The sequence below is a fragment of the Anaerolineales bacterium genome, from assembly GCA_037382465.1.
Classification (GTDB): domain Bacteria; phylum Chloroflexota; class Anaerolineae; order Anaerolineales; family E44-bin32; genus WVZH01.
The window spans coordinates 1-46,859 of sequence record JARRPX010000030.1; the positions used below are offsets into that span (position 1 = coordinate 1).

General features: G+C 55.9%; 41 protein-coding genes. 34 read left to right on the forward strand and 7 right to left on the reverse strand.

The annotated features are described in order from the left end of the window. Nucleotides 1-651: dihydroorotate dehydrogenase-like protein (locus P8Z34_09265; GenBank protein MEJ2550857.1), on the forward strand; the 651-nt coding region annotated here is incomplete at its 5' end. A gap of 30 nt (nucleotides 652-681) precedes the next feature. Here the strand turns inward: P8Z34_09265 and uvrB are convergent. From uvrB to P8Z34_09280, 3 genes are all read right to left on the reverse strand, one after another. Further along, nucleotides 682-2,718 carry an excinuclease ABC subunit UvrB gene (gene uvrB / locus P8Z34_09270; GenBank protein MEJ2550858.1) on the reverse strand — a complete coding sequence of 679 codons (2,037 nt, stop codon included), beginning with the start codon at nucleotides 2,716-2,718 and terminating at the stop codon, nucleotides 682-684. Between the two features lie 166 nt (nucleotides 2,719-2,884). Next, complete coding sequence (locus P8Z34_09275; GenBank protein MEJ2550859.1) at nucleotides 2,885-3,304, reverse strand: secondary thiamine-phosphate synthase enzyme YjbQ; 420 nt, start codon at nucleotides 3,302-3,304, stop codon at nucleotides 2,885-2,887. Nucleotides 3,305-3,458: 154 nt separating this feature from the next. Further along, nucleotides 3,459-4,523 (reverse strand): CehA/McbA family metallohydrolase, encoded by a 1,065-nt coding sequence (locus P8Z34_09280; protein MEJ2550860.1) that lies wholly within the window; start codon nucleotides 4,521-4,523, stop codon nucleotides 3,459-3,461. 201 nt (nucleotides 4,524-4,724) lie between these two features. Here P8Z34_09280 and P8Z34_09285 point away from each other — a divergent pair, with 201 nt between their 5' ends. The 13 genes from P8Z34_09285 to P8Z34_09345 all read left to right on the forward strand — a co-directional run bounded on the left by P8Z34_09285 (nucleotide 4,725) and on the right by P8Z34_09345 (nucleotide 19,108). Further along, entirely contained in the window at nucleotides 4,725-5,573 is an 849-nt protein-coding gene (locus P8Z34_09285) for a DegV family protein (GenBank protein MEJ2550861.1), read from the forward strand. Nucleotides 5,574-5,855: 282 nt separating this feature from the next. Then, complete coding sequence (locus P8Z34_09290) at nucleotides 5,856-6,707, forward strand: tyrosine-type recombinase/integrase (GenBank protein MEJ2550862.1); 852 nt, start codon at nucleotides 5,856-5,858, stop codon at nucleotides 6,705-6,707. 16 nt (nucleotides 6,708-6,723) lie between these two features. Further along, complete coding sequence (locus P8Z34_09295; GenBank protein MEJ2550863.1) at nucleotides 6,724-7,557, forward strand: purine-nucleoside phosphorylase; 834 nt, start codon at nucleotides 6,724-6,726, stop codon at nucleotides 7,555-7,557. 12 nt (nucleotides 7,558-7,569) lie between these two features. Continuing rightward, nucleotides 7,570-8,298, forward strand: a complete 729-nt coding sequence (locus P8Z34_09300) for a hypothetical protein (protein MEJ2550864.1) — start codon at nucleotides 7,570-7,572, stop codon at nucleotides 8,296-8,298. 102 nt (nucleotides 8,299-8,400) lie between these two features. Continuing rightward, nucleotides 8,401-8,937 (forward strand): GNAT family N-acetyltransferase, encoded by a 537-nt coding sequence (locus P8Z34_09305; protein MEJ2550865.1) that lies wholly within the window; start codon nucleotides 8,401-8,403, stop codon nucleotides 8,935-8,937. A gap of 15 nt (nucleotides 8,938-8,952) precedes the next feature. Continuing rightward, nucleotides 8,953-10,887, forward strand: a complete 1,935-nt coding sequence (locus P8Z34_09310; GenBank protein ID MEJ2550866.1) for a histidine kinase N-terminal 7TM domain-containing protein — start codon at nucleotides 8,953-8,955, stop codon at nucleotides 10,885-10,887. 90 nt (nucleotides 10,888-10,977) lie between these two features. Further along, complete coding sequence (locus tag P8Z34_09315; GenBank protein ID MEJ2550867.1) at nucleotides 10,978-11,997, forward strand: S1 RNA-binding domain-containing protein; 1,020 nt, start codon at nucleotides 10,978-10,980, stop codon at nucleotides 11,995-11,997. Nucleotides 11,998-12,068: 71 nt separating this feature from the next. Then, nucleotides 12,069-14,303, forward strand: coding sequence for a DNA translocase FtsK 4TM domain-containing protein (locus tag P8Z34_09320; GenBank protein MEJ2550868.1), 2,235 nt, complete (start codon nucleotides 12,069-12,071; stop codon nucleotides 14,301-14,303). Nucleotides 14,304-14,349: 46 nt separating this feature from the next. Then, nucleotides 14,350-14,964, forward strand: coding sequence for a CDP-alcohol phosphatidyltransferase family protein (locus P8Z34_09325; protein ID MEJ2550869.1), 615 nt, complete (start codon nucleotides 14,350-14,352; stop codon nucleotides 14,962-14,964). 22 nt (nucleotides 14,965-14,986) lie between these two features. Then, nucleotides 14,987-15,793 carry a prolipoprotein diacylglyceryl transferase gene (gene lgt, locus P8Z34_09330; protein MEJ2550870.1) on the forward strand — a complete coding sequence of 269 codons (807 nt, stop codon included), beginning with the start codon at nucleotides 14,987-14,989 and terminating at the stop codon, nucleotides 15,791-15,793. 177 nt (nucleotides 15,794-15,970) lie between these two features. Beyond that, the gene (locus P8Z34_09335; GenBank protein MEJ2550871.1) at nucleotides 15,971-16,909 is read left to right on the forward strand and encodes an ABC transporter ATP-binding protein; all 939 of its coding nucleotides are present in this window, start codon (nucleotides 15,971-15,973) and stop codon (nucleotides 16,907-16,909) included. Beyond that, nucleotides 16,906-18,345, forward strand: coding sequence for a stage II sporulation protein M (locus P8Z34_09340; GenBank protein MEJ2550872.1), 1,440 nt, complete (start codon nucleotides 16,906-16,908; stop codon nucleotides 18,343-18,345). Before P8Z34_09335 ends, P8Z34_09340 begins: the two co-directional genes overlap by 4 nt. A gap of 7 nt (nucleotides 18,346-18,352) precedes the next feature. Further along, the gene (locus P8Z34_09345; protein ID MEJ2550873.1) at nucleotides 18,353-19,108 is read left to right on the forward strand and encodes an MBL fold metallo-hydrolase; all 756 of its coding nucleotides are present in this window, start codon (nucleotides 18,353-18,355) and stop codon (nucleotides 19,106-19,108) included. A 39-nt stretch (nucleotides 19,109-19,147) separates the two neighbouring features. On the opposite strand, the gene P8Z34_09350 is transcribed toward P8Z34_09345, so the two are convergent. Both P8Z34_09350 and P8Z34_09355 read right to left on the reverse strand, forming a co-directional pair. Continuing rightward, nucleotides 19,148-19,351: a hypothetical protein gene (locus P8Z34_09350; protein MEJ2550874.1), complete on the reverse strand. Its 204-nt coding sequence runs from the start codon at nucleotides 19,349-19,351 to the stop codon at nucleotides 19,148-19,150. An 11-nt stretch (nucleotides 19,352-19,362) separates the two neighbouring features. After that, complete coding sequence (locus P8Z34_09355) at nucleotides 19,363-19,809, reverse strand: cyclic nucleotide-binding domain-containing protein (protein MEJ2550875.1); 447 nt, start codon at nucleotides 19,807-19,809, stop codon at nucleotides 19,363-19,365. 273 nt (nucleotides 19,810-20,082) lie between these two features. Here P8Z34_09355 and P8Z34_09360 point away from each other — a divergent pair, with 273 nt between their 5' ends. From P8Z34_09360 to P8Z34_09420, 13 genes are all read left to right on the forward strand, one after another. Beyond that, a complete protein-coding gene (locus tag P8Z34_09360; protein MEJ2550876.1) occupies nucleotides 20,083-20,406 on the forward strand; it encodes an Hsp20/alpha crystallin family protein in 324 nt (107 codons plus the stop codon). Nucleotides 20,407-20,450: 44 nt separating this feature from the next. After that, nucleotides 20,451-23,081 (forward strand): endopeptidase La, encoded by a 2,631-nt coding sequence (lon, locus tag P8Z34_09365; protein ID MEJ2550877.1) that lies wholly within the window; start codon nucleotides 20,451-20,453, stop codon nucleotides 23,079-23,081. A gap of 34 nt (nucleotides 23,082-23,115) precedes the next feature. Continuing rightward, complete coding sequence (locus P8Z34_09370) at nucleotides 23,116-23,478, forward strand: response regulator (GenBank protein ID MEJ2550878.1); 363 nt, start codon at nucleotides 23,116-23,118, stop codon at nucleotides 23,476-23,478. A gap of 43 nt (nucleotides 23,479-23,521) precedes the next feature. Next, on the forward strand, nucleotides 23,522-25,249 hold the full coding sequence (locus tag P8Z34_09375) for a putative DNA binding domain-containing protein (protein ID MEJ2550879.1): 1,728 nt from the start codon (nucleotides 23,522-23,524) through the stop codon (nucleotides 25,247-25,249). Between the two features lie 119 nt (nucleotides 25,250-25,368). Further along, nucleotides 25,369-25,884: a MogA/MoaB family molybdenum cofactor biosynthesis protein gene (locus P8Z34_09380; GenBank protein ID MEJ2550880.1), complete on the forward strand. Its 516-nt coding sequence runs from the start codon at nucleotides 25,369-25,371 to the stop codon at nucleotides 25,882-25,884. A gap of 170 nt (nucleotides 25,885-26,054) precedes the next feature. Continuing rightward, nucleotides 26,055-26,315: a metal-sensitive transcriptional regulator gene (locus P8Z34_09385; GenBank protein ID MEJ2550881.1), complete on the forward strand. Its 261-nt coding sequence runs from the start codon at nucleotides 26,055-26,057 to the stop codon at nucleotides 26,313-26,315. Between the two features lie 27 nt (nucleotides 26,316-26,342). Then, nucleotides 26,343-26,549 carry a cation transporter gene (locus P8Z34_09390; GenBank protein MEJ2550882.1) on the forward strand — a complete coding sequence of 69 codons (207 nt, stop codon included), beginning with the start codon at nucleotides 26,343-26,345 and terminating at the stop codon, nucleotides 26,547-26,549. Between the two features lie 33 nt (nucleotides 26,550-26,582). After that, complete coding sequence (locus P8Z34_09395) at nucleotides 26,583-29,033, forward strand: heavy metal translocating P-type ATPase (GenBank protein MEJ2550883.1); 2,451 nt, start codon at nucleotides 26,583-26,585, stop codon at nucleotides 29,031-29,033. 179 nt (nucleotides 29,034-29,212) lie between these two features. Further along, entirely contained in the window at nucleotides 29,213-29,977 is a 765-nt protein-coding gene (locus P8Z34_09400) for a cytochrome c biogenesis protein CcdA (GenBank protein MEJ2550884.1), read from the forward strand. 100 nt (nucleotides 29,978-30,077) lie between these two features. Beyond that, complete coding sequence (locus tag P8Z34_09405) at nucleotides 30,078-31,013, forward strand: DUF2085 domain-containing protein (GenBank protein ID MEJ2550885.1); 936 nt, start codon at nucleotides 30,078-30,080, stop codon at nucleotides 31,011-31,013. Between the two features lie 56 nt (nucleotides 31,014-31,069). After that, nucleotides 31,070-31,849 (forward strand): peptidoglycan editing factor PgeF, encoded by a 780-nt coding sequence (gene pgeF / locus P8Z34_09410; protein MEJ2550886.1) that lies wholly within the window; start codon nucleotides 31,070-31,072, stop codon nucleotides 31,847-31,849. Nucleotides 31,850-31,956: 107 nt separating this feature from the next. Then, a complete protein-coding gene (locus tag P8Z34_09415; GenBank protein ID MEJ2550887.1) occupies nucleotides 31,957-32,208 on the forward strand; it encodes a YggT family protein in 252 nt (83 codons plus the stop codon). Nucleotides 32,209-32,223: 15 nt separating this feature from the next. Next, nucleotides 32,224-32,547: a DUF167 domain-containing protein gene (locus P8Z34_09420; protein ID MEJ2550888.1), complete on the forward strand. Its 324-nt coding sequence runs from the start codon at nucleotides 32,224-32,226 to the stop codon at nucleotides 32,545-32,547. A 97-nt stretch (nucleotides 32,548-32,644) separates the two neighbouring features. On the opposite strand, the gene P8Z34_09425 is transcribed toward P8Z34_09420, so the two are convergent. Together P8Z34_09425 and P8Z34_09430 are read right to left on the reverse strand one after the other, a co-directional pair. Further along, nucleotides 32,645-35,062 (reverse strand): HEAT repeat domain-containing protein, encoded by a 2,418-nt coding sequence (locus P8Z34_09425; protein MEJ2550889.1) that lies wholly within the window; start codon nucleotides 35,060-35,062, stop codon nucleotides 32,645-32,647. Between the two features lie 6 nt (nucleotides 35,063-35,068). After that, nucleotides 35,069-35,770 carry a C4-type zinc ribbon domain-containing protein gene (locus P8Z34_09430; protein ID MEJ2550890.1) on the reverse strand — a complete coding sequence of 234 codons (702 nt, stop codon included), beginning with the start codon at nucleotides 35,768-35,770 and terminating at the stop codon, nucleotides 35,069-35,071. 103 nt (nucleotides 35,771-35,873) lie between these two features. Here P8Z34_09430 and P8Z34_09435 point away from each other — a divergent pair, with 103 nt between their 5' ends. The 7 genes from P8Z34_09435 to P8Z34_09465 all read left to right on the forward strand — a co-directional run. After that, complete coding sequence (locus P8Z34_09435; GenBank protein MEJ2550891.1) at nucleotides 35,874-37,439, forward strand: hypothetical protein; 1,566 nt, start codon at nucleotides 35,874-35,876, stop codon at nucleotides 37,437-37,439. Continuing rightward, on the forward strand, nucleotides 37,436-39,580 hold the full coding sequence (locus P8Z34_09440) for a YfhO family protein (GenBank protein MEJ2550892.1): 2,145 nt from the start codon (nucleotides 37,436-37,438) through the stop codon (nucleotides 39,578-39,580). Before P8Z34_09435 ends, P8Z34_09440 begins: the two co-directional genes overlap by 4 nt. Next, nucleotides 39,577-41,178 (forward strand): hypothetical protein, encoded by a 1,602-nt coding sequence (locus P8Z34_09445; protein ID MEJ2550893.1) that lies wholly within the window; start codon nucleotides 39,577-39,579, stop codon nucleotides 41,176-41,178. Before P8Z34_09440 ends, P8Z34_09445 begins: the two co-directional genes overlap by 4 nt. A gap of 14 nt (nucleotides 41,179-41,192) precedes the next feature. Next, on the forward strand, nucleotides 41,193-43,511 hold the full coding sequence (locus P8Z34_09450) for a YfhO family protein (protein MEJ2550894.1): 2,319 nt from the start codon (nucleotides 41,193-41,195) through the stop codon (nucleotides 43,509-43,511). Continuing rightward, nucleotides 43,496-44,542, forward strand: a complete 1,047-nt coding sequence (locus P8Z34_09455) for a hypothetical protein (protein MEJ2550895.1) — start codon at nucleotides 43,496-43,498, stop codon at nucleotides 44,540-44,542. Before P8Z34_09450 ends, P8Z34_09455 begins: the two co-directional genes overlap by 16 nt. 145 nt (nucleotides 44,543-44,687) lie before the next feature. Continuing rightward, on the forward strand, nucleotides 44,688-45,635 hold the full coding sequence (locus P8Z34_09460) for a MoxR family ATPase (protein MEJ2550896.1): 948 nt from the start codon (nucleotides 44,688-44,690) through the stop codon (nucleotides 45,633-45,635). Continuing rightward, the coding region (locus P8Z34_09465; protein ID MEJ2550897.1) for a DUF58 domain-containing protein at nucleotides 45,635-46,859 on the forward strand (1,225 nt) is incomplete at its 3' end. The genes P8Z34_09460 and P8Z34_09465, both read left to right, overlap by 1 nt.

Sequence of the window (46,859 nt, forward strand, 5' to 3'; positions counted from 1 at the left end):
TGGCTGGATTTCGCTGGCATGATCGAGGAGGCCGGTGCGGATGGGCTCGAGCTCAACGTGTATTATTTGCCCACCGCGGATACGCTGCTGGGCATGGACGTCGAAAACATGTACATTGACATCCTGCGCGCCGTCCGGGAGCGCGTCGAAATTCCCATCGCTTTGAAATTAAGCCCCTTCTTCAGCGCGCTGCCAAATATCGCCACACAATTCGACGAAATCGGCGCAGATGCGTTGGTTCTCTTTAATCGCTTCTATCAGGCGGACATCGATGTGCGCGAGAAGGAAATCCTGCCGCGCATCAACCTCAGCCGGCCTGAAGACATCTTGCTGCCGATGCGCTGGATCGCGATCCTATACGGACAGGTATCTTGTTCCCTTGCGCTTACCAGCGGTGTACATTCGGGAGAGGCAGTATTGAAGGCCATCATGGTGGGCGCAGATATCGCCAACGTGGCATCCGTGTTGTTGAAGAACAGTATCGAGAAATTGAGCGAGATAATTCGAGATACTGAGAACTTGATGGAAGAATTAGAGATTTCTTCCATACGAGACCTGAAAGGCAGCATGAGCCTTCAGAACTATGTCGAACCGACGGCGTTCGAACGCGCAAGCTACATTAAACTGCTCCAAAGTTTCGGACGGATTTGAAGGTGTTCGACTCAACTCCTAGATGAGACGTCATACGTCTTCGGTCATCGCTCGCGCCCGCATCCAGGGGGGCATGTCCTCTTTATCGACCAGCACCTGTCGCAACTCGAATATTTGATCGCGCAGTGCAGCTGCCTTTTCGAATTCCAACGCTTCCGCAGCGTTCTTCATCTGCTTCTCGAATTCCTTGATCAAACGGGCGAGTTCGTCCTTTGGCAGTTGAGCCGGTGTCAGTGCGTGGTATTCCTCGCGTTCCTCGGCAACGGCTCGGGAGGCGACTTGATCCGTGAGATCGCGAATTTCTTTAACGATACTGACCGGTTCGATGCCGTGTTCCTCGTTGTATTTAATTTGAATCTCCCGTCTCCGCTCCGTCTCGTCGATCGCTCGGTACATCGAGTCGGTGATCTTGTTCGCATACATGATCACCTTGCCGTCGACGTGCCGCGCGGCGCGACCGATAGTCTGGATCAGGGCCGTGTCGGAGCGTAGGAATCCCTCTTTGTCCGCGTCGAGAATGGCGACCAGGGATACCTCGGGTAAATCGAGGCCCTCCCGCAGTAAATTGATCCCTACGACGACGTCATATACGCCCATGCGCAGATCGCGCAGGATGCCGACGCGTTCGATGGTGTCGATCTCGGAGTGCAGATAGTGCACTTTGATGCCCAGCTCCAGAAGGTAGTCGGAGAGATCTTCGGCCATGCGCATCGTGAGTGTAGTCGTGAGTACGCGTTGGCCGATCGCAACCCGGTTCTGGATTTCCCGGATCAGATCATCGACCTGTCCTTCGACGGGCCTGACTTCCACTTCAGGGTCGACGAGACCGGTCGGGCGGATGATCTGCTCCACCACCTGGGACGCAACCCCAAGCTCATACGGTCCGGGCGTGGCAGACGTATAGATGACCTGCCCCGTGCGTTCCTCGAATTCGTCGAACGAAAGTGGGCGATTGTCCAACGCGGAGGGGAGGCGAAATCCGAATTCGACCAGGGTCTCCTTGCGCGAGCGATCTCCGGCGTGCATCCCACGGACTTGCGGGATGGTCATGTGACTCTCGTCGACGATGAGCACGAAGTCCGGCGGGAAGTAATCGATCAACGTCCAGGGAGGTGATCCAACCGGCCGCTGATCCAGATGGCGGGAGTAGTTTTCAATCCCCGTGCAGTAGCCCACTTCGCGCAGCATTTCCAAATCGTAGCGCGTGCGCTGCTCCAGGCGCTGGGCTTCGAGATATTTTTCCTGCTTCTTCAAGAATTCGAGATGCTCTTCGAGTTCCGTTTCGATATCTGTGATGGCGGCTTTCAACTTCTCGTCCTCGGTGATGAAGTGTTTGGCGGGATAGATGCTGACGGTTTCAGCCTCGTTGAGTATCTCGCCTGTCAGTGGATTGAATTTCGCGATGCGTTCCACTTCGTCACCAAAGAAACTGACGCGGATTCCGATCTGTTCGTAGGCCGGCAGCACTTCCAGCGTATCTCCACGCACGCGGAATACGCCGGGCTTCAGTTCGATGTCATTACGCTGGTAATGGCATTCTACGAGTTGGCGTAAGACAGCATTGCGTCGATAGCGTTGGCCTTTTTCCAGATTGATGACGACCCGGCCGTAGGCTTCCGGGTTGCCGATGCCGTAGATGCTCGAAACCGAGGCGACGACAACAACGTCCCTGCGTGAAATAACGGAGGTCGTCGCTGACAACCGCAGGCGGTCGATCTCTTCGTTGATCTGTGTTTCTTTTTCGATGTAGAGATCGTGCTTGGGGACGTAGGCTTCCGGTTGATAATAATCGTAGTACGAGACGAAGTATTCAACCGCATTTTCGGGAAAAAACGAGCGGAATTCTGCGTAGAGCTGCGCCGCGAGGGTCTTGTTGTGAGCCAGAATGAGGGCCGGGCGCTGCACCTTTTCGATCACTGAGGCGATGGTAAAGGTTTTTCCGGTACCCGTCGCACCGAGTAGAACTTGATGTTCGAACCCCTGATTGAGGCCCTGCACCAGTTCCTCGATGGCTTCTGGTTGATCTCCCATCGGTTCGAATGGGGAATGTAGCCGGAATGGCGGCATGGCTCCTCCAAGTACGCTCCCCCAATGCGAACATATGATCTATGATTATACCACGCACCTCACCGGCGGAAAGTCGATCTTCCATCAGGACGATTTCCTACTCCAAGGTACGACAGGTCGCCGGTTGGGCAGGAAATCCGTCATCCGAAAGCGACGCTGTCGCATCTCACTCCCCGACGATCTTGATCAGGACCCTTTTTCGCCTGCCGCCGTCGAATTCTCCGTAGAAGATTTGTTCCCACGGACCGAAATCCAATTTGCCTTCCGTTATAGCCACGACGACCTCTCGGCCCATGATTTGACGCTTCATGTGGGCATCGGCGTTGTCTTCACCCGTGCGGTTATGCTGGTATTGACTGATCGGCGCATGCGGCGCGAGTGACTCCAGCCAAACCTCGTAATCCTGATGCAGCCCGCTTTCGTCGTCGTTGATGAAAACAGAAGCCGTGATGTGCATGGCATTGACGAGCACCAGGCCTTCCTGAATGCCACTTTCCACCAATGCGTCATTCACTTGGGGAGTTATGTTGATGAAGGCTCGTCTGGCCGGGACCTCGAACCAAAGTTCTCGGCGGAAAGTTTTCATGGAACACGCTCCTTTTGCGCTCGTGGAATTTCATTATTTGCGTTCGACTGGATAAACGCCAACTTGTATTGAATTATCAGAAATGACACGGGAATGTCATCGATGTGGTATCTGCCGCTCTCGCATCAGGCTGCAGGATCTCGCCTGGTTAAATTCATGACACGTAAATGGGATTGCTGTATATCCACCCGCAGCGTCTACCTTCGAAGTCAATATGCACTTCCACGCGGTATGCACCCGGTGCATGTACCGTATAGACCGCTGTGTCTCGATTTTTCCACCTGCGTAGTTGTTCCCCGTTGTGAATGAGGCGAATCTCTGCGCGGCGCGGCGATTTGATCTGCAGGGTCACGCCGTTTCGTGCTGGTATCGAATCGCCCATAATGACCTGATCGTCTGCTCCTTGTGCGCTGAAGCGAAAGCCGTTTGTGGGCGCCGGCAGGTCGAACCCGACGAAGCATCTGCCGCGGGATATGCTGTGAAACAACAAGCGTCGGTCGTGATTCGCATCTCCGACGAGCGCGTTTCGGGTCAGGACATGCGTGTTCACCGCGCGATAGAGAAATTCGTACGGCAGGACGATCCGCTTGAAAGGCCCTTTGCGGTAAGGTGTTGCGTGTGCGTCTGCGCCTCCGATGGCGACGATGCGTTTCCCGGACGCCAGGAGTCGATCCCAGCGTTCAAGCACCTCGGGAAACGGCCCCTGGCCGCTGCGTTTGGGACTGTATGCCAGCAGGAAGGCCACGGGCAGCGAACTGAGATGGGATTTGAATTCACTCATGAAATTCCAGATCTCGAATCCCGTATAGCCGCTCACGTCCCAATCCACCCAGGATAAATCGGATTCGCCGAACAACGGCGCTGCCGGGTCGACAGGATGGGCGATGAAGCAAAGCCCGCCCGCTCGCTGGACTTCGTCGATCAGTTGCTGTGGCTCGGCCGCAAAAGGCGCCAGTTCCTTTCGGGCTTCGAAGACGAGCAGGTGGTTTTTCTGAGGGTCACGCACCTGGTCGTGGATCTCCTCCCCCGTCAACAGCAGTACACGGTCCTTACCCAGGTAACGATATCCGTCCATGCCGTCGACCCAAACATTGTGGTCGGTTACGACGATGAAGTCCAGGCCCGCCTGGATCGCTGCGCGGGCGATCTCAACATGGCTGCCGTGGCCATCCGAATAAATGGAGTGATTGTGCATGTTGCCGGCATATTCGTGAAGCAAGGGAATTCTCCGTGTTGGAATAACTCGTGCGTAAAGGATAGCACAAGCTATCTACGGCTTCAATTTCAAAGTTACCTCGCTGGAAAATTCGTGTATCATGAAGGGAGATGCTGGTCTTGTAACCTCTGCTCGCACGTGGGGTTTTAATAAGTACTGGTATCTTCGTATCCATTTTCACACCATATTCATGGAGGAGGACTTATGAGCGATTATGCAATTGTAACCGACAGTCTCTCATCGTTACCGCAGGAACTCATCGATCGTTTTCAGATCATCGTAGTGCCGCAGGTGTTGATCTGGGGTGAAGAAGAATTCCTCGATGGAGTCAACATTACCCCGACGGAATTTTATACGCGTTTGAGGACCGATCCGGTCATGCCCACGACGTCACAAGCGACGGTCGCCTCTTTCCAATCCGTCTTCGAACCCCTGGCTTCCCAGGGGAAAGAGATTCTGACCATCGTGGGTTCCTCGAAGTTGACGGCAACATTGAATTCTGCCGAACAGGCCAAAGGCCTCTTCCCGGATGCGAGGATCGAAATACTGGACTCGATGGGAGTCGCCATGGCGCTGGGTTTCCAGGTCCTGGCAGCCGCGCGCGCCCGTGAAGCGGGGAAATCGTTCGCTGACGCCGTGGCTACGGCGAAGAAAGCGAAGGAGCAATCGGGTGTGCTCTTCGTCGTGGAGACGCTTGAATACCTGCACCGTGGCGGCCGCATCGGCGGAGCTTCGCGGCTGCTGGGGACGGCGTTGAATCTCAAGCCGCTGTTGGAATTACAGGAAGGACGGGTTGAACCCGTTGAGCGCATCCGCACCAAGGCCAAAGCCCATAACCGGCTCGTGGAAGTGATCGTGGAGCGCCTCAAGGATCAGCCCGACGTGCGTCTGTCAACGCTCCACGCCGACGCAGAAGTGGATGCGCACGCCTTGATGGAGGCGGCGAAGAAGCACCTCGATCCCATCGAGACCGTTTATTCCGAAGTCACTCCGGTCATCGGAACGCATGCGGGACCGGGCACCGTCGGATTGGCATACTCATACGGAATCTAATTTACACCACGAAGATACATCCGGGATCAGCATACCATCGACCGGGCAGCATGCGTCCGGTCGATGGACTTTTCATGAGTTTCCGCAGCTCATGATCAGATACGAGAGGCCAAATCGGCGCTGTTCGCATCAGCGGCTGGAATTCTCATACAGCTATTTTCTCCGGGTTCTCGCTGGATTCGATGTGGCGTGATTCGAAGCCCGCAACTACACTTATGGTAAGTATTTGACCTGTGAATGGTATAATGACGGTCGCCGGGCGGATTTAATCAAGGAAACGCGATGAATGACGTGATCGGTCGATTCCTGCGGTATCTCGAAGTAGATCAGGAACGTGCTCAGAATACGATCTTGGCGTATGAAACTGATATCCGCCAATTCGTCCAGGTTTTGTCCGCCGTTTCCGAGCAGCCGATTGAACCCGGTCATATCGATGAGCAGAAGCTGGACAAGTATGTTTCCTGGTTGAACCGCCAGGGGTACAAGACTTCCACCGTTGCCCGGAAGATCGCAGCCGTACGGACCTTGCTGGACTATATGCATTCCCGTGAAGGCCACGATACCCGAACGATGTTGGATATGCTGGATTTACCCCAGAATCCTCGCCAACCCCCCAAGGTGCTGACGACGACAGAAGTAGAAAAATTACTCCGGACCGCTTCGCAGGACAGCTCGCCGCGGGCAATGAGGGATTCGGCGGCGCTGTCATTGATGTACGCCACCGGTTTACGCGCGGTCGAACTGATCTCGCTGAACGCCAGTGACATCGATCTGCAGTCCGGCGCCATTCGGGCGAATGCAACTTATTCGCACAAGATTCCCATCCGGGATGCGCTCCATCCCTTAAGAACTTACATCGAGAAAGGTCGGCCCTATTTGCTGCGAACGCCGGAAGTCAGGGCGTTGTTCGTCAATCAACGCGGCAAACGCCTCAGCCGGCAGGGATTGTGGTTGATCGTCAAGCGCTGGGCCGAGGAAGCCGGGTTGGGCAGCGAAGTTTCCCCACAAACGATTCGACACTCACTCGTGCGACATCTTCTGGAGCAAGGCAAGTCTCGACGCGAGGTTCAAGATTGGCTGCGTCTTTCGAGTCCGAATACATTGTGGCTTCATAAGCGCTCAGATCGCCAATGATCACTGGAGTGAATAAATGGATCTGATTACGACAGCAGATATCGACAACACTGTAGCGTTCATACGGGCAAGAACCTCCGTTCAACCCGAGATCGGCATGATTTTAGGTTCGGGCCTGGGCGCGATCGCCGACGCCGTGGCGGCGGATGAAAAGATTGCGACGGGGGATATCCCCGGATGGCCCGTATCGACGGTGCACGGGCATGCGGGGCGAGTCGTCGTAGGTCATCTCGAAGATCATCCCGTATTCGTGCTGCAGGGCAGGGCGCATTTCTATGAAGGTCATCCCATCTCGCAGATCGGCCTTCCCATCCGGGTCATGTATCGCCTCGGCGTACGCATACTGATCGTGACCAATGCGGCCGGGGCCGTCAATCCGGATTTCGAACCGGGCGACTTGATGTTGATCAGCGATCACATCAATCTCCTGGGAATGACCGGCAACAACCCGCTGCGCGGTCCAAACCTGGATGAGTTCGGACCTCGTTTTCCTGACATGGGGAAGGCGTACGATCCAGCTTTGGGGATGCTGGCGAAAGAAGTGGCGCTCGAAGAGGATGTTCCCTTGCGGAAGGGAGTTTATGTTTGCGTATCCGGCCCTTCGTACGAAACGACCGCGGAACTGCGCTTCCTGCGGATCATCGGTGTCGACGCCGTCGGAATGTCCACGGCACCCGAAGTGACCGTCGCACGGCACTGTGGTATGCAAGTTCTTGGCATCTCGGGGATCAGCAACAAGGCGAATTTGGACGGTGAAACCGAGACCACGCACGAGGAAGTGCTTGAAGCTGGAAAGATCATAACCCCCAGGCTGAAGACGCTCATCTGTGGGGTGCTGCGCAGAATTTAATGTAGAAGGCAAATGGAAGATTTCCTGCTCTTCTTTGAAGAGCAACAGACGTGGATCTACCTGGCATTAGCGATCATCGGTGCGGTCTATCTGCGATTCTTATTTGTTGCTTATCGGACTTCGCGTAGGGCTTTTTATGCGTTGGAGCGGGAGCGCAGCTTGAACCACATGAGAAGATCGATCGCCATGTTGTTACTCGTTTTCGCCGGAATGACCGCCACGTTTTTGATCGTTAACTTTGCCAGCCCAAGCATCCCGGTTTCCCTCCGGCCGACGCCCTTACCGACGATCTCTTTACTGGCGACGCCGATCGGCTCGAGCGCACAGGTAGAAGAAGGTTCGACCGACGTAACTGCGGAGATTCCTTCCGCGCCGGATGGTTCAGGATGTTTGAATGAGAATGCCACGATCCTTCAACCGCAGAACGGTGAAACAGTCAGCGGTACGATCGTCATCCTGGGCGTTGCCAACATACCCAATTTTGCGTTCTACAAGGTGGAGTATCGTCGTCTTGACGGCGAATGGGTGACCATAACCGCAGGTTCTACGGCGGTTTGTGAGACGTGCGGTGGTTCGGATGAAGAAGGCACGGGCACGCCGGAGGAAACCCTTCAATTGGGAACCTGGGACACGCGTCTCGTTGAGCCGGGAACTTATGGATTCCGTCTGGTCGTGCTGGACACGGAAGGTAATGCGCCATTGCCTTGCGAAATACAAATTCAGATCTTGCCTGCGCAATGAGCGAATCGGTAAATCCGGCATTCACAGATGGATCTTAAATCGGGATGTTCGGCTGATCGTTCCGGTGAATAAATTACACAAGGAGTCCAGGTCAGTTTCATCATGAATATGATTTCTATTCGGGAAGCTATTTCGAGTGACATACCCACGCTCATCGCTTTTGATCACGGCTATGGCACCGATCACGTTTGGCAGATGTCTTTCGAGCGAGAGCCTTCGGCGGTGGGGGCGACCTTTCGTGAAGTCCGCTTGCCTCGTGCTATGCGGGTCGGCTATCCGCGTGACGCTGAGCGGTTAGCGGACGAATGGACGCGCCGGGCGGTTATCCTCGTAGCCGAAAATGAAGAGTCACTCCAGGGATATCTGGCGATCGTGGAAGGCCCCTCGGAGAACATGTACTGGATCACGGATCTCGTCGTCAGCCTGCGGTCCCGGCGCCAGGGAATAGCTTCGAGGCTGATACTGGCTGCACGTGAGTGGTGCCGCCAACGAAATGCTTTGCGGTTATTTCTGGAGATGCAAAGCAAGAATTACCCTGCGATCTGCCTGGCAAAAAAGATGGGCTTTGTGTTTAGCGGGTACAGCGACCAATACTATTCGGATCAGGACATCGCGTTGTTTTTCTCGATGTTACTTTGAGTGTAAAAAGATTCAATGCTAGAAACAATAACCTCCGTTTTAATCACTCTGAATCAGATCCTCGATGCTGGAAATACGATCACCGCATTCTCGTTACTTTTGTATACACTGACGTTCAACATCCGGGAACGCGTGGCGCAATCGCTGGCGTTGATGCTTCTGTGTGTCACCATCGTGTATTTCGGCGACGTGCTCACCAGCACGGCGACATCCAACGCCGAGATGCAGATTTGGCTTCGCTTCCAGTGGGTGGGAATCGCTTTTATTCCTGCGACCTTGCTGCAGCTTTCGGATGCGCTGCTCGCGGCTACCGGGCGTCCCTCCCGCGGGCGCAGAAGGCTTGTGATCTGGATCAGCTACATGATTGGCAGCCTTGCTTTACTCAGTGTGGGGCGGCGGCAGGATATCGCCGTAGGCCTCCAGCAAGTGGACTCGATCGTTTACCTCACCCCGGGGCCCTGGTTTCCGATCTTTACGCTGTTCCTGCTCGTCATCGTCGGCTTCGCCGGCGTCAATCTGTGGAGATCGTACAGACGCTGCCTGACCCGAACGAGCAGGCGGCGCATGCGCTACCTGATGTTCGGATCGCTGGGTCCGCTGTTTGGATCGTTTCCGTTCATGATGGTGAGTCAATCGGCGTTCGCCGAACATACCTGGATCATCTGGGTGGCGATCACCTTGATCAACATGGCGGTTGCGATTCAAATGGTGATGGTCTCCTACTCCGTGTCCTACTTCGGCGTAAGCTATCCGGATCGGGTTGTGAAGAGTCGACTTTCGCAGTGGCTGCTGCGCGGACCGATAGTCGTTTCGACGGTGTTGGCCGTGACGGTCATTGTCAATCGTATCGGTGTGCTGATCGGCTATGAGAACAGCCGGGCCGTGCCGTTTGCCATGGTGGCGGTCTTGCTGCTGCTGCAGTACGTGATCACGATCGTGCGGCCGAAGATCGAGCGCTGGTTTTTTTACGGACGAGATCGGGGTGACGTCACGCGCTTGCAGTTGCTGGAAGACCATCTTCTGACCACCGGGGACCTGCGTCAATTCCTTGAATCGATACTCAACGCAGGCTGCGACGTGCTCGGAGTGGGTTCGGCGTTCGTTGCCGTCGTCGGCCCGGAAGGATTGGAGCTCGAAGTTGCCGTCGGACCGGAAAACCCGTTCCGCGGTACGGATGAACCATCCCCACTTTTAATGACCCAAAATGAACGGCAGCATTTCGAGCATCTGGGCGCCGTATTCCTGTGGGACGTGTACTGGTTGATTCCCATACATTTCATGCGCTCAGACGATGTGATCGGATTGGTCGGATTCCAGGCGCGCAGCGTGAAACCGGATTTCAGCCACGAAGAAGAGATCAGTATCAAGGCGCTTGTCGATCGAGCGGCGGTGGCTCTGGCAGACCGGCTGCTGCAGCGTGAAGTATTCAGCGTCGTGGATCGTCTGGTTCCGGAGATGGAAGAAATTCAACGCATGCGAGCGGAATCAAGCTACGGCAGCGCGGAGTCGTTGGCGGAACCCATCGAAGATCTGCCTTCAGACAAGGATGTCGTCGAGCTCGTTCGCGATGCATTGGGGCATTATTGGGGTGGGCCGCGGCTCACGCGGAGTCCATTACTGGGATTACGCGTCGTACGCCGGGAGGTAGAGGATCACGAAAACAACCCGGTCAACGCACTGCGGGCGATCCTGCGCCGTGCCATCGAACAGATTCGCCCGGAAGGCGACCGTCGTTTTACCGCCGAATGGATGCTATACAATATTCTCGAGATGAAATTCCTCCAGGGACGCAAAGTGCGAGACGTTGCAATGCGCCTGGCAATGTCAGAGGCGGATTTATATCGCAAACAACGGATCGCCATCGAAGAGGTGGCCCGCGGAGTTACACAAATGGAGCGGGAAGTTGTCGCTTCGGAGTTGGGTGGGGAGGTGGATGATTCGAACGACTGACATTTTGCACTTTTTATGGAATAGAGTATCCTATTTTTAATTTTCGGTAGGGATACCCGCGTGAGAAATTGTAGCGATTGAGGACAGGCGATGGACGAGGGTTTGGATAATGAACGAATGGGGGGACCGCCGCAAATGGACGAATCTTGGTGGTCGGCAGTGCTGCAGGATGAAGGACGTTATCAATCGGCGGATCGAGAACGCTCGCCTCAAACAAAGTGCGATAAAACGGACAACGTAGGCGACGCGCAGGATTGGACCTGGGCGAAAGATCTCTACGAGCGGGACGACACCGTCAATTTGAACGTCATCGGCTATAACCGCGGCGGATTGCTCGTCGAGGCTCGAAGTCTGCGCGGCTTCATTCCGGTCTCTCATCTCGTCGACGTTCAGCAGGATACCGATAACGATGACTTTAGCGAACTGCTCGAGAGCATCGTAGGCAGTGAATTAACACTGAAGGTGATCGAGTTCGAACCAGAGCGAGGACGCCTCGTGTTTTCGGAACGCGCCGCGCTGGCCGGACCTGGAAAACGGATGGAATTGCTCGCAAATCTCAAGCCGGGAGAATGCGTGGAAGGGAAGGTCACGAACATCACCCGCTTCGGGGTCTTTGTGGACCTGGGCGGCGTCGAGGGTCTGGTCCATGTTTCCGAATTATCATGGGGCCGGGTGCGGCATCCATGTGATGTCGTCAATTGCGGTCAGACCTTAAAAGTTCACGTTCTCTCGGTCGATCGGGATCTGGGCCGGGTTGCTCTGAGTTTGAAAGATCTGCTTCCCGACCCATGGAATGCTGTCGATAGTCGTTATCATGTCGGCGAAATCGTCGAGGGGACGGTAACCAACGTGGTCAAATTCGGGGCTTTCGTTGGCATCGAAGAAGGTTTGGAAGGCTTGATCCACGTCTCTGAACTGGGAGACGGCAACTTGCTGCACCCTCGCAACGTCGTGCGCGAGGGCGAAAAAGTGCGGGTTCGAATCATCCACATCGACGCAGAGGATCGTCGTTTGGGTTTGAGCTTACGGCAGGTGTCCCAACACGATGCTGATGATGATGCTGGCGAAGAAAACCCAGACTCCTCCGCGGATTATTCCTCAATCCTCTAGCGGGAGACCGGTGAGTAATATCAGGGCAGCGCCTGCGCGCCCGTATTTACCTTTCTTGCGGACACAAGGGAATGCGTATTACTGATTCGAAGGATGAACTTCGCAGCTCGAGCAGCGATTCGACCCCGTCGGATGCGGGAATCGGTTGGCTGATTCTCGAACGTGCCTTGCGCTACGCCGACGATATTGGAGGTATCGTTCTGGTGGCGGCGGCTCTGCTGACCGTCCTTGGTATCAGCGGAGGGACCCACGGCGGGTTGATCGATCCCTGGGCAGCTTTCATAAAGCGCTGGTTTGGCCTCGGTGCAATCTTGTTCCCGCTGGTGATGATATTTGGTGCGCTGCAGCTCTTCAACCGGCGTAGAGGCCGTCCCGTCGAGGTGAGATGGTCACAAATCATCGCCCTGGAACTGGCGATATTCGGCCTGCTGGCGATCTTCGCTTTCATTGACGGCATGGATTTGCCTCGAGCAGAGAGCGGCCATGCCGGTGGTATTGTGGGTTGGGGGATCGCCACGCTGCTGGATTCACTCGTCGGCGGAATCGTCAGCATCGCAGCGCTGCTGCTGTTGACCGCCGGCGCTGGTGTTTATGCGCTGCGAGGCGTGTTGGCGCGCTATGCGCTGCGCGTGCAGGAGACGGCAGAACGTACGACTTTACCGGCGGCGGCTTTTCCGGAGGAGGAAGTTCCGGAAGCGAGAGCCGCACGTTCGCAGTCAACACAAACGCGACAGCCCTCCATATCTCAACTTCCGCGTGCATACCGTAAGCATTTCAAGGTCGAGCAGGTGGTGGAGGACAGGCCGTCGAAACCTGCAGTGCGAGATGAACGCTTGCCTCCATTGGCCATGCTGGAAGCAGGCCGTGCGGTCAGCGTCACCGAAAAGGAAATCAACCTCGCGGCGGGCCTCATCGAAAAGACGTTGGCGGATTTTGGCATCCCGGTCCGGGTGGTGGATTTCAAAGCCGGACCTACGGTGACCCAGTTTGCCGTCGAACCCGGATACGTCGAGACGGTCGCCATAGACGGGGAAGTACGGCGCAGCAAGGTGAGAGTGTCACAAATCTCTTCCCTGGCGAGCGACCTCGCCCTGGCGCTCTCGGCACCCACATTGCGGGTCGAAGCGCCTGTGCCGGGGCGGGCTTACGTGGGGATCGAGGTGCCAAACCGCAGCCCGGCGGTCGTGCGTCTACGGGGTATTCTCGAATCCGACGAATTCCAATCCGCCAAATCTCCGCTGACGATCGCATTGGGCCGCAATGTTTCCGGTAAGGCGGTCGTCGGCGATCTGGCTTCGATGCCGCACTTGTTGATCGCCGGTACCACGGGTTCCGGCAAGTCGGTGTGCATCACCGCCTTGACGACCACCCTGGCGTTCGAAAATTCGCCGGAAGACCTGCGCTTCGTGATGATCGATCCCAAAATGGTCGAACTGCTGCGCTTCAACGGGTTGCCGCACCTTATCGGCAAGGTTGAAACTGATTTGGAACGCATCACCGGGGTGCTGCGTTGGTGTATGATCGAGATGGATCGCCGTTATCGTCTGCTGGAGGAGGTAAAGGCGCGTGACATCGATTCCTACAATCGAAAAGTCAGGCGCAAACGGAATGCGGAGCGTCTGCCGCGCATCGTGGTGATGATCGATGAACTCGCCGATGTGATGATGATGGCTCCCGATCAAACGGAACAAACCCTGGTGCGTTTGGCCCAGATGGCGCGTGCGGTCGGAATTCACCTTGTGCTGGCGACGCAACGGCCGAGCACCGACATCCTCACCGGCCTGATTAAAGCCAATTTCCCGGCAAGGATTTCGTTCGCGGTAGCGTCCAGCGTCGATTCGCGCGTCATTCTGGACGGCTCTGGTGCGGAAACGCTGCTGGGCCGCGGCGATATGCTCTTCCTGTCGCCCGAAGCGGGAGCGCCGGTACGCCTGCAGGGCGTTTTCGTCAGCGATCGCGAGATCGAAGGTCTGGTGGAGTACTGGCGCAATGAGGTGGGCGTACGCTACCAGAGCGAAAAACCGCCCTGGGACGATTTGATCGCACGCATCGCCATGGTCGAGGAGCGCGATGAAATCATCGAACAGGCGATCGCGCTCGTCAAGGAAAAGCGAGAAGCCAGCGCCTCCATGCTGCAGCGCGGCTTGCGTATCGGCTATCCCCGCGCAGCCAGATTGATGGACGAACTCGAGGAATTGGGCGTGGTGGGACGTCCACAATCGGGCGGCCGCACGCGCGAGGTACTCATCGGCATGGACGACGATCCGCTCATGGATCAAGTCGAGGATGAGGACGACGATGCTTGACTGGACCGATAAGCGGCGTTAGGATTGCACGACCCAAGGAGAATTCATGCAGGTTGATGACACAGCACGCGCAGAAAAGCCGACGCTCACTGACATGCTGCGGGTCCGTTTCAAGGGTGTGGTCGATCCGGCCGCTAGGTTCATCGGACGGCTTGGAATCACTCCCAACATGCTCACGTTGACCGGCCTGGCGGGCAACATCGTTGCGGCTTTCTTCCTCTCACGGGGCGAATTGTTGGTCGGTGGATTGATCATTCTACTCGTAGGCCCATTGGATGCATTGGATGGCGCCCTGGCGCGTCTGCGGGACGAGCCATCCCCTTTCGGGGCTTTCCTCGACTCGGTAACCGACCGCTATTCGGAACTGTTCATCTTCGGCGGATTGATGCTCTATTACGTGCAACGCGGGGATTGGCTCTGGGCTAGTGTGGTGTACGCCGCGGCTGCGGGTTCGGTTCTCGTTTCCTATACCCGCGCCCGTGCGGAAGGCGTCGGTTTCATGGCCAAGTATGGGCTGCTGACGCGCGCCGAGCGTTTTGTCATCCTGATCCCCAGTTTGATTTTCAACTTTGCAGAGATCGGTCTTGCACTGATCGCGATCTTCGCTAATTTTACGGCCCTACAGCGCATCTATCACGTCCGTCAACAAGCTCGAGATTGACAATTCGACTTTCGAGGTTCTTATGATCACTATCGACGCGCAAGGCATTCACATCGGTATCCTCTACTTCCGTTTCTACGGCATGATCATCATGTTCGGAGCGGTCATGGCGGCGTGGCTGGCACAGCGCATGCTGCGCAAGATGGGCCAGGATCCGGAAATGGTCTGGGATGGCTTTTTCTGGGTCATCATATTCGGCATCATCGGTGCCAGAATCTATCACGTGCTGACCCCCTCGAAATACTCTGGTATCACGACCGAGTACTACCTGCATCATCCGCTGCAGATTTTGAAGATGTGGGACGGCGGACTGGGCATGCCGGGTGCGATCATCGGCGGCGCAATAGGGATTTACATCTTCGCCAAACGACGGGGAATTTCCTTTGCCATGCTGCTGGATGCGGCTGCGCCGGGCGTCGCGCTGGCGCAAGCTATCGGCCGCTGGGGCAATTTCGTCAACCAGGAGCTGTACGGGCAACCGACCGACGTGCCGTGGTGCATCAAGATCGATCCGGCTCATCGTCTTCCGGGATACGGAGAGTTCGATTGTTTTCATCCCCTTTTCCTGTACGAGTCGATCTGGAACTTGCTGAATATGTTTTTTCTGCTGTGGCTGTTCCGCAAGTACCGGAAGAATCTCATCAATGGGGACCTGTTCCTGGTTTACATGATTACTTACCCGATCGGACGATTCCTGCTGGAATATCTGCGTCTGGATTACGTTCAGATCGCAGGTATCAATTTCAACCAGGCGTTGATGCTCGTCGTGGCGATCCTGGTGGCCTCCTTTCTTGTCATCCGTCATCGTCGAAAGCCGAAGACAACCTGAGTCGATTTCCTTTCCAGCTTCGCGCACGTGTCGGAGATCGTCCTTCATTGGGTTGAAAATTGGTCTCCTTCACAAGTACGCTCAATGCAGCCGTACGTAGTTAAAATGGGACGTTCTACCCGATTGTGAGCGTTTCTCCATGCTGATATACTTCATCGCACAGGATATGTACCGGCGATGATTGAGACGTTTAATTTAACCAAGCGTTTTGGAGACCTGACGGCGGTCGACGATCTCTGTCTCCGGGTTGAACCCGGAGAAGTGTTGGCGCTGCTCGGACCGAACGGTGCCGGGAAGACGACCGCCATTCGCATGATCGCCTCGATCTTGCAGCCAACCAGTGGACGTGCGCTAATTCTCGGATTCGATACGGCCACCCAGGCGGTGGAGATTCGTCGTTCGATCGGACTGCTCACCGAACATCATGGCCTCTACACGCGCATGCGAGTTGCCGAATATTTGGAATTTTTTGGAAGGATCTACGGTCTCCCCGAGGAAGTCATCGACGAGCGGATCGAGGATCTGCTACGCCGCTACGGCCTGCACGAAGCTCGAGAGCTACGTCTGGGGCATTATTCGAAGGGGATGCGCCAGAAATTGGCGCTGGTGCGGGCGATGCTTCACGATCCGCCGATATTGCTCCTGGATGAACCGACATCGGCGATGGATCCATCGAGTGCGCATATGGTGCGTGAAAGCATCCGCGGTTTCCGTTCGACGCGGCGTACGATCATCGTATGCACGCACAACCTGCATGAGGCGGAGCTGCTGGCCGATCGCATCGCCATCATCCGCAAGGGAAAGATCATTGCGGAAGGCAGTCCTGCATACCTGAAACGATCTCTGCTCGGGTCTCCCGTGTGGGAGTTGCGTGTAGCCGACGTCCTGGACGGCGCGGTGGATGTTCTCCCGGCAGATTTAGAACCCATCGCAAGTGGTGAAAATTGGCTGCGTTATCATACGGAACAGCCGGAAACGGATAATCCCCGCATTCTTCGCGCTATGGTAGAGGCTGGATTGTCTGTCGTGACGCTTGCGGAAGTCGAGCGCAGCCTGGAGGACGTGTATCTGCAGGTCGTCGGCAGGGATGGAGTATCGAGGATAGAGGGCGAGTGACACAGAGAGTCGGTATCCTGCGAAATAATTTCTACGGCGCCTGGATCATTGCCAGGCGTGAAATACGAGACCAGCTGCGCGATTGGCGCATCCTGACCCCCATCATCCTCTTGACTTTGTTCTTTCCGCTGCTGATGAATTTCACGGCCGGTCAGGCTGTGGATTTCGTCGCCCGATACGGAGCGGACATCGTAGGCGAGCGCCTCATTCCCTTCCTGCTCATGGTCGTCGGTTTCTTCCCCATCTCTATTTCCCTCGTCATCGCCCTGGAGAGCTTCGCTGGTGAGCGTGAAAGACTCTCCCTGGAGCCTTTGTTGGCCACCCCTCTCACCGACAGCCAACTCTATCTGGGTAAAATAATCGCCTCGGTGATTCCGCCCCTGGCCGCGGCTTTTTTGGGCATAACGGTGTACCTGCTCGGGTTGGTGGTCAGTATCGGTTGGACACCCGATGCATCGCTTTTGGCGCAGATACTGACCCTCACTGCCGCGCAGGCGTTCGTGATGGTAAATGGCGCCGTGGTGATTTCTACGCAGACTACGTCCGTTCGTGCGGCAAATTTATTGGCTTCTTTCATCATCGTTCCCATGGCGGAGTTGATCATCGGCGAGAGCCTGATCATGTTCTGGGGAATCTACAGTGCGCTCTGGTGGATCGTCGTGGCATTGATCATGATCTCGATCGTGCTGAGTCGTATGGGGTTGAGATTGTTCAACCGGGAAGAACTGCTTGGAAAAGAGATCGACGTGATCGATCTGAAGCGTTTGGTGCGGCATTTTCGGCGTTCGTTCGTCGGCAACGCCGCGTCGGTCCCGGAGTGGTTCAAAGATGTCTTTTCGACTTCTCTGCCTCGATTGAAGTGGTCCATTTTAATCACCACGGGCATACTCGTGCTTGGCTACATCATTGGATTGTCATTTGCGGACCGCTACGTTCTGCCGCCCGAATTTCTAAAACTCAACGCGGTGGGCCAGGGCCTGGAAACGCGTATGCGGGAATTTGGACTGCTCACGGAACGTGGTTTGGTGTGGATATTGTGGAACAACGTTCGCGCGCTGATTCTTGCGGCATTGCTGGGAGGTTTTACCCTCGGAATTTTGGGTCAGATCTTGCTCATGGCGCCCTACGGGATAACGGGATATCTCGCGGGAAACGTGATCCTCGCCGGCGGTGATCCACTGCGCTTCCTCGGTGCGCTGATCCTCCCGCACGCCGTCTTCGAATTTCCGGCTGCGATCATTGCCGGCGCGGCGATTCTGCAGCTGGGATTGGCAGCCCTGAGTATTCCCAAAGGGATGTCTTTGAGTGAAGGTTTTATCTCGGCGCTCGCGCAGTTGAGCCGGGTTGTGCTGGGAATCGTACTGCCGCTACTGATTGCAGCCGCCATCGTGGAGGTTTATGTGACCCCGCGAATCGCATTGATGCTATTAGGATGATGCCCCAATGGGCCGTCTGATCATACTTGGCAGCTCGTGGGCCGTACCGGTCGAAGACCACGCCAACACCCACATGGCCGTGGACGGTGAAGAAGGTATCGTGCTCATCGACGCTCCGGGCTCGCCGAGCGTACGCCTCGCTCATGCAGGGATTTCGTTCGACCAGGTTGAGGATTTAATCCTGACTCATTTTCACCCCGACCATATCGGAGGCGTTCCGCTACTGCTGATGAACATGTGGATGCTGGGCAGAGATAAACCGCTAAACATCTACGGATCGCACCATTGCCTGGAACGCATCGAAGATGTGATGGGATTTTTCCATTGGGAGGCGTGGCCGAATTTCTTTCCCGTATCATTTCATCGATTGCCGGAGCGAGAACGGATTCCTGTGCTGGAGAAGCAAGATTTTCGAATTTACGCCTCTCCAGTGAGGCATGTAATCCCTACCATTGGTCTGAGAATTGAAAGTACCACCAGTGGGCGAATCATCTCCTATTCTTGTGATACCGAGCCCTGTCCTTCGGTGGCGCGCCTCGCAGCCGGTTCCGATGTGCTCATCCATGAAGCTACCGGCGCGATCGTGGGGCACTCTTCCGCCTCGCAGGCCGGTGCCATCGCACGAGAGGCCGGTGTGGATCGATTGATCCTCATCCATTACAAAGCGGGAAAGATCCAACTGGACAAACTCATCGATCAAGCTCGTGAGACCTTCTCGGGTGAGGTCGTTCTTGCGGAAGATTTCATGGAGATCGATCTCTGACGCGAGACTCCACGCTGGCTAGCGGGTCGCCAGGGTCGATTAACCTTCTACGGGTTTCAAAGTTACGTGAAGATAGTTGAAATCGCCTCGCGGCGGCATGAGGGGGATGACTTCGATGACGGTGTAGCGGATCTTGTCCAACGTGACTTCATCGCCCGCCTTGGGCTCACTATTCGTGTTCGTGATGCCTCCGGGATTTTTACCCCCTAATACCACGTAGCTCACTTTGTATACTTTCGCCACGGCTGTTCCCTTTATCGATTCGAGAAATGGCTGTGTCGCAGCTTGAATGAGAGATCTGCGGCGATGTTCCGCATCACGGTGTAGCCAAGATGATGGTTGTCCTCACACAATCGATCGAAATCGTCCCTCTGGATCACCTGAACGATAGTTTCGTTTGAGATCGCGCGTACCGTCGCAGATCGCAGACCTCGATCCACGAGCGCCATTTCGCCAACGATTTGACCGGGCCCCAGATTGACGACGGTCTTGGGCGCGGGATCCGTTTGGGACTCCTGGCGCAGCACCTCCACGAATCCGTCCTGGATCACAAAAAGTTCATCCCCCGGTCGCCCCTGTTCGGTAATGAGGTCGCCGGCTTTGAACGAGTGCTGGTGGCAAATTTCCAACACGGAATCCAATTCGGCTTCAGAGAGACCCTCGAAAAGTTCGACGCTTTTCAGCACCGCAAGCGGGTCCATAATGACCTCCACGTTCATCGGCGTTCTGCGACGTCGTCGGCCCGTTCAATATCTATTCTACAGTATGTTCCTCGTGGCACAAAATCTGCCTGGAGAGAAGCGTAGCGGAGATGGGGCCATGTGGTAGAATCATGCAGAATTAGGAAGATTCTATCGATTACTTGCACCGATTTGCGTCTACATGGGCTATTTTCAACCGATAAATCCGATTAACCAACCTCGGAAGTCTTGAAATGCTGCCGGGGTTCGGGGGCTTGATTGAGAGAAGCTGGAATGAGTCATCCACACGTCTGGCGACCACCGACGGACATATATGCAACCGATAACGCATACGTCGTTCTGGTCGAGATTGCCGGGATGCGAGGCGCGGATTTCTCCGTAACGTTCGACCGCAGGCGTCTGATCATCAAGGGGAATCGCTCCGACACCAGCACGCGGAAAGCCTACCATCAAATGGAAATTGCCTACGGTGAATTCGAGGTGGAGGTCGTTATTCCGAGCGCCATTGACGTCGAATCGATCGAAGCAACGTACAATGACGGCTTTCTGCGTGTCGTTTTGCCCATCAGCAAGCCGCAGAATATCAAGATTGACTGATCGTGTGCGGTAGATGAATGAGGCTTTGAATGATGTGGAGTAGTATGGATAAATCGCCGTGGAGATTCTCATCGCGAGACGATGATCCGTTTTGGCTCGATGAGCCACGATCGGAGGACAACACGGCGTCGATCATAAAAGTAAAGCAGCTCGACGACAGCGATTCGTCGGAAAATCCGGATTTCGCAGAAATCCCCGACGAGTTGCCGATTCTGCCGCTGCGTGGGGTCGTTGTCTATCCCCACACATCGCTGCCGTTGAACATCGGCCAACCGCGCTCGATTAAATTGGTCGACGATGTCGTCAGTTCCAAGCGGTTGATCGGGCTCGTGGCTTCGACGAATCCGGAACTCGAAACGCCGGGTCCGGAGGATCTGTACCGCATCGGCACAGTGGCGACCGTCCAACGTTTGTTCCGCACCTCCGAAGGGACGATCACGATGATCGTGCGGGGAATCGCGCGCTTTGAATTGGGTGAGTTTACCGAGCTCGAACCCTATTTGAAGGCCAAAATTCGACTTTCCCCTGAAGTGATCGATGAGGGCGTTGAAATCGAAGCGCAGGTTCGAGCGGCGAAGGATCAGTTCCAGCAGATCGCCGAAATCGCCCCGTCATTGCCGCAAGAAATTCTGGGCAGCATTCTCATCCTCGACGATCCGCTAGACGTGGCCTATACCATCGTCAATTACCAGCGTCTCGATCTCGAAGAAGCGCAAGCGATATTGGAAGAGAACTCGACGATCGCCAAGCTGCAGCGCGTGAATTCCCTGCTCAGCCGTGAATTGGAAGTCCTGTCGCTGGGACAGCAAATTCAGAACGAAGCCCGTACGGAAATCGACAAGGTGCAGCGGGAATATTTCCTGCGCGAACAATTGAAGGCGATTCAGCGGGAACTCGGAGAAGGTGACGAGCAGACGGCGGAAGTCGATGAACTGCGCAAGCGGATCGACGACGCCAACCTGCCCGAGGAAGCCGAGAAACAGGCGCGCCGGGAACTCGATCGCATGTCTCGTTTGCCGACGGCAGCCGCAGAATATGGTGTGATTCGGACCTATCTCGACTGGATCGTATCTCTGCCCTGGGACAAGACGACGAAAGACAACCTGGACCTCGAATACAGCCGCAAGGTGCTGGATGAAGATCATTACGGTTTGCAGGACGTGAAGGAACGCATCCTCGAATATCTTGCAGTACGGAAACTGAAATCAGAGCGCACGGAAGAGCTGGAAGCCGAGCCCGAGGATGAAATTCGACGCCAGCGCGAGGGCGTGATTCTGTGCTTCGTCGGACCTCCCGGCGTCGGAAAGACCTCCCTGGGGCGGTCGATTGCGCGTGCAATGGGGCGGAAATTCATCCGCATGTCGTTGGGCGGGCTGCACGACGAAGCCGAAATTCGAGGCCATCGCAGGACGTACATCGGCGCAATGCCAGGCCGTATTCTGCAGACCATGCGGCGGGTGGAGTCGCGCAATCCCGTCTTCATGTTGGACGAAGTGGATAAGTTGGGCAGAGATTTCCGCGGAGATCCGGCTTCCGCCTTGTTGGAGGTACTGGATCCCGAACAGAACAGAGAATTTCGCGACCACTATATCGACATCCCCTTCGATCTTTCCGAAGTGATGTTCATCACGACGGCAAATTGGTTGGAAACCGTTCCGATTCCATTGCTCGATCGTATGGAGGTCATTCGCCTGTCGGGATACACAGACAGCGAGAAACTGGAAATCGCACGCGGTTATTTGATACCGCGGCAGATACGCGAAAACGGTCTGCGCCGGGAGGAGATTTCGTTTACGGATGAAGCCCTCGAAACGATTATCCGCTTCTACACGCGTGAAGCGGGCGTACGAAATCTCGAGCGGGAGATCGGGCGTTTGTGCCGTAAAGTGGCCACGAACGTTGCTGAAGGGAAACTCGACCAAGCGGACATCAGCAAAGAACAAGTGCGCGCATACCTGGGCAAACCGTATTATCTCGGCAGTGAGGAACTGGCGGACCGGACTTCGGTTCCAGGGGTGGCAACCGGCCTGGCGTACACACCGGTAGGCGGTGATGTGCTCTTCATCGAAGCGACGGCGATGCCGGGAAACAAGCAATTCTTGCTGACGGGATCGTTGGGGCAGGTGATGCAGGAATCCGCCCGGGCAGCGCTGTCCTACGTACGTTCCATGTCGGACGAATTGTCCCTGGATGATGATTATTGGGAGAAGCACGACATCCATCTGCATGTTCCTGCAGGTGCTCAACCGAAAGACGGTCCGTCTGCGGGCGTCACAATGGCGGTTGCACTGGCATCGCTGGCCACCGGAATTCCCGTGCGTTCCGACGTCGGCATGACCGGCGAGGTCACGCTGCGTGGAAAGATACTCCCCATTGGCGGCGTGAAAGAAAAGGTGCTCGCTGCGCACAGGGCCGGGTTGAAGACTGTCTTGCTGCCACCTCGCAACGAGATGGATTTGGAAGACGTTCCGGAAGAAGTGCGCAAGGAGATGAAATTCGTATTTACGGACACCGTGGCGGATGCGATTAAAGCCGCTCTGGTGGATCAAAAGAAACCCAGTCAACGGAAGACGAGTAGAAAATCAAACACAAAATCGAAATCTTCGAGAAGTACGTCGAAAGCCCGGCGGAAGACGACGAAACGGACTTCAAAATCGGGCAACAAGGCTGCGTGATGTCTTTTCCTTCTTGGAGAAAGGTGAGTCCAAAATGCCCAACAAAGTCCTGATCATCGATGACGATCGAACCATGGTCTCACTGCTGAGAACGCTCCTGGAAATGGACGGCTTTGAGGTGGCCGAAATTGGTAATTGGGGAACGATCCTCGAGACGATCCGCACTGAAATGCCGGACCTGGTGATCATGGATTATTTCCTGCCCCAGGTGGAAGGCCTCGACCTCGTGGTAAGCATGCGAAAAGATCCCCAATTTGCGGATGTCCGTATCATCATGACATCCGGAATGGACATGTCCGAGCAGTGCCTCGCTGCGGGCGTTGATGATTTTTTGCTAAAACCGTATACTCCAGATCAATTATCGGCGAGCATTCACGCGAATTTGATGTCTCCTTGATTGCTCTGGGTGATAAGTTTTTTATTAGGAGATAGAAAGAATTGTGACGAAGAAAAAAGGAAAACGTTCTTCGCGGCAATGGCATCTTGTTGATTTACATTTGCATACCCCGGCTTCGAGTGATTATCAAGAACCGGAGATAACCAATCTGGATATCCTGCGCAGGGCGGTCGCCCGCGGGCTGGATGTGATCGCTTTCACGGATCACAACACCGTCGCCGGATACCGGAATATGCAGGAAGAGATCGCCCAGCTCGAATTGTTGGAAGGTTTGTCGCGATTAACGGATGAAGAACGAGAAGTTCTGAGAGAATATCGGGAGTTATTGAAGAAGATTCTGGTGCTGCCAGGATTCGAATTCACCGCAACGTTTGGCTTTCATATCCTGGGGATTTTCCCACCGGAAAAACCGGTTCGAGAGCTGGAACACCTCCTGCTGAATTTGAACATCCCCGCCGATCGATTGGACCAGGGTTCGGTGACCGTAGGCGCCAGCAGTGATGTGTTGACCGCCTATAAGGTGATCGATGACGCGGGCGGAATCGCCATCGCAGCCCACGCCAACTCCACGAACGGCGTCGCCATGCGGGGATTCAGCTTCGGCGGCCAGACGAAGATCGCCTATACCCAGGATCCACACTTGATGGCGCTCGAGGTAACCGACCAGGCGAAAAAGGGCCGGCGCTCCACGGCAGCGTTTTTCAGTGGAACCAAGCCGGAATACCCGCGCCGGATGCACTGCATTCAGGGCTCGGATGCCCATCGTTTGCGGACCGATCCGCAGAATAAGAAAAATCTGGGCATCGGCGACCGGGCGACGAGAATGTTGCTGTCCGAAGTCAGCTTCGAGGCGTTGAAGGACCTCTTTGCCAGCAACGACTTCGCCCGCACGCGGCCCCATTGGCCGGCGGAGAAAGAAGAATTCGATTTCGTCCTGCAGGCGCGCGACGAAGGTCCCAGCATCATACAGGATTTTCACGAAAGTATGACCATACGCGGCGGCAGGTTGTATGCCGTCATCGCCGACGTTTGCGCATTCGCCAACACCAACGGCGGAACGCTGTTCATCGGCGTCGGTGTGGATTCAAAGAAAGAACCCCAGGGTATCGCCCGTCCCTCCGCTTCAATCTCACAGCTGCAGCAGGAACTTGCGAAACGGATCCATCCCTCACTTTCTTGTGAAGTGGACGTTCAAGAAAGCCAAGGGAAGAAGATCATCCGCGTTCTGGTGCCTCGCGGCGAAGATCCGCCCTATGCTGTGGATGACAACAAGATCTACGTTCGTGACGAAGCGGATACGGGTCTTGCAGTGCGCGATGAAATCGTGCAGTTGGTTTTACGCGGCCAGGACCGGCACGTGCGCGAAAAGGCTGCTGAGCCGAAAGCGCCAGGCGTTAAAGACGCCGAAGTGGGCATTGCCCCTCCGAGAACGGGCGTGGAAGTCGTGGATTCCGAGGAACGAAACGGTACCCGGTATTACACCATGCGCGATCTGCGCAACGGAAACGTGGTCAAAAACGTGACCAAGTCCTCTGCGCGGCGCCTGTGGCACTACGCCATCAAGCAGGTGATGAGTCTCCCGAAAGACCTGAACAAGGCTCCCATTGCGTGGCAGGGCGACATCGGAGTCTTGCACGAACAGCGTCGCGGCAAACGCAAACGCTACGATCTTGCCCAACGTACATCGGGCGGAATTCGAGTCTATTTCGGGGTCACGGAAGATGGAATCGAAGACGAATGGAAGCGCTTGGTGGGGGTCGATGGCGAATAAGGGGCAGGCGAACCACACGACGGATGGGCAACGACATACGCCGTTAAAAGCAACGAAATGCGTGGGAATTCCAGGAAGGGGGATTGTTTCCCGTTGAAAAATGGGGAGAGAATCGTCTCATGAATGTGGCAATCCTCACCGTGTCGGACCGCGCCGCACAGGGTGAGCGGGAAGACCGCTCGGGCCCCGGGTTGACAAAGCGAATCGAAGTCCAGGGATGGCGCGTGATCCGATCGCGGGTGGTTGCCGACGATCGTAAAGGCGTCGAGCGTTTATTACGCGACTGGTCGGATTCGGGAGACGTGGATTTGATCCTGACTGCAGGGGGGACGGGTTTTTCTGCCCGCGATCAGACGCCCGAAGCGACTCGGGCGGTCGTCGAACGTCTCGCGCCGGGAATTACGGAAGCGATGCGCGCATATGGTATGAAGATTACGCCGCATGCGATGCTTTCGCGCGCGGTGGCGGGCATTCGGGGCAAGACGCTCATCATCAATCTTCCCGGCAGCCCGCGGGCGGCGTTGGAGAATCTCGAAGTGATCTTGCCTGCACTGCCGCATGCGATCGATCTGTTGAAAGGTTCTCCGGACTCCGAAGCAGGCCACCGATTTCCCGGACCGAAGTTAAAAGCATAAATCGGCTTTCGTTTTGCCCACCTCCGGCAAGTCAGCCGATTGCGACGGATCTACCGGCGGGCCCACAATTTCGGAAGCTACTCTATTACGCATCCACAGCGTTAGTTCAGCAATAGGGGAGTTGCATCCATGGCGTTTAGCGGGCAAAACGGGTCTCATTTGTCTTGACAGTGATACGTACGCGGCGCTTGAAAACGGTAGAAGGTCACGTGCGCGGCGTTCAGCGGATGGTGGAAGACGATGCCTACTGCATCGATCTCATCCGCCAGATACAGGCCATACAGGCAGCCCTGGGCAAAGTGACGACGATGATCTTGAACGATCATCTGAACTCATGCTTGATCACCGCGGTTCGCGGCGAGGATCAAGCGGCACGTGAGCAAGTCTTGAAGGAGATTGCCGAAGTCTACGAAATGGCCATGAAGGTGTAAGGATTCAACCCTGCAGGAGGTGGAATAATGACGAGCGTTACCTATTCTGTTCCCAATATTTCTTGTGGACACTGCGTGCACACGATTCAAATGGAGCTTTCGGATTTGGCTGGCGTTTCGAACGTCGAAGCTTCCGAATCGAAGAAGCAGGTCCAGGTGGAGTTCGATTCACCGGCGACGACGGAAAAGATCAAGGCGCTTTTGGCCGAGATCAACTATCCGGTAGCCGAATAACCACGGATTCGATCGACGATTGGAGATGATCCAATGGCGGACAGCACGCGTTACGTGACCCTTCCCATAACCGGGATGACGTGCGCCAATTGTGTGGCTACAGTGGAACGGAACATCAAGAAGCTCGACGGTGTTCGATCGGCGAGTGTGAATCTGGCTTCCGAGCGGGCAAGCGTCGAGTATGACAGTTCGAAACTCGGCCCCGGCGAGATTGTGGCGCGCATCCAACGTGCGGGCTACGATGTGGCCAGAGGAGAAATCAACGTTCTACTGCGGTACGTCGCCGATTCCAAAGAAGCATCTCGCCTGGAACAGAAATTGCTGGCGAAGGAAGGAATCATCACGGCCAGCGTCAATCCTGCCAGCGAGAGGGTCCGTCTCGAATACATCCCCACGATCATCGAACCGATCGAAATTCAAGAGCTGATCGAGAAAGCCGGGTTCGAGGTCATCGAATCTTCCGGAGAGTCAACCGATGCTGAGCGGGAAGCGAGGCGCAAAGAGATCGGGCGGCAGCGGCGGCTGCTCATTACAGGCCTGGTCTTCACTGTTCCGCTCTTCGTGCTTTCCATGGCGCGTGATCTGGGTTTCGTACCCGCCGTTATCGCCACGGCTGCCTGGTACGATTGGCTGATGTTTATCCTGGCAACGCCGGTGCAGTTTTACGTCGGCTGGCAGTATTACGTCGGCGCTTATAAAGCGCTTCGCAACGGCGCGGCCAACATGGACGTGCTCATCGCCATGGGATCTTCAGCGGCATACTTCTACTCGCTTCCGATCCTCCTGGGTTGGCTGAAAGGCCACCTGTTCTTCGAAACCGCCGCTGTGATCATCACGCTGATCAAACTCGGGAAATACCTCGAGGCGCGTGCCAAAGGACGTACGAGCGAAGCCATACGCAAACTGATGAATCTACAGGCCAAGACGGCCAACGTAATTCGCGACGGCCATGAGGTGGAAATCCCGGTAGAGCGGGTGCAGGTTGGCGACCTGGTGATCGTGCGGCCCGGGGAGAAGATTCCCGTCGACGGTGTGGTCGTCGAAGGCACGACATCGATCGATGAAGCGATGCTGACCGGCGAATCGATGCCCGTTGAAAAAGGCCCGCAGGACGAAGTCGTTGGTGCCACGATCAACAAAATGGGCATGATCAAATTCAAAGCCCAGCGGGTTGGCAAGGACACCGCTCTGGCGCAAATCGTGCGTTTGGTAGAAGAGGCGCAGGGCAGCAAGGCGCCGATCCAACACCTCGCCGACAAGGTCGCAGCCATATTCGTACCCGCCGTGATCGGCATCGCGCTGTTGACCTTCGCCGGCTGGATGTTCCTTGCACCTCCGACGTCCGGCGACAATTCCGCCTTTACCCGTGCGCTGATCAACATGGTGGCGGTCTTGGTTGTCGCATGTCCGTGTGCCATGGGGCTCGCCACACCTACTGCCGTCATGGTGGGAACCGGGAAGGGGGCGGAGCAGGGGATTCTCTTCAAAACATCCGCTGCGCTGGAGCGGGCCGGCAGCTTGACGACCGTCGTGCTCGATAAGACCGGGACGATCACGCGCGGACAGCCCAGCGTTACGGATATCGAGGTTCTCGACTCGCGGGGAAATCAAGATTCGTTATTGACGCTCGCTGCGAGTGCCGAACGCGGCTCCGAACATCCCCTTGGGCAGGCGATCGTGGCCGCAGCCGGAGTGCGAGAGCTGCGGCTCGAGGAGCCCGAGGATTTCACGGCCATCGCGGGCCAGGGAATCGAAGCGCGAGTTTCCGGCAGAAGAGTACTGGTGGGTACCACGAAACTCATGACGGAGAACCGGATCCCCGTCGATGGCGTGACGGGGCAAGTGGAAACCCTAGAGCACGAGGCGAAAACCGTGGTGCTGGTGGCCGCCGACGGTCGCCTGGTTGGGTTGCTCGGTATCGCCGACAGCGTGAAGGAAAACTCTCGGGAAGCCATTCGAGAACTCAAACAGCTGGGTCTCGAAGTGATCATGGTAACCGGTGATAACCGGCAGACGGCCGAAGCCGTCGCCCGCAGCGTCGATTTGACTCCTTCGCTGGACGGCAACCAGCCGGCTGTTTTTGCCGAGGTACTGCCGGGCGATAAAGTCTCGCACATAAAATCACTCCAATCGCAGGGAAAGGTGCTCGCCATGGTCGGCGATGGCATCAACGATGCCCCGGCTCTGGCTCAGGCGGACGTCGGTATTGCGATCGGTACAGGGACCGACATTGCCATGGCGGCGGCGCCAATCACGTTGATCAGTGATAATCTGCAGGGAGTCCCCAGGGCAGTGACCCTCTCCCGAGGGACGCTGCGGACGATCAAACAGAATCTGTTCTGGGCTTTCATCTACAATATCCTGCTCATTCCAAGCGCCGCGTTGGGGATCATGAATCCCATGCTCGCAGCAGGAGCCATGGCTTTCAGCTCGATCTTCGTCGTGACCAACAGTCTCAGGCTACGTGGAATGCGGCTTTCCTGAACTTCCCTATAGTGAAGAAAGACGGTCGTCATCTTGCTACATCGTGTCCTTTCGTTTATGCTTTTATCGTTCAGGACGCAGCAAGGATGGTTTTGTTGGTGTTACGATTGAAATGAGATTAACGAAAACTCCTCACGAATTGAGGATTGCTCGGATGCAACCAGGAAATCGAGGTAGCCATGGATAGTATTGCTGTCTCTCCCTACGGATTGGGAATCGCCGCCCTCGCTGGTCTTTTGTCTTTTCTGTCCCCCTGTGTTCTGGCGCTCGTTCCCGCCTATTTGGGGTACCTGGGAGGTCGCTCTGTCAGCGCTTCGGGGGAAATCGTCCAAAGCCGCAGGACGACGTTTCTTCACGGACTGGCCTTCGTGATCGGGTTCAGCCTGGTGTTCGTAGTGGGTGGTGCTGCGTTGGGCGTCGTGGGGAATTTACTCAGCGATTACGATGTTCGTCTATGGCTGGCGCGCGCGGGCGGCGTGCTGGTGATCGTATTTGGGTTGCACACGATGGGCGTGATCCATATCCCCTTGTTGGATTACGATACGCGCAAGCATGTCGCCCCCGATCCGCGCTTGAGCTATCTCTCCTCGGCTTTGATGGGCGTATTCTTTTCCGCCGGGTGGGCGCCGTGTCTGGGTCCTATACTTGGCGCGATCTATACCATAGCATTGTTCGGCAGCAAAGCGCTGGATGGTGCAATTTTGCTCGTTGCCTACTCCGTCGGAATGGCGATTCCTTTTCTCCTGGCGGCGTTGGGGGTTGGCAGCGCGACCGAACTCCTTCGCAGACATGGTAAGGTCATTCGTGCACTTTCGATTGTGACCGGCGTCCTGCTCGTAATTTTGGGCGTTATGTTGTTGACCGGCGGCATAGAAAAATTCCTGGCGAAATACACTTCGATCATCCCCACGTTTGGGTTGGAAGAAAATCTACTGCAGCAATAACCATCCGAACGTGCATTGAAGGGACCGCTTTGAATGAGTCGTTATCTGTGAGTTGTGATCTGAAGGTAGGTTTCGAGAAATGATACGCGTTTCGCTGTTTATGCGGAAAGAATGCAAGCTTTGTGACGAAGTGAAGATCGAACTTGAGGAATTGAAGTCGGAGTACCCGCACGAATTGGTCGAGGTCGACATCGATAGCGATCCCATCTTGCAGGACCATTACGCCGCCAAGATCCCGGTTTTGAAGGTCGGCCCTTATACCCTCGAAGCCCCATTTGACGAAACCCAACTGCGCGTGACGCTGGCTGCCGCGCAACAGGGAAGAACGCACGAAAAAGTGCCCGACGAGGACCATCGTGAGCGGGCGGTAAGTATGCACAAAGTGCTGCTTTCTCTGTCCAAACACTGGTTGGCCATTTTCAACTTGCTTGTGTTCATGTACGTCGGGCTGCCTTTTGCTGCACCGGTAATGATGGAGTATGGCGCAACTCGTCCAGCCAGATGGATCTATGCCCTCTATTCACCGCTTTGCCATCAACTGGCTTTTCGATCGTGGTTCCTGTTCGGGGAACAGCCGGCGTATCCCCTGGAGATCGCCAATTCACACCTCGGATCCTACGGTGAGGTCACAGGCATGAACGAGAACGATCAATGGGAAGCACGCGAGTTCACCGGAAACGACCGGCTGGGATATAAGGTGGCGCTCTGTGAACGGGACGTGGCGATATACGGCGGAATCTTCCTCAGCGGGCTGCTTTTCGCCGTTTTACGGAAACGCATAAAGCCGCTCCCCATTGGGTTTTGGATACTCATCGGCATCCTGCCGATCGCCATCGATGGTGGATCGCAGCTCCTCGCGCAACTTCCCCTTGGCTTCCTCACGCCCAGGGAAAGCACTCCGTTTCTGCGTACGCTAACCGGGCTGCTCTTTGGCGTGGCGAACGTCTGGCTCGCCTATCCATATCTGGAAGAAACCATGCAGGAACTGCGAGTGATGGTCTCGATGAAGCTGGCCGGCGCCGGCGAATCGCTTTGACCCTCAAATTATGGATGATCTTGGTACATCTACTGGTGCCGTGATAGACTGAAGTCATGCCGTTCCATCAGATCGAGACCCTTCGATTTTTCCAATTTGACTCGTTAGCCGATTCTCACTTGGTCCACGCTGTTTTTTCACGCCACGGGGGAGTCAGCCCGACGCCGTGGAATTCGTTGAACGTGGGCGCGACGGTCGGTGACGAAGGCGAGCGTGTCGCTGAGAATCGGCGGCGGATTTTCTCGGTAATGCACCGGAATCCGGATTCACTCTACGATGTCTGGCAAATCCATTCTGCACGCTGCGTCGTCGCCCGTGAACCCCGCGGGAATAAGCCCTATCATCAAGCCGACGCGATTCTCACCGACGTTCCGGGATTGACTCTGTTGATGCGATTTGCAGATTGTGTTCCCATCCTGCTCTACGATCCGGGCCGCCAGGTGATCGGACTCGCACATGCTGGCTGGATTGGAACTGCGCGGTGTGTAGCGCAGTCTGCCGTTCAGGGCATGATCGAGCATTTTTCCTGCGATCCGGCTGAAATACTCGCCGCTTTGGGGCCTTCGATCGGTCCGGACCATTACGAAGTTGGCGCCGACGTCATCTCGGCAGTTCGAAAAGTTTTTCCCGGAAAAGCGGACTTATACCTGAACTCGAACGGCGATTCTACCTATTTCGACCTCTGGGCTGCCAATCACGGTCAACTTAAAGAAATGGGCGTTCGGCACATAGAAGTGGCCGGAATCTGTACGGCTTGCCACACGGGAGATTGGTATTCCCATCGCGCTGAAAATGGACTCACCGGTCGTTTTGGCGCACTTATCGGTTTAGGTTGACCCAGATTATCGTCGGCAGGAGACCCATGATCAAACTCGTATGCTTTCCGTAAACATCGTCATTCGGATTTATGGGATAATTAGCCCACATACGATTGGAAGGTGACATGCCATCTCTCGTTTACATCATCGCTCAACTGCTGAGTCTTCTATCGTGGATCGTGATCGTGTACGTGTTCCTTACCTATTTCCTGGCGCCGTACAATCCACTGCGGATGACACTCGCCCGATTTATCGAGCCGATGCTGGCTCCGTTTCGGCGCCTGATACCCCCCATAAGTGGGATTGACCTCAGCCCCATGGCACTGATAATTATCTTGCAGATTTTACGTCAGTTGGTAGTAAGGTTGTTTTCTTGAGGGAAAGGCGAACGCATGCGTAAGTTTAAATTACACGACGGAAAACAGGGAGCTGCGCTTACCGTCCGTGTGACCCCTCGTGCGAGTAAAACCACTTTCGGCGGCGTGTTGGAAGATGGTACAGTTCGGGTCCGGGTTAGCGCGCCTCCGTTGGAGGGAAGAGCCAACACTGCGCTCGTCAAATTTCTCGCCAAGGTCCTGGGTGTCAATCGGAGCAGAGTGGAAATCGTAGCCGGGGAGAAAGGTCTCGATAAAATCTTGTCGATCATCGACATGAACGCCGAGCAGGTTGAGGAAAGGATTCAATGCTGGATGGCGGAGAACCAGAAATCGAAGTAGTCGTTTTTTGATACATCCGGGCCATGACTCGAAGAGCTTGCCGATCGGCAAGCTCGTTTCTTTATCCCCGGTTAAACGACTTTTCTCTGCGGGTGCATCAAGCCTTGCTTTGCGCGTAGGAGATCTGGTGCAATCCGGATGCGTTGATGCGCCAGAGGGCTTCGAAAGCTGAATCCTTGAGGAACTGCTGGTTGGATTTGAGGGCTTGTTGGAGTTCGAGACTCATTTCCTCGGCCGCGGTGTTGCCGATCGCTTCGAGTGCGGCAACCTTCTCCTCATCCTTGCCTTTGTTCAGGGCCTGGCGAAGCAGCTCCAAAGACGCCTTTCCAGGGGCAATCGCGAGCCCTTCACGCTTGGCGAATTCCACCAGCCACGGTGTCGTGGATAACTCCGTTTTCAGGGAGTAGACTTTCCAGGGTGGATTTTGAATGCGTTCGAGCGCTTCCGCTGCTGCACCGCGGACGATCCATTGATCGTCTTCGAGATGCATCGTCTGGAGTAGTTCGGGTATCCAATCCTCCGGGATGCGGGCCAGTCCGAACACCGCAGCGCGGCGGGTGAGGATATTTTCCACTTCGATCGCATCGCGCAGCATGTTGATGCTTTCGCCCGGCTGCGCGGCGAGAGCTTCGGCAACGGCCAGACGGACGGCTTCCTCTCCGTCGAGCAGGATTTTACCTATGCCCTCGAGTGCCGGATTCGTTCCGATGGCCGCCAAAGCCAGACAAGCCGCTTGCCGGACGTGCAGCTCCCGATCTTGATCCACCGTATCGAGCAGACGCTCGATCGATTCCTCGTCCTGAACGCCGCCAAGGCCCAGCGCGCCCAGAATTCGGCTGATGCGGTCTTCCGAAGCCAACAGACGCCGAAACAGGATTGCCGTTGACGGGTCTTCGGATCGAGTCAACGCATGGACGGCGCGCAAGCGCAAGCCGTATGGTTTGTCACTCGAATTTGCCAGCGTAGCAAGCGAGCGGAGGATATTCGCTCTCCAGGGTGCTTTGGCCGGCGCCGCGCGCAGCCAGCGGGCTGTGATGAACAGGTTGGAATTGAGGGGATCGTCCCCTGCACCGAGATATTGACCCACGACTTGGGCAAGGTCACCGCCCAGCGCAGCGTAGAAACCCAGCGAAGTTTCGGCGGGTGTCCAGCCTGGTTCGAACACTTGTTGCGCCAAACCTTGGGACAGCATTGCCCGGGCACCCAAATAGGCGCCGATAGCCGGCACGGTGAACGAGATATGATTGTTCGCCCGACGTATCAGGATGCCGGCGGATATGAAGTCTTTTGTCGAGGTACCGCGGCCGATGGATCGTTCGGAGACGATACCCCGTCGTTCGTTGAGCCAATTCAGGCCGATGGCTTCTGCTTGCGGGCGTTCGTTGGGTGACAGCAGACGAGCGAGGTAGGCGTCTATGTTTTTCGTTGTCGTGGTATCTTTTGCGTCGCCCATGTACGCCGACCACACACGCAGTGTCATTTCCAGGGGAGTCAGCCCGCGCGCCAGGTTGGAGAACCATCCCGAGATCAAGCTCGGGTCAACGTCGTACATTCTTTTCTTGGGCAGTAGCGGCCGAATGTGCTGTTGCCAGGCCTGGCCCCATTTCGCCAGGAACATACTCCGGTCATGCTCGGTCCAGGGCGCGATGGCGACGGGCGCGAGTCCGGCATGGACGATCCCGTCGTAATTCCTGGCCGGCCCACTGGCGATGATACGCACGTTGGGAAAAGCCATCTGGAGATCTCCGAGCCATTCGGTGATGGGTGTGATTTCTTCGACCGTGCATTCGTCCAGCCCATCCAGCAGGAGAAGTGCCTTCCCCTTTCGAAATAGTGGACGTAGATAGTTCGGTATGCTTGAAGCCAGATTGGAGGAGACCGTTTTCTGCACCGCCGGAATGAGTACGTTGAGTGGGTCTTTCTCCGACCGGCGACGGAATTCCAGGTCGGCGGCGTGAACGAATATCGGAGTCATCTCCGCGGCGATTCCCGCATCCGGCGATTTGTTCAGTGCCAGGATGGCGAAGTGTGCCAGAGCGAACGTTTTTCCGCTGCCGAGTTCCCCCGTGATCATGAAGTTGGCGCCCTCGGACAGTGCGTTTGCGATGGATATCGATGGGGCGTGATAGATGCCGGATAAATAATTCCAATCGGGGAGGTTGGGGAGTACGGCTAAAGTGTATTCCGGAATCGGATCTGTGCGGACGGGATCGGCGGGGATCGGTGGAGCAAGCAGATGTGGAGGGACGGCAATCTCGCTAACCTTGAACAACGCCTTCGATGCGTGCAGCATTTCCATGCGTTCGAGTAAATCCAGTTTGTAGGGGTCGCCGGATTTTCCGGAAATAGCGCCGCTGATAGATTGAATAACGGAGTAGATGTATTCAAAGACGTCAGAGAAATTGACACCGATTTTTTGGATTGCGAACACCAACACGGCGCCCAGAATCAAGCCGGTGATCAATTCCGGCCAATCGATCCAACTTCCATACAGCTTCCGTAATAATTCACTCATACGGCGTCATCCTGCATACAATATGCGCCCGCATTGGCGACAGCGAATCAGATCATCACCGGTGCGGATCTCTTGGCGGATCGACCGCGCCAACTCTACGCCGCACGCACTGCAGCTCGAATCTCGTTCCAATGTGACCACCATACCGGAGAAGCGTTTGCGTAAGGATTCGTACAACTTGAGATCCTCTGCGGTGACATCGGACACCGCCGCTTCTCGTTCGGCTTCGCAGCGGCCGATTTCCATCGTCAGTCGTTCTCGTTCCTTAAGCAAGTCCTGGTGCAGGGATGCACGTGAATTCTCGCTTTGCGTCAGATCGTCGTTTGCCGCATCGAACGTCTTCTCGGCGTCGTCCAACTCGATCATAGCATCCAGGAGACGATCTTCAAGGGTCACTAAGTACCGTTTAAGGGATTCGGATTCCTGTTGGAGATCTTGAAGTTCCTTGGGATTTCGAACCGTACCACTGTAGAGGGTGCGCTCAGTTTGATTGACCTTGTCGCGCTGTGCACTGACAGCATCGTCGGCCTTGGTGTGCGCTTTGCGTGCAGCCTCGAGTTTACCCTTCTTGGTTTCGAGCGTTTTCTTCTTCTGCAGAATCTCTTCTTCGTCTGCGAGGGTTTGATCGATTTCCTCGATACGCGCATGTGCGCGGTCGAGACTCAGGTCGATTTGCTGCAGGCGATAGAGGCTTGAAACGCGGCTCATGCAGGGATTATAGACGCAACTGAGACTTTGGAGCAAGAATTTTCGGGTCGATCGATGTTACCTGTCGTGGCGTAAGTGCCTGGCTCGACGTACAATTCTACGCATGAGCCAAAAGACCGAGCGGCGTATCGCATTCGGCCTTTGCCTTCTTGTTGCATTGGGGACCGTCGCTCCGTACGCCGTTGCGATCCAGGCCGCAAGGCCAAATACGTTCACGGGCTTTTTAATCAACCCCGTCGATGGATTTAGTTACCTGGCGAAGATGCGTCAGGGTGCTGAGGGGGAATGGCTTTTCCGTCTTCCGTATGCGCCCAATCCGGGGAGTGCGGCCTTTTTATACGGCTACTACATATTTCTCGGGCACGTTGCCGATTTTCTACAGATTCCACTGATTACCCTTTTTCATGCAGCGAGATTTTTAGCCGGTATTGGCTTGTTCTGGCTGGGTTTCTATTTCTTCAAGACTTTCTTGCAGAATAAATTCGAAACCTGGGCTGCTTTTCTGCTTTCGTTATTCGGCGCTGGAATGGGTTGGATCTTCGGCCTTCTGAGGATTCAAACGAGTGACCTTTCAATCCCGGAATCCATTCCTTTCCAGACGGCATATACCAACGCGCACTTTCCGTTGGCGAACCTTCTGCTGCTTGGCGCCGTTCTCGCGATCGTGAAGGAGGGCAGCCTTCGCAAACGAGTTCTCGTTGCCGGGGTGTGCGGTTTGCTTCTGGCGATCGTGCTGCCTTTCTCCCTGGCAAGTCTCTTTGTCTTCCTGATCCTGTGGCTGGTTTGGGAGAGCGACATTCTTCTTCACAAACAAAACTGGCGGGGTGCCTGGAGGAACAATCGGGCCCGCTTCACGTCTTTTCTGGCGTTGGCAGTCGGTGCGGGGCCGTTCCTGCTGTATGATTTATGGCTGACGAAAAATCACCCCGTCATCGCGCAGTGGACGCAGCAGAATCAAACCCCCTCGCCGCCGATATCCGCCTATTTGATCGGCTACAGTCCGGTTCTCTTGTTGGCCATCGCCGCCGCCGTTCGCCGCGACAGTCGATCCTCAGCGAGGGGAAGATTGCTGATCGTCTGGTCAGTCAGCAATTTCCTGTTTCTCTACGCACCGTTCGATTTGCAGCGTAGACTCTCACTCGGCCTTTACTTTCCCCTGGCCTGTCTCGCCGCGATCGGGCTGAACACTATCGTCTCGAATCCTGCACGTCGACGTCTGCTCTTGATCGCCGCGATCCTCATCACGTTCCCCTCGAACCTGGTCGTGGTCCTGACCGGGATCGACCGCGTGAATCGATCGGACCCCAATTTCATCTACCGGCCGGGTGAAGTGGCCGATTATTGGTTGCTCAATCTTATCCCGCATGGCTCGTTGATACTCGCTGCGCCGGATACCGGCAACCGTTTGCCGGCGTTTGCCGACGTGCGCGTGCTGTATGGTCATCCGTTCGAAACGCCCGACGCCGGGCCGCAGGAAGCGTTGATCGACGAGTTATTCCGTTGGGACGGCCCCGGCGATGTGGGTTTCGAACGTTTGATTTCCCTCGACGTGGATTACGTGTATTACGGCTGGCGGGAAAGAAGCATCGGCTCCCCGACGTGGCTTTCATTATGCACGACGGTATTCGTGGGACACGACGTTCGCATCCTACGGGTGGACGACTCATGAAACGCCGCGATCTCCGCTTGATTCTCGTTCCCCTCTTCTTCCTTCTCGTCTGCGTACTCTGGCTGGTAAAAATCATCCCGCGTCCCGGTGATCTGCTCGTCTGGCGGGGCGCGGAATACTCCGACATCCTCATATCGCATTGGCCGAACGCCTATTTCCTGCGACGGAGCCTGCAAACCTGGACACAGGTCCCACTGTGGAACCCGATGATTCTCAGTGGAATGCCCTTTGCCGCCGATCCGCTTTCCGGCCTCTGGTATCCGCCCAATTGGCTGGCGGTGGTCCTGCCGATTCAACTTGCTTTCAACCTGTTGTTCTGGGTGCACCTCGCCTGGGCGGGCTGGGGGATGTATTGTTGGATGCGCTCGCTTGGGTTCGGCAATGCAGGCGCGCTCACCGCCGGGTTGGCGTGGTGTGGAGCGCCGAAATGGTTTGCGCATATCGGACTGGGCCACTTCGGTTTTGTCTGCGCCGTGAGTTGGACACCGTGGGTGCTGCTTCTGCTGCGAAAAGCGATGAATGCAGAACGCAGCGGCGAAAGGCGTTGGGTGCGGTGGAGTGCTTTGACGGGCGTGATCTTTGGTCTCTCGTTTATTGCGGATCCGCGCTGGGCCGTTCCACTTGCTTTGCTCTGTCTGGCCTACGCGATCCATTACACACTCACCGCTGAGTCGCCTGAAGCACGTATCAAAGCCTCGATCAGATCGCTGCTTACAACCGGGTCCATATCCGCTATCATTGCCGTGGGGTCGGCTGCGGTGTTGCTCCTGCCCATGGGTGAACTCGTGGTCAACTCCACGCGGTCCCTGCTCACGATCCGGGATATGACCACGCTGTCGATGCCGTATTCTCGGCTGGTCGGCATCCTGGTGCCGTTTTTCGATCAGCCGGAATGGCTTGCGTACGCCGGAATCGGAGTCCTGCAGCTGGTGCTCGTGGCGTTGATCGCAGAGCGGACGAACGCCCGTTTCTGGGTTGGGGTCGTAATCGCGTCGTGGCTTTTGGCGCTCGGAGACCAATTCCCACTCTATCCGCTTTTGATCCGAATCGTTCCCGGAATGAAGCTGCTCCGCGTTCCGCCACGATTTCTTTTTGTAGCTGCGTTCGGACTGGCCGTTCTTGCAGGGATCGGCATGGACCAAATCGCACGGGCGAGGTGGCGTACGAAGGATCTCCCTGCGATACACCTTGCGTCGTTGGCTCTCAGCGCGCTCGTCGTAATGTTCGGCGTCGGATTGTGGCTGGCCACACAAGAGGGATCGGGGATCTTGCTTGGCGTCGCTCTCGTCGCCGTGCTGGCTTTCCTGTGGGTGAATATTTCAACGCAAAATCGTCTCCAGCCTCGTTCGCTGGTAATTATTTGGGTGCTGCTCATCGCCGCAGATTACTCTCTCGTCGGCTTCCGCGCGCTCGAGGTGCAGCCTATGACTGGAAAATTGAGCGAGCGATCCGGTGTCGCCCGTCTCGCGGCGAAACTTCAAGGGGAGCGGACCTTTTCCCCTTCCTACAGCATCCCGCAGCAGACTGCGGCTTTATTTGAGATCGAACTGGCCGATGGCGTGAATCCCTCGCAGCTTCGACGTTATCAGGAGTATCTGGCTTCGGCTGTTGGTTTCTCGTCGCGAGAATACTCTGTTTCTCTTCCGCCTTTCCCGACAGGCGGTCCTGGACAAGCCAGAAGCCTCGATTTGAACATGGAGAAACTGGGGTATTTAAGCGTCGCTTCGATTGTCTCGGATTTTCCGATAGAAGCGGATGACGCCCCGCTCGAGACAGTCGTCGATGGCGTGTATATCTACCGCAACGAAATGGTCAAGCCGCACGCCTGGATGATCTCCGAAGATGCGGCGATCGAACCCGAGACAATCGAAATTTCATTGTGGACGCCCAATCGCATCCTGCTCAACGCAACCGGTCCTGGCCGGCTGATTCTGTCCGAAGTAGACTATCCGGGCTGGTATGTCGAAATCGATGGTATTCCCGGCGAAATCCAACGCGTATACGAACTTCTGCGCAGCGTTGACGTACCGCAGGGCCGGCACGAAGTCGTTTTTTCCTTCGAGCCTCCGTTGGTTCGCTGGGGTGGATTCATAAGCGTACTCACTCTATTCTTTATTGCGCTCCTATGGGTAAAACGATGAACCGGAATGAGCTGAAGTGGACCTTAGGCCTGGCGGGGATTCTGATCTTGATCACCTCGCTGCCGTACTTTTTGGGTTTCGCCAATCAAAATTCAGAGTGGGTGTTTTCGGGGTTTGTCTTCGGCGTCAACGATGGGAATTCGTATATAGCCAAGATGCTTAGCGGTTCTTCCGGCGCCTGGCTGTTCAAAACGCCGTATTCCAGTCTGGATCAGCGCGGCGTGATCGCCTTTTTGCCCTACCTGCTGCTTGGCAAACTCGCCTCGGGCGAAGCTATGCACCTTCAATTGGTATCGATCTTCCACCTGTTTCGAGTGTTGACGATCCCGCTGGTCGTCCTGGCGGTGTATCAGTTCATCTCCCTGTTCATCGAATCAAGTTTCTGGCGTCGATGGGCGACGGTGCTGGTTACATGCGGCGGCGGGCTGGGCTGGCTACTCGTTCTCTCGGGCAATGCGGCGTGGCAGGGCGATCTGCCCCTCGATTTTTATTCTCCGGAGTCGTTCGGCTTCCTGGCCATCTACGGCCTACCGCATTTGGTGCTGGCCAGGGCTTTGCTGCTTTTCGGCATGACCAGTTACCTGTGCGCCTTCGAATCTGCACGCCGTGGCTGGATCGCGGGCGTTTGTTTCCTCGGCCTCACGTTGGTACAACCGCTCTCCGTCGTCACGGCGTTTGTGATCATTGGCGTGCATCAGTTGCTGCTTTTACTTCTCTTCATCCGCCGGCGCGCGATGGATGAATGGCGACCGTGGTTTTTCGCCGCACTGCGCAGCGGAATACCTGCCTTACCGCTCGTGATCTATATCGGCATTTCCTTCACACAGGATCCTTTCCTGAAGAAATGGACCGAACAGAATCGCATTCTCTCGCCGCATCCGGGTCATTATTTGTTTGCTTACGGACTACTTCTGATCCCAATGATCGCCGGCATACGCAGCCAGTTTCGGCGTCATTGGGCTGCTGCATTGCTGCCGCTTGCCTGGGTCATTGCATTCCCGTTTCTGGCGTATGCTCCGCACAACCTGCAACGCCGCTTGCCGGAGGGCATTTGGGTTGCCATCGTTCTCTTTGCGGCGCTTGGCTTTTCGGAATGGAAATTCAATCGAAGCACGGCGAAGCGCTGGATCATCGCGGTCGTTACGCTGTGTAGCCTGCTTTCATCGCTGATCCTGATCCTTGGCGGGATCCGCCAGGTACTTGTGCCGGACGCGCCTATCTACCAGCCGGCGGAAGAGGTAAACACTTTCAAGATGCTGGCACGTATCGTCGAAACAGACTCGGTCGTCTTGACCGGGTTCGAGACGGGAAATGCATTGCCCGCCTACGCGCCGGTGCGCGTCGTCATCGGCCACGGGCCGGAGAGCGCGGATTTGAGTCTGCTCGAACCGCAAGTCGAGCGTTTCTATGCGGGCGCGATGAACGAAGACCAGGCGGATGATTTTCTTTCAGCGTGGAAGGTAAACTACGTCTGGTACGGTCCACGTGAAAAGGTGTTGGGCGGCTGGGAACCGGTATCGAATCTCGCCCTTGAATTGGTGCTCGAAAACGGCCAATATTCTGTATACCGGTACCGGCCGGATGCTTCAGGTCGTTGATTTGAAGATCCGGAATGGAAGACGGAATGGAAGGTAGACTCGAGCGCGTCTCCGAAGCATTATCTCGCCTTCGGATCAAGGATCGATTTGGATGGTTTTTGGTCATCCTCGGGCCGTCGATTCTATTCGGCCCAATGTTGGTCCGCGGGCGTGCGTTGTTTTGGGGCACTCCTGTTCTGCAGTTCGTCCCGTGGCGTACTTACGCATTCGAGATTCTCAAGCGAGGCCACCTGCCGCTCTGGGATCCACTTCTGGGCATGGGGGCTCCACTGTTTGCAAATTACCAAATCGCACTCCTGTACCCTCCAAACGTCCTGCTCTATTTCGTAGGTCCGATCTGGGGCCAAGGACTCCTCGTGGGACTGCATTTGATCTGGGCGGGTCTGGGGATGTATTTCCTCGCGCAGCGTTTGGGATTGGGGGTACTGTCGAGGGCAATCGCCGGAATGGGATTCAGCCTTTCCGGTTATCTCGTCGCCCGCAGCGGATTTCTGTCGATCAACGCTGCGGCAGCGTGGCTTCCCTGGATCGTTCTTGCGGCCGATCGCCTCGTTCACCTGAGCCGAAGTGCTGCAGACCGAAGTGAGATCATAAAATCGGGATGTTTGCTGAGCATCGTGTTGAGCTTTCAGTGGCTGGCGGGACACGCTCAAACTGCCTGGTACACCGCGACCGTCCTCGTCGCCTGGGTATTATGGAGGTTGGCCGGCAGCAGGGATCTCAAGCAAGCAATAAAAGTCGTGTCGTATGTTGGGCTTGCTGGTTTGGTTGCCTTTGCACTCTGCGCCGTTCAGTTGGTTCCCACACTCGAGTACACGCTGCATTCGTATCGGGCGGACACGTTGGATGCCGAATTCGCCTTGAATTACTCGTTTTGGCCCTGGCGGCTGCTTTGTCTGGTGCTGCCCGGCTTGTTTGGCAGTCCCGCTCTGGGCGATTATTGGGGATACGGACATTATTGGGAGGACGCCGTCTATTTTGGCGTGCTGCCGTTCCTGCTCTCGGTTTACGCCGTGATTTCGGGCTGGCGGAAGAAAAGCGATCGACGGGGCACGATCCGTTTCTTGACCGTTCTGGGCGTCTCTGCGCTCGTCCTGGCGCTGGGCAGAAACACACCGATCTATCCTTTCCTGTTTCAACCTGTGCCGACGTTCAATATGTTCCAGGCCCCTTCGCGTTGGAACATCGTCTTCGTGTTTTCGTTTGCATTACTCGCTGCTTTCGGCATCGACCGGTTGAAAAAACCAACCGGGCGTGCCCTGTATTGGATACGGCTTGGAACGGCGGGAGCCGGTATCATCGGCGTGGCGGCGGTCGCATCGACGAAGCTGCTCGGTGGTGTCGAAGCGAGTTTCGTGCGAGCTTTTATCCTCGCCGGAGTCTGGTTCGTCACTTCCGGAATCCTGGTGCTTTTGAAACCTGAACGTACATCGCTGCGCTGGAATCTCCTGGCAGGGTGCATCGTCTTGCTCGATCTTCTCGTCGCCAGCCGCGGCTTGATTCCTTCCGTTTCACCATCCTTTTTTGAGGATCCAGGCGTTACGATGAAGTCGTTGGGAAGCGATCATCGTGTCTACATGGATGCAGAAGTCGAGGACGAACTCAAATTCGAGTGGACGCACCGCTTCGCTACGTACTTGAACAAGGAGGATTGGCATCTCGTGCGTAAATACGGTTTACCCGACACGACTCTCCTGGATGGTATACCCTCGGCGAATAATTTCGATCCGCTTCTGCCCCAGCGGTACGTCCTGTGGATGAATGGGCTGCAGGATGTATCGAGCGCCCACCAGACCAAGCTGCTTGCGCTCATGGATGTGCGCTGGCAGGCCGTCATCGATCCATCCGGAGACATGTCATTGATCTATAGGGAGATTCCCGCTCCCCAGCGCGTGCGTTGGATTTCGCGCGCGATTCTCGCGCCTTCATACGACTATGCATTCGAGACGGTCATGGACGAGGAATTCGATGTGCAGGAGACCGTCGTCCTCGAATGGGCGTTCGACACGGAGGAAGTCGATAAGGTGGAGAGGGGAAGTGCCTCAATCGTAGAAACCGACGACCCCAACGTGGTAATCATTCGATCGATCGCTCCGGTCGACGGCTGGGTCGTGCTGTCGGACACATGGTTTCCGGGATGGGAAGCCAGCATTGATGACGTTCCGACGGAAAACTACAGGGCGGATTTTCTCTTTCGAGCGGTCCGGGTTCCCGCCGGAGAACATTATATTCGCTTCGAGTATCGACCATTATCACTCCGGATCGGTTTTTACCTGAGCATCATGGCAGTTTGCCTGTTGATCGTGCAGGGATGGCGATGCTTTCGAGACTGAAACGCTCTTGGCCGCTGTGGGTCACTTTCATCGTTGCCGGCGCGTACATCGTCGCGCGGCTGGCTGTTTACGATTGGAACGTTGTGGCGCTGGCGGAAATTGGCACGCAGTTCTCGGAGGGCGATCCAGCAGGAACCGAGGGCTACGATGGGCAGTTCACCTACTACATCGCGGTCGATCTGAATCCCGCCACGGTCTCCGATAAACTCGATGTCCCGGCTTATCGCTATCAGCGAATCCTGCTGCCCGCTTTGGCGCATTTCTTTACGGGAGGACACGCAACCGCAATTCCTTGGGCGCTTTTGGCGATCAATTTACTCGCCCAGACACGATATGCATTGAGCTATGGGTTGTGGGTAGGTCTGGTTTCCGCCGTAGGCCTGCAACTGCATGAGCCACTGGCCTACGGCCTGGCAGCCCTCGCCTGGCTGGCCCGGAAACGCGGTAAGTCGGTTTTGAGTGCGGTTTTGATCGGGCTGGCGCTTTTCGCCAAGGAAACCATTCTGATTATTTGGCTTGCGCTGTTCCTCTCCGACCTGATCGGAAAACGCCGCTGGAAGGCGGTTTTGCCCTGGATCGTCGTGGGTGTCCTTTACGCCGGCTGGCAGGTTTGGTTGTGGCGCGTTTTTGGCGCTCCCGGTATTGGCAGTGGAGGCGCCAAATCGACGCCGTTCGAGTGGATCCCGTTGATGGGCCTCTGGCGCATCGGCTTTGTGTCCCTTCCGGCGCTGGGATTGTTTATCGTCATCTTCGGGCCGACGATTTTTCTTCCTGCGATCTGGGGAATTTGGGTCTCGGCGCGGGAGCTTTGGCGGCGGCGAATCGCCGCGGAGAACGTCAACCTTCTCATCAACGGCATGGTGATTCTGTTCCTGCCTTTTTCAACGATTCGGGAACCGCTGGGACTTTTACGCTTTGCGAGCGGCTTCGTGCTCGCGGTTTTGCTATTCGCGGCTCGCAACAAGCTGCACAAACCGCTAAACTATACGCTCTTATGGATCCCGCTGATCGCAGTGCTGCTCAACGGTTGAAAAACGATTGGCCGCGCCGGTAGACACAATAAGGGAATCTGTACTAGAATAATTTCCACGTTCGAATGAACAGTCCCGAAAGCGTATACGGGACGTATCGTCCGTTGTGAGGTATGCTTTAATCTCATCAGCGAATGGAGTATCGATGACAGACATCCAATCTATAGCAGAAAAAATCATCAAAAATGTTGAAAATGTGATCCTGGGCAAAGCTGATGCCGTCCGTTTGACGGTAATCGGCCTGCTCTGCCAGGGTCACGTCTTGATCGAAGACGTCCCCGGCACGGGAAAAACGATGCTGGCCAAGAGCATCGCCAAATCGACCGGCTGTACGTTCAATCGTATTCAATTCACACCTGACATGCTGCCCAGCGACGTCACCGGTGTATCGATATTCAATCAGAAGACGCGCGAGTTTGAATTTCGCCCCGGACCGATCCTGAATCAAATCGTATTGACGGATGAGATCAACCGGGCGACTCCCAAGACGCAGGCTGCGTTGCTCGAGGTGATGGAAGAAGGTCAGGTGACGGTCGACGGTGTGACCCATCACACACCGGAGCCGTTTCTGGTCCTGGCCACACAGAACCCTATTGAATACGAGGGCACCTTCCCGCTGCCGGAAGCGCAGATGGACCGCTTTTTAATGCGAATCAATCTTGGCTATCCGGACGGTCCCGATGAGATTCGCATGCTGGAGGAACAGCAGATCGTTCACCCGATCGAAAATCTCGAACGAGTCGTGTCCGTGGATGAAATTATCGACGCGCAAAAGGCAGTCCGCGAACAGACGATTTCTGACGACATCAAGCGCTACATCGTCGATTTGGTCGACATGACCCGCAGGCACAACGAAGTCTATCTGGGAGCCAGCCCGCGTGGGAGCCTGGCCTTGTTCCGGACATCCCAGGCCCTGGCGGCGATCTTGGGCCGTTCCTATGTTCTTCCCGATGACGTCAAGCGGCTTGCCGTACCGACGCTCGCTCACCGTCTCATCGTCGGATCGACGGCGCGAATCCGCGAAGTCGACGAGCGGCAAATCATCGAAGAGATTCTGAGTCAGGTGAAAGTGCCGGGCGGTGAGATAGATTAATGACGAGTCGTGCTCGTGTCGTTGTTGCACTTTTCACAGTCAGCATATTGGGGGCGTTTATCACCGGGCGAGACCTTTTCTATAACCTGGTTTACCTTTGGGGTTTTCTCCTCGTAAGTTCATATACTTGGGCGCGGTTGACCTTGCTCGGTGTCCGGCTTGAGCGGGAAGCATTCTCCACGCGTGCCCAGGTCGGCCAGTTGTTCACGGAACGGTTTACGTTGGTGAACGAGAGCCGGATTCCCAAGATCTGGATCGAAGCAAGGGACAAATCCGAATTGCCCGGATATAAAGTCACCTCGACGGTGGCGGGGCTTGGGCGCCGCGGGCTGGACGATCGGAGTGGTCATCGTGCTTCCACCGTTACGATCAACCTCGGGTCACATCATCGTCGAACCTGGATCCAACGTACGGTGTGTACACGGCGCGGACGCTATAGAATTGGCCCGTTGGAGCTGCATTCCGGGGATTTGTTTGGGTTGTTCCCGGTGAAAAGGGATGTCCCTTCCTCCCAACATCTGCTGGTCCTGCCGATGGTCGTCCCCATCCGGAGATTTTCGACTCCGACCGGCCGAATTTCAGGCGGAGAGGCGATCCGAAAACGCACGCATCAGGTGACTCCCAACGTCGCTTCGGTCCGTGATTATTCGGCCGGCGACAACCTCAATCGCATCCATTGGCCTTCAACGGCAAAACGTCAAAGGCTGATCGTAAAGGAATTCGAGCTGGATCCACAAGGAGAAGTGTGGCTGCTTCTCGATGCCGCTCGAAAGAATCGATATGTGAAAACGGATCGACTCGACCAGGACGAGCGAAGCGTGTGGATCGTCGGGGAGACGCGCCTTCCGCTTGCTTCAGATGAATACGGCATCGCTGCCGCAGCTTCGCTTGGCATTCATTTTTTGGATCTCGACCGATCGGTGGGGCTGATCGCATACGGTGACGCCAGGCACGTGATTCAACCAGATCGTGGAGAAGCGCAGCGTTATCGGCTGCTGGAATCTCTGGCAGTTTTGAATGCGGACGGTGTCCACGACCTTGATCAAGTCTTGCGTGTCGAATATCCCCGGATTCCTCGAGGATCGACGGTGATCGTCATCACCGCTGCTGCGGGTCCGGTCGTGATGAGCGCAATCCGCAGACTGATGATCGGCGACCGCCGCCCGATCCTGGTCTCCCTGGACGCCAGCTCTTTCGGTGGACCGGGTGACTCGAGTGCCCTGC

Excerpts from the sequence above, each read along its gene's own strand:
- uvrB (MEJ2550858.1), bottom strand. The coding sequence starts at position 2,718 with ATGCCGCCATTCCGGCTACATTCCCCATTCGAACCGATGGGAGATCAA.
- P8Z34_09275 (MEJ2550859.1), bottom strand. The coding sequence starts at position 3,304 with ATGAAAACTTTCCGCCGAGAACTTTGGTTCGAGGTCCCGGCCAGACGA.
- P8Z34_09285 (MEJ2550861.1), top strand. The coding sequence starts at position 4,725 with ATGAGCGATTATGCAATTGTAACCGACAGTCTCTCATCGTTACCGCAG.
- P8Z34_09290 (MEJ2550862.1), top strand. The coding sequence starts at position 5,856 with ATGAATGACGTGATCGGTCGATTCCTGCGGTATCTCGAAGTAGATCAG.
- P8Z34_09295 (MEJ2550863.1), top strand. The coding sequence starts at position 6,724 with ATGGATCTGATTACGACAGCAGATATCGACAACACTGTAGCGTTCATA.
- P8Z34_09300 (MEJ2550864.1), top strand. The coding sequence starts at position 7,570 with ATGGAAGATTTCCTGCTCTTCTTTGAAGAGCAACAGACGTGGATCTAC.
- P8Z34_09305 (MEJ2550865.1), top strand. The coding sequence starts at position 8,401 with ATGAATATGATTTCTATTCGGGAAGCTATTTCGAGTGACATACCCACG.
- P8Z34_09310 (MEJ2550866.1), top strand. The coding sequence starts at position 8,953 with ATGCTAGAAACAATAACCTCCGTTTTAATCACTCTGAATCAGATCCTC.
- P8Z34_09315 (MEJ2550867.1), top strand. The coding sequence starts at position 10,978 with ATGGACGAGGGTTTGGATAATGAACGAATGGGGGGACCGCCGCAAATG.
- P8Z34_09320 (MEJ2550868.1), top strand. The coding sequence starts at position 12,069 with ATGCGTATTACTGATTCGAAGGATGAACTTCGCAGCTCGAGCAGCGAT.
- P8Z34_09325 (MEJ2550869.1), top strand. The coding sequence starts at position 14,350 with ATGCAGGTTGATGACACAGCACGCGCAGAAAAGCCGACGCTCACTGAC.
- lgt (MEJ2550870.1), top strand. The coding sequence starts at position 14,987 with ATGATCACTATCGACGCGCAAGGCATTCACATCGGTATCCTCTACTTC.
- P8Z34_09335 (MEJ2550871.1), top strand. The coding sequence starts at position 15,971 with ATGATTGAGACGTTTAATTTAACCAAGCGTTTTGGAGACCTGACGGCG.
- P8Z34_09345 (MEJ2550873.1), top strand. The coding sequence starts at position 18,353 with ATGGGCCGTCTGATCATACTTGGCAGCTCGTGGGCCGTACCGGTCGAA.
- P8Z34_09355 (MEJ2550875.1), bottom strand. The coding sequence starts at position 19,809 with ATGGACCCGCTTGCGGTGCTGAAAAGCGTCGAACTTTTCGAGGGTCTC.
- P8Z34_09360 (MEJ2550876.1), top strand. The coding sequence starts at position 20,083 with ATGAGTCATCCACACGTCTGGCGACCACCGACGGACATATATGCAACC.
- lon (MEJ2550877.1), top strand. The coding sequence starts at position 20,451 with ATGGATAAATCGCCGTGGAGATTCTCATCGCGAGACGATGATCCGTTT.
- P8Z34_09370 (MEJ2550878.1), top strand. The coding sequence starts at position 23,116 with ATGCCCAACAAAGTCCTGATCATCGATGACGATCGAACCATGGTCTCA.
- P8Z34_09380 (MEJ2550880.1), top strand. The coding sequence starts at position 25,369 with ATGAATGTGGCAATCCTCACCGTGTCGGACCGCGCCGCACAGGGTGAG.
- P8Z34_09390 (MEJ2550882.1), top strand. The coding sequence starts at position 26,343 with ATGACGAGCGTTACCTATTCTGTTCCCAATATTTCTTGTGGACACTGC.
- P8Z34_09395 (MEJ2550883.1), top strand. The coding sequence starts at position 26,583 with ATGGCGGACAGCACGCGTTACGTGACCCTTCCCATAACCGGGATGACG.
- P8Z34_09400 (MEJ2550884.1), top strand. The coding sequence starts at position 29,213 with ATGGATAGTATTGCTGTCTCTCCCTACGGATTGGGAATCGCCGCCCTC.
- P8Z34_09405 (MEJ2550885.1), top strand. The coding sequence starts at position 30,078 with ATGCGGAAAGAATGCAAGCTTTGTGACGAAGTGAAGATCGAACTTGAG.
- pgeF (MEJ2550886.1), top strand. The coding sequence starts at position 31,070 with ATGCCGTTCCATCAGATCGAGACCCTTCGATTTTTCCAATTTGACTCG.
- P8Z34_09415 (MEJ2550887.1), top strand. The coding sequence starts at position 31,957 with ATGCCATCTCTCGTTTACATCATCGCTCAACTGCTGAGTCTTCTATCG.
- P8Z34_09420 (MEJ2550888.1), top strand. The coding sequence starts at position 32,224 with ATGCGTAAGTTTAAATTACACGACGGAAAACAGGGAGCTGCGCTTACC.
- P8Z34_09425 (MEJ2550889.1), bottom strand. The coding sequence starts at position 35,062 with ATGAGTGAATTATTACGGAAGCTGTATGGAAGTTGGATCGATTGGCCG.
- P8Z34_09430 (MEJ2550890.1), bottom strand. The coding sequence starts at position 35,770 with ATGAGCCGCGTTTCAAGCCTCTATCGCCTGCAGCAAATCGACCTGAGT.
- P8Z34_09435 (MEJ2550891.1), top strand. The coding sequence starts at position 35,874 with ATGAGCCAAAAGACCGAGCGGCGTATCGCATTCGGCCTTTGCCTTCTT.
- P8Z34_09440 (MEJ2550892.1), top strand. The coding sequence starts at position 37,436 with ATGAAACGCCGCGATCTCCGCTTGATTCTCGTTCCCCTCTTCTTCCTT.
- P8Z34_09445 (MEJ2550893.1), top strand. The coding sequence starts at position 39,577 with ATGAACCGGAATGAGCTGAAGTGGACCTTAGGCCTGGCGGGGATTCTG.
- P8Z34_09450 (MEJ2550894.1), top strand. The coding sequence starts at position 41,193 with ATGGAAGACGGAATGGAAGGTAGACTCGAGCGCGTCTCCGAAGCATTA.
- P8Z34_09455 (MEJ2550895.1), top strand. The coding sequence starts at position 43,496 with ATGCTTTCGAGACTGAAACGCTCTTGGCCGCTGTGGGTCACTTTCATC.
- P8Z34_09460 (MEJ2550896.1), top strand. The coding sequence starts at position 44,688 with ATGACAGACATCCAATCTATAGCAGAAAAAATCATCAAAAATGTTGAA.